At 46.5% G+C, this 57,671-nt stretch carries 51 protein-coding genes and 2 pseudogenes; 21 read left to right on the top strand and 32 right to left on the bottom strand.

Translation table 11 applies throughout. The features are described from left to right. The first annotated feature begins 157 nt into the window (after positions 1 to 157). The 3 genes from PMG25_RS14740 (at position 158) to PMG25_RS14730 (ending at position 2,987) form a co-directional block, all read left to right on the top strand. Positions 158 to 409 carry a hypothetical protein gene (locus tag PMG25_RS14740; RefSeq protein ID WP_283767658.1) on the top strand — a complete coding sequence of 84 codons (252 nt, stop codon included), beginning with the start codon at positions 158 to 160 and terminating at the stop codon, positions 407 to 409. 125 nt (positions 410 to 534) lie between these two features. Continuing rightward, entirely contained in the window at positions 535 to 2,064 is a 1,530-nt protein-coding gene (locus PMG25_RS14735; protein WP_283767657.1) for a YifB family Mg chelatase-like AAA ATPase, read from the top strand. A 164-nt stretch (positions 2,065 to 2,228) separates the two neighbouring features. Further along, positions 2,229 to 2,987, top strand: coding sequence for a phycobilisome rod-core linker polypeptide (locus PMG25_RS14730; RefSeq protein WP_283767656.1), 759 nt, complete (start codon positions 2,229 to 2,231; stop codon positions 2,985 to 2,987). Here PMG25_RS14730 and PMG25_RS14725 read toward each other — a convergent pair. Next, positions 2,943 to 3,920, bottom strand: a complete 978-nt coding sequence (locus tag PMG25_RS14725; protein ID WP_283767655.1) for an RluA family pseudouridine synthase — start codon at positions 3,918 to 3,920, stop codon at positions 2,943 to 2,945. The two genes, PMG25_RS14730 and PMG25_RS14725, sit on opposite strands and share 45 nt — an antisense overlap. Positions 3,921 to 4,562: 642 nt before the next feature. On the opposite strand from PMG25_RS14725, the gene PMG25_RS14720 reads away from it, so the two are divergent. After that, positions 4,563 to 7,283, top strand: coding sequence for a CHASE2 domain-containing protein (locus PMG25_RS14720; RefSeq protein ID WP_283767654.1), 2,721 nt, complete (start codon positions 4,563 to 4,565; stop codon positions 7,281 to 7,283). Positions 7,284 to 7,338: 55 nt separating this feature from the next. Here PMG25_RS14720 and mog read toward each other — a convergent pair whose 3' ends face one another. The 4 genes from mog to ychF form a co-directional block, all read right to left on the bottom strand. Continuing rightward, positions 7,339 to 7,869 (bottom strand): molybdopterin adenylyltransferase, encoded by a 531-nt coding sequence (mog, locus tag PMG25_RS14715; RefSeq protein ID WP_283767653.1) that lies wholly within the window; start codon positions 7,867 to 7,869, stop codon positions 7,339 to 7,341. 147 nt (positions 7,870 to 8,016) lie between these two features. Then, positions 8,017 to 8,448, bottom strand: a complete 432-nt coding sequence (locus PMG25_RS14710) for a SufE family protein (RefSeq protein ID WP_283767652.1) — start codon at positions 8,446 to 8,448, stop codon at positions 8,017 to 8,019. Positions 8,449 to 8,675: 227 nt separating this feature from the next. Then, entirely contained in the window at positions 8,676 to 9,062 is a 387-nt protein-coding gene (locus tag PMG25_RS14705; protein ID WP_283767651.1) for a hypothetical protein, read from the bottom strand. A 97-nt stretch (positions 9,063 to 9,159) separates the two neighbouring features. Continuing rightward, the gene (ychF, locus tag PMG25_RS14700; protein WP_283767650.1) at positions 9,160 to 10,251 is read right to left on the bottom strand and encodes a redox-regulated ATPase YchF; all 1,092 of its coding nucleotides are present in this window, start codon (positions 10,249 to 10,251) and stop codon (positions 9,160 to 9,162) included. 98 nt (positions 10,252 to 10,349) lie between these two features. On the opposite strand from ychF, the gene PMG25_RS14695 reads away from it, so the two are divergent. Both PMG25_RS14695 and cbiT read left to right on the top strand, forming a co-directional pair. Further along, the gene (locus tag PMG25_RS14695; RefSeq protein ID WP_283767649.1) at positions 10,350 to 11,831 is read left to right on the top strand and encodes an aminotransferase class I/II-fold pyridoxal phosphate-dependent enzyme; all 1,482 of its coding nucleotides are present in this window, start codon (positions 10,350 to 10,352) and stop codon (positions 11,829 to 11,831) included. 82 nt (positions 11,832 to 11,913) lie between these two features. After that, on the top strand, positions 11,914 to 12,510 hold the full coding sequence (gene cbiT / locus PMG25_RS14690) for a precorrin-6Y C5,15-methyltransferase subunit CbiT (protein WP_283767648.1): 597 nt from the start codon (positions 11,914 to 11,916) through the stop codon (positions 12,508 to 12,510). 25 nt (positions 12,511 to 12,535) lie between these two features. Here cbiT and cpcF read toward each other — a convergent pair whose 3' ends face one another. After that, positions 12,536 to 13,189, bottom strand: a complete 654-nt coding sequence (gene cpcF / locus PMG25_RS14685; RefSeq protein WP_283767647.1) for a C-phycocyanin alpha-cysteine-84 phycocyanobilin lyase subunit CpcF — start codon at positions 13,187 to 13,189, stop codon at positions 12,536 to 12,538. Between the two features lie 64 nt (positions 13,190 to 13,253). Beyond that, positions 13,254 to 14,366, bottom strand: a complete 1,113-nt coding sequence (locus tag PMG25_RS14680) for a Gfo/Idh/MocA family protein (protein ID WP_283767646.1) — start codon at positions 14,364 to 14,366, stop codon at positions 13,254 to 13,256. Between the two features lie 83 nt (positions 14,367 to 14,449). On the opposite strand from PMG25_RS14680, the gene PMG25_RS14675 reads away from it, so the two are divergent. The 4 genes from PMG25_RS14675 to PMG25_RS14660 all read left to right on the top strand — a co-directional run bounded on the left by PMG25_RS14675 (position 14,450) and on the right by PMG25_RS14660 (position 20,877). Then, complete coding sequence (locus PMG25_RS14675) at positions 14,450 to 17,083, top strand: M1 family metallopeptidase (protein ID WP_283767645.1); 2,634 nt, start codon at positions 14,450 to 14,452, stop codon at positions 17,081 to 17,083. A 158-nt stretch (positions 17,084 to 17,241) separates the two neighbouring features. After that, positions 17,242 to 18,681 (top strand): glutamate--tRNA ligase, encoded by a 1,440-nt coding sequence (gene gltX, locus PMG25_RS14670; RefSeq protein ID WP_283767644.1) that lies wholly within the window; start codon positions 17,242 to 17,244, stop codon positions 18,679 to 18,681. Between the two features lie 437 nt (positions 18,682 to 19,118). Beyond that, entirely contained in the window at positions 19,119 to 19,493 is a 375-nt protein-coding gene (locus tag PMG25_RS14665; RefSeq protein ID WP_283767643.1) for a hypothetical protein, read from the top strand. Between the two features lie 127 nt (positions 19,494 to 19,620). Then, complete coding sequence (locus tag PMG25_RS14660) at positions 19,621 to 20,877, top strand: serpin family protein (protein ID WP_283767642.1); 1,257 nt, start codon at positions 19,621 to 19,623, stop codon at positions 20,875 to 20,877. A gap of 44 nt (positions 20,878 to 20,921) precedes the next feature. Here the strand turns inward: PMG25_RS14660 and hisA are convergent, their stop codons facing one another. Continuing rightward, positions 20,922 to 21,695: a 1-(5-phosphoribosyl)-5-[(5-phosphoribosylamino)methylideneamino]imidazole-4-carboxamide isomerase gene (hisA, locus tag PMG25_RS14655; protein ID WP_283767641.1), complete on the bottom strand. Its 774-nt coding sequence runs from the start codon at positions 21,693 to 21,695 to the stop codon at positions 20,922 to 20,924. 86 nt (positions 21,696 to 21,781) lie between these two features. Next, positions 21,782 to 22,633: an Npun_R2479 family HD domain-containing metalloprotein gene (locus tag PMG25_RS14650; protein ID WP_283767640.1), complete on the bottom strand. Its 852-nt coding sequence runs from the start codon at positions 22,631 to 22,633 to the stop codon at positions 21,782 to 21,784. A 422-nt stretch (positions 22,634 to 23,055) separates the two neighbouring features. Here PMG25_RS14650 and fbp point away from each other — a divergent pair, with 422 nt between their 5' ends. The 3 genes from fbp to opcA all read left to right on the top strand — a co-directional run bounded on the left by fbp (position 23,056) and on the right by opcA (position 27,179). Beyond that, positions 23,056 to 24,096 carry a class 1 fructose-bisphosphatase gene (gene fbp, locus PMG25_RS14645; RefSeq protein ID WP_283767639.1) on the top strand — a complete coding sequence of 347 codons (1,041 nt, stop codon included), beginning with the start codon at positions 23,056 to 23,058 and terminating at the stop codon, positions 24,094 to 24,096. A 57-nt stretch (positions 24,097 to 24,153) separates the two neighbouring features. Further along, entirely contained in the window at positions 24,154 to 25,683 is a 1,530-nt protein-coding gene (gene zwf / locus PMG25_RS14640; protein WP_283767638.1) for a glucose-6-phosphate dehydrogenase, read from the top strand. 161 nt (positions 25,684 to 25,844) lie between these two features. Continuing rightward, entirely contained in the window at positions 25,845 to 27,179 is a 1,335-nt protein-coding gene (gene opcA / locus PMG25_RS14635) for a glucose-6-phosphate dehydrogenase assembly protein OpcA (RefSeq protein ID WP_283767637.1), read from the top strand. A 92-nt stretch (positions 27,180 to 27,271) separates the two neighbouring features. On the opposite strand, the gene PMG25_RS14630 is transcribed toward opcA, so the two are convergent. Then, positions 27,272 to 27,679 carry an acyl-CoA thioesterase gene (locus PMG25_RS14630; RefSeq protein ID WP_347178842.1) on the bottom strand — a complete coding sequence of 136 codons (408 nt, stop codon included), beginning with the start codon at positions 27,677 to 27,679 and terminating at the stop codon, positions 27,272 to 27,274. An 85-nt stretch (positions 27,680 to 27,764) separates the two neighbouring features. Here PMG25_RS14630 and PMG25_RS14625 point away from each other — a divergent pair, with 85 nt between their 5' ends. Further along, positions 27,765 to 28,352 carry a Uma2 family endonuclease gene (locus PMG25_RS14625; RefSeq protein WP_283767635.1) on the top strand — a complete coding sequence of 196 codons (588 nt, stop codon included), beginning with the start codon at positions 27,765 to 27,767 and terminating at the stop codon, positions 28,350 to 28,352. 48 nt (positions 28,353 to 28,400) lie between these two features. On the opposite strand, the gene PMG25_RS14620 is transcribed toward PMG25_RS14625, so the two are convergent. Next, positions 28,401 to 29,225 (bottom strand): ATP-grasp domain-containing protein, encoded by an 825-nt coding sequence (locus PMG25_RS14620; protein WP_283767634.1) that lies wholly within the window; start codon positions 29,223 to 29,225, stop codon positions 28,401 to 28,403. Between the two features lie 218 nt (positions 29,226 to 29,443). Between PMG25_RS14620 and pcrA the strand changes: the two genes are divergently transcribed. After that, complete coding sequence (gene pcrA, locus PMG25_RS14615; RefSeq protein ID WP_283767633.1) at positions 29,444 to 31,837, top strand: DNA helicase PcrA; 2,394 nt, start codon at positions 29,444 to 29,446, stop codon at positions 31,835 to 31,837. A gap of 73 nt (positions 31,838 to 31,910) precedes the next feature. On the opposite strand, the gene PMG25_RS14610 is transcribed toward pcrA, so the two are convergent. Continuing rightward, a complete protein-coding gene (locus PMG25_RS14610; protein ID WP_283767632.1) occupies positions 31,911 to 33,230 on the bottom strand; it encodes a cytosine deaminase in 1,320 nt (439 codons plus the stop codon). Between the two features lie 72 nt (positions 33,231 to 33,302). Here PMG25_RS14610 and PMG25_RS14605 point away from each other — a divergent pair, with 72 nt between their 5' ends. Further along, entirely contained in the window at positions 33,303 to 33,935 is a 633-nt protein-coding gene (locus tag PMG25_RS14605) for a PQLLE family protein (protein ID WP_283767631.1), read from the top strand. A 74-nt stretch (positions 33,936 to 34,009) separates the two neighbouring features. On the opposite strand, the gene PMG25_RS14600 is transcribed toward PMG25_RS14605, so the two are convergent. The 5 genes from PMG25_RS14600 to PMG25_RS14580 all read right to left on the bottom strand — a co-directional run bounded on the left by PMG25_RS14600 (position 34,010) and on the right by PMG25_RS14580 (position 38,792). Next, positions 34,010 to 34,684 carry a Uma2 family endonuclease gene (locus PMG25_RS14600; protein WP_283767630.1) on the bottom strand — a complete coding sequence of 225 codons (675 nt, stop codon included), beginning with the start codon at positions 34,682 to 34,684 and terminating at the stop codon, positions 34,010 to 34,012. Positions 34,685 to 34,746: 62 nt separating this feature from the next. Beyond that, positions 34,747 to 36,432, bottom strand: a complete 1,686-nt coding sequence (locus PMG25_RS14595) for an NAD+ synthase (protein ID WP_283767629.1) — start codon at positions 36,430 to 36,432, stop codon at positions 34,747 to 34,749. A gap of 270 nt (positions 36,433 to 36,702) precedes the next feature. Further along, entirely contained in the window at positions 36,703 to 37,431 is a 729-nt protein-coding gene (locus PMG25_RS14590) for a ribonuclease III domain-containing protein (protein ID WP_283767628.1), read from the bottom strand. A gap of 13 nt (positions 37,432 to 37,444) precedes the next feature. After that, complete coding sequence (locus PMG25_RS14585; RefSeq protein WP_283753891.1) at positions 37,445 to 38,179, bottom strand: NUDIX hydrolase; 735 nt, start codon at positions 38,177 to 38,179, stop codon at positions 37,445 to 37,447. Then, a complete protein-coding gene (locus PMG25_RS14580) occupies positions 38,133 to 38,792 on the bottom strand; it encodes a nicotinate-nucleotide adenylyltransferase (protein ID WP_283767627.1) in 660 nt (219 codons plus the stop codon). The genes PMG25_RS14585 and PMG25_RS14580 overlap by 47 nt, the downstream gene beginning before the upstream one ends. Before the next feature lie 248 nt (positions 38,793 to 39,040). Between PMG25_RS14580 and PMG25_RS14575 the strand changes: the two genes are divergently transcribed. After that, positions 39,041 to 39,316, top strand: coding sequence for a hypothetical protein (locus tag PMG25_RS14575; RefSeq protein ID WP_283767626.1), 276 nt, complete (start codon positions 39,041 to 39,043; stop codon positions 39,314 to 39,316). After that, positions 39,303 to 39,416 (top strand): annotated as a pseudogene (locus PMG25_RS24490) (type II toxin-antitoxin system VapC family toxin); the annotation flags it as partial. The gene PMG25_RS14575 and the pseudogene PMG25_RS24490, both read left to right, overlap by 14 nt. Here the strand turns inward: PMG25_RS24490 and PMG25_RS14570 are convergent. The 5 genes from PMG25_RS14570 to PMG25_RS14550 form a co-directional block, all read right to left on the bottom strand. After that, entirely contained in the window at positions 39,417 to 40,763 is a 1,347-nt protein-coding gene (locus tag PMG25_RS14570; RefSeq protein ID WP_283767625.1) for a nicotinate phosphoribosyltransferase, read from the bottom strand. Positions 40,764 to 40,857: 94 nt separating this feature from the next. Beyond that, positions 40,858 to 42,150 (bottom strand): hypothetical protein, encoded by a 1,293-nt coding sequence (locus PMG25_RS14565; protein WP_283767624.1) that lies wholly within the window; start codon positions 42,148 to 42,150, stop codon positions 40,858 to 40,860. 25 nt (positions 42,151 to 42,175) lie between these two features. Then, the gene (locus tag PMG25_RS14560; protein ID WP_283767623.1) at positions 42,176 to 42,904 is read right to left on the bottom strand and encodes a hypothetical protein; all 729 of its coding nucleotides are present in this window, start codon (positions 42,902 to 42,904) and stop codon (positions 42,176 to 42,178) included. A gap of 243 nt (positions 42,905 to 43,147) precedes the next feature. After that, a complete protein-coding gene (locus PMG25_RS14555) occupies positions 43,148 to 43,288 on the bottom strand; it encodes a hypothetical protein (RefSeq protein WP_283767622.1) in 141 nt (46 codons plus the stop codon). A 159-nt stretch (positions 43,289 to 43,447) separates the two neighbouring features. After that, the gene (locus PMG25_RS14550) at positions 43,448 to 45,136 is read right to left on the bottom strand and encodes a tetratricopeptide repeat protein (protein ID WP_283767621.1); all 1,689 of its coding nucleotides are present in this window, start codon (positions 45,134 to 45,136) and stop codon (positions 43,448 to 43,450) included. A 195-nt stretch (positions 45,137 to 45,331) separates the two neighbouring features. On the opposite strand from PMG25_RS14550, the gene PMG25_RS14545 reads away from it, so the two are divergent. After that, entirely contained in the window at positions 45,332 to 46,567 is a 1,236-nt protein-coding gene (locus PMG25_RS14545; RefSeq protein ID WP_283767620.1) for an RNA-guided endonuclease InsQ/TnpB family protein, read from the top strand. 162 nt (positions 46,568 to 46,729) lie between these two features. Next, positions 46,730 to 46,876 carry a hypothetical protein gene (locus PMG25_RS14540; RefSeq protein WP_283767619.1) on the top strand — a complete coding sequence of 49 codons (147 nt, stop codon included), beginning with the start codon at positions 46,730 to 46,732 and terminating at the stop codon, positions 46,874 to 46,876. Between the two features lie 112 nt (positions 46,877 to 46,988). On the opposite strand, the gene PMG25_RS14535 is transcribed toward PMG25_RS14540, so the two are convergent. The 10 genes and pseudogenes from PMG25_RS14535 to PMG25_RS14490 form a co-directional block, all read right to left on the bottom strand. Further along, on the bottom strand, positions 46,989 to 47,471 hold the full coding sequence (locus PMG25_RS14535; RefSeq protein ID WP_283767618.1) for a DUF1824 family protein: 483 nt from the start codon (positions 47,469 to 47,471) through the stop codon (positions 46,989 to 46,991). Between the two features lie 265 nt (positions 47,472 to 47,736). After that, complete coding sequence (locus PMG25_RS14530; protein WP_283767617.1) at positions 47,737 to 49,404, bottom strand: ATP-binding protein; 1,668 nt, start codon at positions 49,402 to 49,404, stop codon at positions 47,737 to 47,739. An 8-nt stretch (positions 49,405 to 49,412) separates the two neighbouring features. Then, positions 49,413 to 50,330 carry a phosphate/phosphite/phosphonate ABC transporter substrate-binding protein gene (locus PMG25_RS14525; protein ID WP_283767616.1) on the bottom strand — a complete coding sequence of 306 codons (918 nt, stop codon included), beginning with the start codon at positions 50,328 to 50,330 and terminating at the stop codon, positions 49,413 to 49,415. A gap of 130 nt (positions 50,331 to 50,460) precedes the next feature. Beyond that, the gene (locus PMG25_RS14520; RefSeq protein ID WP_283767615.1) at positions 50,461 to 51,345 is read right to left on the bottom strand and encodes a 4-hydroxybenzoate solanesyltransferase; all 885 of its coding nucleotides are present in this window, start codon (positions 51,343 to 51,345) and stop codon (positions 50,461 to 50,463) included. A gap of 98 nt (positions 51,346 to 51,443) precedes the next feature. Then, the gene (cobD, locus tag PMG25_RS14515) at positions 51,444 to 52,499 is read right to left on the bottom strand and encodes a threonine-phosphate decarboxylase CobD (protein WP_283767614.1); all 1,056 of its coding nucleotides are present in this window, start codon (positions 52,497 to 52,499) and stop codon (positions 51,444 to 51,446) included. A gap of 26 nt (positions 52,500 to 52,525) precedes the next feature. Next, positions 52,526 to 52,816 (bottom strand): annotated as a pseudogene (locus tag PMG25_RS14510) (HU family DNA-binding protein); the annotation flags it as partial. 213 nt (positions 52,817 to 53,029) lie between these two features. Next, the gene (locus tag PMG25_RS14505; RefSeq protein WP_283767613.1) at positions 53,030 to 53,845 is read right to left on the bottom strand and encodes a hypothetical protein; all 816 of its coding nucleotides are present in this window, start codon (positions 53,843 to 53,845) and stop codon (positions 53,030 to 53,032) included. Positions 53,846 to 53,935: 90 nt separating this feature from the next. After that, entirely contained in the window at positions 53,936 to 54,928 is a 993-nt protein-coding gene (locus tag PMG25_RS14500) for a PRC-barrel domain-containing protein (protein ID WP_283767612.1), read from the bottom strand. Between the two features lie 226 nt (positions 54,929 to 55,154). After that, complete coding sequence (locus PMG25_RS14495; RefSeq protein WP_283767611.1) at positions 55,155 to 56,135, bottom strand: arsenic resistance protein; 981 nt, start codon at positions 56,133 to 56,135, stop codon at positions 55,155 to 55,157. Between the two features lie 168 nt (positions 56,136 to 56,303). Next, positions 56,304 to 56,708 (bottom strand): DUF302 domain-containing protein, encoded by a 405-nt coding sequence (locus tag PMG25_RS14490; RefSeq protein WP_283767610.1) that lies wholly within the window; start codon positions 56,706 to 56,708, stop codon positions 56,304 to 56,306. Between the two features lie 497 nt (positions 56,709 to 57,205). Here PMG25_RS14490 and PMG25_RS14485 point away from each other — a divergent pair, with 497 nt between their 5' ends. Further along, complete coding sequence (locus tag PMG25_RS14485; protein WP_271940372.1) at positions 57,206 to 57,442, top strand: DUF2811 domain-containing protein; 237 nt, start codon at positions 57,206 to 57,208, stop codon at positions 57,440 to 57,442. Positions 57,443 to 57,671: the final 229 nt, after the last annotated feature.

Here is a 57,671-nt window from a genome sequence, read left to right as displayed (position 1 = left end):
AATAGGGAATAGGGAATAGGGAATAGGGAATTAGGCGATCTCCGCGTCCTCCCATTCCCCCACCTGATTGTGTTAAGAGCTATTGAGAACAGGGGCATTTTTAACCCCTGTTTTGCTATAACCAAGGTAGGGCATTGGCAACAGTGGAGGAAGAGCCATGAATCTCAGGTTAATTGTTTTTTCCGGAGTAGTTACAGCTTTGATTGGTATCGTCTTTGGATTATCTGTATCAAAAATGTCTCAACGACAATTTCAATGCTGTGATTTAACCCACCGACCCGAATTTTCCCAAGGCTTTAGTCAATCGCGAGCGCCTCGTACCTATGCGATTATCGGAGCAACGGCAGGTTTTGCGATCGGTTCTTTGATCGAAACTGTGCGGCAAAATAAACCGGCTGAAGTTGATTAAGAGGGGGATAGGGAATAGGGAATAGGGAATAGGGAAAACCCAGTTTCGCCATTTTCTGCCACACCCATTACCCATTACCAGCGCGTAGCGCTATAAACTAGGATACTGATGATCTGAGGAATCCCGTGTTAGCTAGAGTCTGGAGTGCATCTTTGGTGGGAATCAACGCCATTAAGGTGGGGGTTGAAGTTGATGTATCTGGGGGCTTACCGGCGATCGTGGTGGTCGGATTGCCCGATACAGCCGTGCAAGAGTCGCGGGAGAGGGTGAAGGCAACCCTGAGAAATTCGGGCTATGGGTTTCCCATGCGAAAAATCGTGATTAATTTAACTCCCGCCGATTTGCGGAAGGAGGGGCCGAGTTTTGATTTACCGATTAGTATTGGCATTTTAGCCGCTTCGGAACAGGTGAATCCTCAGTTACTCGGAGATTATTTGTTTCTGGGGGAAGTGTCCCTAGATGGGAGTTTGCGCCCGGTGGCTGGTGTTTTACCGATCGCGGCGGCTGCGGAACAATTAGACATTACTGGGTTGGTGGTTCCGGAAGATAATGTGCAAGAAGCCGCCCTCGTCAGTGGCTTAAAAGTGTATGGATTTAAGCAGCTCTCTGAAGTCGGGGATTTCCTCAGTCAGCCCGATCGCTATGAACCTGTACAATTTGATGGCGTTAAACGCTGGCAAAACGCGCCTGCGAAGGGCTTGGATCTTCAGGATGTCAAAGGGCAAGCCCATGGTCGTCGCGCCCTAGAAATTGCGGCCGCTGGCGGTCATAATTTAATCTTTATCGGCCCTCCAGGCAGTGGAAAAACCATGTTAGCGCGGCGTTTACCGGGCATTTTGCCGCCGTTGAGCTTTGATGAAGCTCTAGAGGTGACGCAGATTCATTCGGTTGCCGGTTTATTAAAGAATAAAGGCTCTTTAGTGTGCGATCGCCCCTTTCGCTCTCCCCACCATTCCGCCTCCGGTGCATCCTTAGTCGGTGGGGGCAGCTATCCGCGACCGGGTGAGATTTCCTTGGCTCACCAAGGGATCTTGTTTCTCGACGAGCTGACGGAGTTTAAACGCAATGTTCTCGAATTCCTGCGCCAACCCCTCGAAGATGGAGAAGTCACCATTTCCCGCGCTCGTCAAACCGTCACCTTTCCTGCCCAGTTTACCCTGATTGCTTCGACTAATCCCTGTCCCTGCGGCTATTACGGCGACTCCCTGCAAGCCTGCACCTGTTCCCCCCGCCAACGGATTAATTACTGGGCTAAATTATCCGGGCCATTACTCGATCGCATCGATCTACAAGTCGCCGTTAACCGCCTCAAACCCGAAGAAATCACCCAACAAAGTCGCGGGGAACCCTCAGCCGCTATACTCGAACGGGTGAAAATAGCCCGCGATCGCGCTCGGTTGAGATTCCAAGACGATCCCACTCTGCATTGCAATGCCCATATGCAAACCCAGCATCTACGCCAATGGTGTCAACTCGATCAAGCCTGTCAGCAACTCCTAGAAGGAGCCATTCGCAAGTTAGGATTATCAGCTAGGGGAACCGATCGCATCCTCAAAGTCGCCCGGACGATCGCCGATTTAGCCGGTCAGGAAACCCTACAATCTGCCCATATCGCTGAAGCCATCCAGTACCGGATGATCGATCGGATGCAGTGAATCAAGTCCAATCTTATATTAAAAAATATTAAGATTCCTTGCATTAAATCCTCAATTACTCTCCCAATTCCTCTAGAAAACTTTCTACAAGTTGGGCCAAAGTTTGATATATAGTAAACAGTTAAGGAATGTAAGTTTTTCTAAGATTCGGGAGATATATCAAGGTGGCAATTCCTTTATTAAACTACTCTCCAAAAAGTCAAAATGTGCGTGTTTCCGGCTATGAAACCGGTTCCGAAGAGCAACCCATTGTTTATTCCACGGAAGATCTGCTCTCTGGCAGTAACCTGGATGAACTAATCTGGGCTGCCTATCGCCAGGTTTATAGCGAACACCAAATGCTCAAGCAAAATAGACAAACCGCCCTAGAGTCTCAACTCCGGTATGGTCAAATCACCGTTCGGGATTTCATTAAAGGTTTAGTCACCTCCGATCCCTTTATGCGTCGGAACTTTGAAACCAATAGCAACTACCGCTTTGTAGAAATCTGCGTCCAACGCTTGTTAGGCCGCGATGTATACAGCGAGCGGGAAAAAATTGCTTGGTCGATCGTGATTGTAAACAAAGGTGTAGCCGGATTCATCGATGAACTCTTAGAGAGCGATGAATACCTGGAAAACTTTGGGTATGACACCGTTCCTTACCAGCGTCGGCGGGTTCTTCCCCAACGGCCAATGGGAGAAACACCTTTTAACCTGAAGACTCCTCGCTATGGAGCCTATCACCGTTCTCAGTTGGGCTTCCCCCAAACGGTTTGGCAAAACCAAATCCGCAAGTTTACGCCCCAAGACAAAAAACCATCTGCTGGCAGCCCGGTCAATTTCTTGGATATGGCTAAGTCCATTCCTAGTGCCCAGGGTAAACCAGCCGGGCGAGTTTCAACCGCGAATCTGCCCATCGCTGCTCCTTATCGGAAGCGCTAATCTTTGTCTGAGGACTTGTAAAAGTTTTTTAAATTCTGGGGGTGGTGGAGCAATTGCTTCTATCCACTCCTTTTTTGTGGGATGCTGTAGGCGCAGTCTCCAGGCGTGCAGGGCTTGTCCAGAGAGGTTAACCCCCACGGAGCGATTGCGGCTATAGGTGGCATCTCCCACCAGGGGATGACCGATAAAGGCACTGTGGACGCGGATTTGATGGGTACGCCCGGTTTCGAGTTGGAAGTGCAGGAGGGTATAGTTGCCAAGACGCTCTTGGACTTGCCAATGGGTGATGGACGCTCGGCCGCCTTTTTCAACAGGAACGATCGCCATTTTTTGTCGATCGCCAGGATGTCGCCCAATGGGTTGGTTCACCGTTCCACTCTCGGTGGTGGGGGAACCATGGACAATACCGAGATAGTCGCGACGGGCGGTTTTTTCTTTCAGTTGGGCTTGCAGATGATAAAGAGCGGTTTCGGTTTTGGCGATCGCCAACGCCCCAGTCGTATCCTTATCCAGTCGATGGACAATTCCCGGTCTCTGCTCGCCGCCAATGCCTTTCAAGTCGGGACAATGGGCTAAAATGCCATGGACTAAGGTTCCCGTTTCATGACCGGCGGAAGGATGTACAACTAAGCCAGCCGGTTTATTCACAATCAAGATTTGATCATCTTCATAGAGAATATCTAAGGACATATCTTCCGGGATCAGGTCAACCGGTTGCGGTGGAGGCAACTCTAAGGTAATGCGATCGCCCGGTTGTAGGGTCATTTTCTTCCGTTGACACACCTGTTCATTCACCTTTACCTGCCCGCGATCGATCAATTTCTGGAGTCGGGAGCGGGAAAAATCCGCTAACTGATCCGAGAGATAGCGATCGAGGCGATCGGCTTTGTGGGTCACTTGAAGAGCAATAATTTCGGATGAGTTTAGAGTCATCGGTACAAGAGCTGCTTAGGGGAATGGGTGTGAGCATCTTTCCATCAGAAAGAATCAATACTTTTCAATAAGTGGTTTCTCCCCCTAGGTCACTTCAGGGAAAAGGGGATACAGTAAGATATTAGGAGTTCAAGGGTGCATACATACAATGAATCATCTACCGAAACTGATCCAAATTCTTTTGGTCACTACCATTATCAATGCTTTGGGCTGTGTCCAGCAAAATCCAAACGTGATGAAACCCGACGTAGCGATCGAATGTTGCCAATGCTGTGATGCGGACGGCAACAATTGTAAATGCTGCTTATGTGGATGATCCTTGGATCGCCAAACCTCAGCCCTGATTCTTTCTCCATTCCTTCTCCATTCCTTCATGAGTCAGATGAATGACTCTCTTTTTTTTGTATTTAAAAATACTTTGCTTAGATTGAATTGTTCCTAACCCCTGATTTTTCGTTCAATTAGCTGGCATTAACCCAACTTACATTTTCCGTGAGCCACTCTTAACCGTTAACTGTATGATAGCAGCAGTAAACTGGAAGATAAGGGTGACGATAGGGTTGCTAACCCTCCATAGAGCGTCAAGAGGAACCTATGGTGGGAAAAGTCCTTAATTTGTAGGTTGAAGGGATGCAGGCAAAGTTGAGCAGTATAATCAAACGATGGGGTAAAGTCTTGCTCACTGCGACTAGCATGACAGGAGCGATCGTTGCCATTCGTCTGACAGGAGTATTGCAACCTTTAGAATTATCCGCATTGGATCAAGGGTTTCGCTTGCGTCCAGTAGAAGCTAGAGACGATCGCATTATCATTGTTGGCATTAATGAAGCAGATATCCAAGCGATCGGCACTTGGCCGATCTCGGATGCCATCTTAACCCAAGTATTACAAAACATAAAAGCCCAAAATCCCACCGCCATTGGCTTGAATTTATACCGAAACTTACCCGTTGAGCCAGGGTATGAACAGTTAAGCACCTTATTTCGCCAGACTCCCAACTTAATTGGAATTGAAAAAGTCGTCGGAGAAACAGATGGTTTGGCGATCGCCCCCCCTCCCGTCTTAGCTGAACTCGGTCAAATCAGTGCCAATGACTTTCCCTGGGATGTAGATGGTAAAATTCGCCGGGGGTTTCTCTATCTCGATGATACCGAAGGCAATACCATCTTCAGTTTAGGATTTCGTCTGGCCCGATTGTACCTAGAACAGCAAGACATTCTGCCCGCGAGCGGCGAAAAAGATCAGATCACCCTAGGTCAAGCCAAATTTTACCCCTTTTTCCAGAATGATGGAGCCTATATTCGCAGTAACGATGCCGGTTATCAGATTATCTTGAATTATCGCGGCAAACCCGGCAGTTTTACCACCATTTCCTTAATGGATGTCCTAGAAAATCGCCTTCCAGCCGATTTAATGCGCGATCGCATTGTCTTGATTGGTTCCACCGCCAAAAGCCTAAAAGAATCCGTCTTAACCCCCTATAGTAACGAAATCCAAGGCATTCCCCAAGCCATGGCCGGAGTAGAAGTCAACGCCAATTTCACCAGTCAGCTCATCAGTGAAGCAATGAATGGCCGCTTACCCATCAAAACCTGGCCCGATATCTGGGAATATCTATGGATTTTTGCCTGGTCAATCATCGGCGCAAAATGGATTAGTCAATGGCACTTAATTGACGATATTGCTAAACTTTATGTTGGCCGAACAACCCTCACCTTTCTCATCAGCGCCGCCAGCGTTATTACCCTCAGTTACATTCTCTTTCTGTATGGCTGGTGGATACCCCTCATTCCCTCCTTTTTAGCCTTAACCAGCTCCGCCCTCCTAGAAACCAGCTATACCCTCTGGAGTAACCTGAGAAAATCCCAACACCAACTGCAAGAATATCTACACACCCTAGAAGCCAAAGTTGCCGAACGCACCCAAGAATTACAAACCGCAAAACTCGCAGCCGATGATGCCAATAAAGCCAAAAGTGAATTCCTAGCTAATATGAGCCATGAATTACGCACACCCTTAAATGGCATCCTCGGCTATAGCCAAATTTTGGTCAGAGATGGGAGCTTAAATCCTCAGCAAATCAATAGCATCAACATTATCAATCAATGTGGTACACATTTACTCAATCTCATTAATGATATCCTTGATTTAGCCAAAATAGAAGCCCGCAAAATGGACTTAAACCCCACCGATGTTCATTTTCAATCCTTTTTGATGGGTGTGGCTGAAATCTGTCGCATCAAAGCAGAGCAAAAAAATATTGAATTTGTGTATCAAACGGATGCTGAATTACCTGAAACTCTATATTTTGATGAAAAACGTCTCAGACAAGTTTTAATTAATTTGATTGGTAATGCCATTAAATTCACCCATCAAGGAGGAGTTATTTTCCATATTTATCACCGGGAATCCGTGATTCATTCAGACTCAGATTCAACTATTTATCCCCTATCCTTTACCATCGAAGACACTGGAGTAGGGATGACTCCAGAGCAATTAAATACTATTTTTTTACCCTTTGAGCAAGTGGGCAGTAAAAGTCAAAATGCAGAAGGAACAGGTTTGGGATTGGCAATTACACAACAAATTATTAACTTAATGGAGGGAGAAATAATAGTAACCAGTAAGCTAGGACAAGGAAGTAAGTTTCAGATCGACTTAAACTTAAAAAGCAGCCATAAACTCAGGTATAAAACAAAAGAATTTAGAGCGAATCCAATTTACATTAAAGGAAAACCACCCCGTATTTTAATTGTTGATAATCGCTGGCAAAATCGAGGTATTTTCACGGAAATATTATCTCCTTTAGGTTTCGAGCTGGCGGAAGCCGAAAATGGTCAACAAGGTTTAGATAGGGCAGCAAAGTTTAATCCACAGTTGATTATTAGTGATGTGGGAATGCCAGTAATGGATGGGTTAGAGATGATTCGTCATTTACGGCGATCGTCCCAATTTAAAAAAACAATTATTTTAATTTCATCGGTGCGAGCCTTTGAGTCCGATCAAGCTCAATTTTTAGAGTCAGGGGCTGATGATTGTTTATCTAAACCCGTTAAAATTGATGAATTGTTAGATAAATTAGAGCATTATTTAAAGTTAGAATGGATTTATGAAACTCAGGATCTTGAAGTATCTGATTCTGTTGATGTTGCTGCAACCACTGAACAAAAAATACCTGAATACACTGAATTAAAAAAATTACACTATTCTGCTAAAATTGGAGATATTGAAGCCATTAAATTAGAATTAGATCGGATTCGAGAACTAGATTCTGCTTATCAAGATTTTGTTCAACAATTAGAAGAAATGTCCGCTAACTTTGAAGTCGAAAGTATTGAGCATATTTTGCAGAAATATTTATAGTCATATTCGGTAAATAGACAGGTAGCGTCCCTCATAAAGCAAGCAAGGCGCTGTATTAATTCTGTTTCGGTCGAAAGACTTGAATCACCTCCGGATTACACTCTAGATAAGGTGCGCCAATTAAGTCTAAGCAGTAGGGAATGGCGGGAAAGACAGCATCTAGACATTCTCGGATGGATTTGGGTTTACCGGGAAGATTGACGATTAAGGCGCTGCCGCGAATGCCTGCGGTTTGTCGGGACAAGATGGCGGTAGGAACGTATTGCAGGGAAACGGAGCGCATGAGTTCCCCAAATCCGGGGAGCATTTTGTCACAGACGGCTTCTGTGGCTTCTGGGGTTACGTCCCTGGGAGCAGGGCCGGTTCCTCCGGTGGTGACGACCAGGGAGCATTGACTCTCGTCTATGAGGGAGGTGAGGGTGGTTTTAATTGTCTCATAGTTGTCTGGGATGACCTCATAGACGGGTTCCCAGGGACTGGTGAGGTATTCGGTGAGGCGGTCAATGATGGCTTTTCCGGAGAGGTCTTCGTAGACTCCGGCACTGGCTCGGTCTGAGGCCGTCAGGATTCCAATACGGGTGTTCATGGGGAATGGGGAATGGGGAATGGGTGCTAGGTTTGAGACAACCCTAAAATGGTGGGTTACGGCGGATTGAGAGATTGCTGTCAGAGTCTAGGTTTTAGCCGCCTAACCCACCCTACGCTAATGCACTATTGTAGCTGTGTCACGGCACTAGGTTGTACTAGCGGCGATCGCCTTTTTCTTCATGGTCTCGAAGATGTTGTAAAATCCATTTGCCCGCGATGGCGTTAGGTTCACTTCTAAACCAGTGTCTTTGATAAAGTTGGCGGAAAGATGGGTTACTTCTTCAGGGGTTAAGCCATCGAGTCCTCTGACAAGTAGTGCAACTAGACCTTTGGTCAGTTGAGCATCCGAATCTGCTTGATAGTGCAGTTTGCCCTCTTCCAAGGTTGCCGTTACATAAACTTGGGAGACACAACCGGGGACTTTGTTTTCATCCACCTTATCCGCGTCTGGGAAGGGGGGTAATTTCTTGGCGTAGTCAATTAATTGCTCAATGCGACGCTTCGGGTCTTGACAGCGTTGGAAGCGTTTGACAATTTTCTCTAAGTTAGGGGGTAGGCTTTGGGTTGTTTCAGTCATAGGGCGATCGCCACAAATATCATAGATCCATTATGCTTATACTGGATTCTAATAGATCGCTCCCGTTCACCTGCCCGGACTTAAGATATTTTTTCTGTATTTAAAGCTTGAAGAAAAAGGAAAAGCGCCTGGGAGTCTGGCCGTGTTTCGACCCCAAGCGCGTTTTCCTTTCACTTTACTCCTCACCACCAACCACAGTTTATCACATCTCGATCGTTTGTCAAGGGTTAAGACATTTTTTCTAATAAATCCATCCGCACACAACCCACTTCAAAGGCGGCATACCAACGGCCGGCGCTTTCATAAAAGTGGCTAATCTCCACACTTTTACCGCTATAGGGCAAGACAATTTCATCTCCGGCTTTCCGTTCTCCATATTCAGGGACTGGCTCCGGTTGCTCGATTTTCGGCAGTCGGGGAGCGTCATGGGGTTTACGGGGTTTAGGGGTTTTCGAGACTCGTTCGGGTTTAGCCGGGGCCTGGGGTCTTTGGGGTTTTTGCACAATTTCCGGACGTTTGGGCCGTTGAACCCTAGGGGGATTTAGGGACAGTTCCGGTTGGGATTCGGGTTGGGACTCGGAGGGTTGGCGATCGCTAGAATTAGATTGGGTCATTTTTAAACGGGGAAAACGCAACACAAGCACATTTGTGATCTATCCTATAGCGCTGGGCGCTGGTCATGGGTAATCGGTAATGGTTTTTTCGCCCCACTTAAACATTAAACCGGAAGAGCATCACATCCCCTTCTTGCACCACATACTCTTTCCCTTCACTGCGTACCAATCCTTTGTCCTTAGCTGCATTCATCGACCCACTACTGACCAAATCCTGGTAAGCAATGGTTTCTGAGCGAATAAATCCCCGTTCAAAATCGGAATGAATCACTCCCGCCGCTTGGGGAGCCGTCATCCCCGCTTTAATCGTCCAAGCGCGGGTTTCCTTGGGCCCGGTGGTCAAGTAAGTCCGGAGTCCCAACAGGCTATAGGTGGCGCGAATCAAGGATTGTAGGCCTCCCTCTTCTACCCCCAAACTGGCGAGAAAATCAGCCCTATCTTCTGGGGGCAATTCGATTAACTCCGATTCCACCTGAGCAGAAATAGTGACCACTTCAGCCGTTTCTTGGGCAGCAATCTGTTTGACCTGCTCTACCCATTGATTCCCCTCAGCTAAATCATCTTCAGAGACATTGGCCGCGTAAATAATGGGTTTGGCACTTAGCAGGCCCAATCCTTTAATGCTGTCGAGTTCCTCCTCACTTAAGGGAGCTAAACGAGCAGATTGACCCTCATTCAAGACTTCCATCAGTTTTTCTAGGGCGCTCACTTCTACCAGAGCGTCCTTATTGCCCCTCGCTTGCTTACGAGCGCGGTCTAAGCGCCGTTCGACCTGACTCAGGTCAGCTAAGGCCAATTCTAGATTGATCGTCTCAATATCCCGACTGGGATCGACAGAACCGGAAACATGAATGATATCATCATTTTCAAAGCATCGAACCACATGCACAATGGCATCTACTTCTCGAATATTGGCTAAAAACTGGTTACCGAGGCCTTCACCTTGACTGGCTCCTTTGACTAGGCCCGCAATATCAACAAATTCAATCCGCGTGGGAACAATTTGTTCAGATTGGGAAAGTTTAGCCAACACAGAAAGGCGTTCATCGGGGACGGCAACCACCCCGACATTGGGTTCGATCGTACAAAATGGAAAATTAGCCGCTTGTGCTTTAGCATTGGCGACTAAGGCGTTAAATAACGTTGATTTGCCTACATTGGGCAGTCCAACAATTCCAGCTCTGAGCATTAGTGGAGTTTGTTAATGAAGTTTCAGGTTGTCAAGTTGATCTTAAGTGTGTACCGAATCGCCAACTGGGTTGATTGAAAGTTATAGGATTTACCAAAGTGTCTCAAGCCAAAACCCCAATTTTAGATGCACTCCGGCACTATGCGACTCACGCTCACGCTCCGTTTTATACACCTGGCCATAAACGGGGAGTGGGTATTTCTCGCCCTTTGGCGGATTTATTCGGGAGTTTGGTGTTTCAAGCGGATTTACCGGAGTTGCCCGATCTGGATAATTTGTATGCTCCAGATGGGGTGATCCGAGAAGCGCAAGATTTGGCTGCCCAAGCGTTTGGTGCAGATCAGACCTGGTTTTTGGTCAATGGTTCGACCGCCGGTGCGATCGCTGCGATTTTGGCGACTTGCACCAGTGGCGAAAAGATTATTTTACCCCGAAATATCCATAGTTCGGCGATTTCTGGGCTAATTCTCTCTGGAGCGATGCCGATTTTTGTCAATCCGGAGTATGACCCGGATTGGGATATGGTCAATAGTGTTACGCCGATGTCCATTGAGAAGGCGTTGACTAAACATCCGGATGCGAAAGCGGTGATGATGGTCTATCCGACCTATCAAGGGGTTTGTGGGGATGTGGAGGCGATCGCCAATTTATGTCATGAATCTAATATTCCTCTGATTGTGGATGAGGCCCATGGCCCCCATTTTCATTTCCATCCAGATTTACCGCCTTCGGCTCTATCCAGTGGGGCAGATGTAAGTATTCAATCGATTCATAAGGTTCTCGGAGCGATGACCCAAGCCTCGATGCTCCATCTGAAGGGGTCACGGGTCGATCCCCAAGCCATTCGGCGATCGCTCCAACTGATCCAATCTACCAGTCCCAGTTATTTACTCCTCGCCTCTCTAGATGCCGCTCGCCAGCAAATGGCTCTCCAAGGAGAGAGCCTCATTTCCCAGACTTTAGACTTAGCACAACGGGCGAAACACAACCTAAAAACTCTTCCCCAATTAGCCATTTTAGAACCCAAAATTAGTCGGGGGTTTATGGCCTTAGATCCCACTCGCTTAAGTGTGAAAGTCAGTAGTTGTGGCTTGACGGGCTACGAAGTAGACCAGCTTTTGCACGATCGCCATGGCGTTATTGCCGAATTACCCTCTGCCCAGTATTTAACCTTTATCATTAGTTTGGGCAACACTCAGACCGATATCGAGCAATTAGTGCAAGGGTTATCCCAGGTTTGCCAGACCCCAGGGACTCATCAATTTGACTCCTCCCCCACAGTCTTACAACGATGGCAAGAAGAATGTTTATTTGTCCATCCGTCCTCCTTTTTAATTACCCCTGCCCTTTCTCCCCGTGAGGCCTTTTTCTCGGAAACCGAAACCTTACCCCTAGAACAAACCGATGAGCGCATTTGTGCGGAAATCATTTGTCCTTATCCTCCAGGAATTCCGGCGATCATGCCCGGTGAAATGATTAATATGTCAGCATTAGACTATCTACAACAGGTTTTATCCCTAGGGGGGACGATCACCGGATGTAGCGATCCCACTCTAAAAACCTTAAAAGTCGTGAGATAATAGAAAATTGGGTGAAATAGGCAATGGTGACCCCAAGCCAGACCCATTTTTAATTTTTAATTTCTAATTTTTAATTGATCTTATGTCCCTTTGGCCCTTTGTTTCTCCGGGTATCCCCGACGATCTATTTGAGCGGTTACCGGGTATTCCCTTAAGTAAGCGGGAGATCCGGTTATTGCTCATTTCGGCGATGCGGTTGCGTAAGGATTCAGTCTTGTGGGACATTGGCGCAGGAACGGGAACCATTCCGGTGGAAACCGGGTTATTGTGTCCAGAAGGACGAATTTTTGCGGTTGAGCGTGATAATGAGGTCGCCAGCTTAATTCGTCGAAATTGCGATCGCTTTGAAGTCCAAAATGTAGAGATTATTGAAGGCAGCGCCCCCGAATGTTTACAGGAAATCACCATGCGTCCCCATCGCGTTTGTATGGAAGGGGGACGCTCCGTTAGACCCATTTTAGAAGCGGTCTGGAATTTGTTACTCCCAGAAGGGCGCATCGTCGCCACTGCTGCGTCTTTAGAAAGTTTATATGCTCTCTCCGAAGGCTTTGCCCAGCTCCAAGTTCGGAATATCGAAGTTGTTCAGTCTGGGGTCAATCGTTTGGAAAAACGGGGCATGTATCAGGTTTTTGCCGCCGTCAATCCCATGTTTATTATTAGCGGCGAAAAGCTCGATTAACGAACCCTTGATGGAAGTGCCTGATTTATGGGCGATCGCTCTTTTTTTGTTTCACACCTTGAATCGCCCATTGAATACGTGCGCGAACACTTGGCTCTTCTTCGAGATCTTGAAGTTGCTGTAAGCGATCGATAATTTTTGGGTAGAGACTGGGATCGACGCTTTCCCCTAGAGACCCTAAACCCACAACAGCAGCATAGCGCACCACCCATTCAGGATCTTCGGTCACTTGAAATAAGGTTTTCATCACCCGCTCTTGGGCCGCAGAAACCTCAGTAGAGGGCAATTTTGACCATTGGATCGTACCGAGTCCCCTGGCAGCCCCCCGACGGACACTCATGGAAAAGTCAGTGGTGGCCGCTTCTAGCAAGGTTTCTAAAGCATCAGGGTGACCAATTCCGGCTAGGGCGCGAATGGCCCAAGCGCGTCCCCCGTAGTTGTAATTATCGAGAAGTTGGAGTAAGTCATTAACGGCTAAATCGCCTAGGGCAATTAAGCCATCAACCGCAGCAACGGCCGCTCCAGGGTTGTTATAACTGAGGACTTGAATGAGGGTGGGGGCAGATTCGGGAATTTGGGCAGCAGCTAAGTCTTCTACTGCGTCAATCAGGCGATCGGAGGAGTCGGCTTTTTCGATCGCCTCAAGAAGGCTGGATAAGGAAGAAACAGAGGTCGTCATAGCAATGTCAAGGGATGGGGAATCGGCAAAAGGCAAAGGACAAAACTCGGTTGTTTCCTGTCAATTAAATCAAATCCGATCGCTGGGGAACTTCGACCCAACGGTTTGTCCTATGGGATTGATGGGTTAAATCGATCAACAGTTGGGAGTATACCCCGTCTCGTAGGGTGGGAACAGCCGTGGGTTGAACCGAAGGATTTTCTATCGTTTCTACCCAAGCATCCACCACGCGCATCAATGCGGTAATACGTCCATCGGAGTGGGTTTGGGGAAACTCTAGACGTTGGGGAATCTCTAGTTGGCTCAACGGTTCGCCAAATTTGGCTCCTTGCAGGGTAAAGCCATAGATATAATCTTTTTGATTGGAACTGCCTAAAACCAGGGTAGCGCGATCGCCATACACTTCTACCCAATGCCCCCGTCCTTGATAGGCGATCGAACTGAGAGAGACTTGACAAGGCGTACCATCAGCCAGTTCGAGCATCAATAAACCGGTATCATCTGCGTCTACCAGTTTGAGTTCTCCTGTCGTCGGATCTCGGCGTTGGCCAATCGCGGTACTCAAGCGAGCCGATAGCCGCTTGATGTCTCCAAATAGCCAAGCAATATAGTCAAACGTATGGGAACCGATCGCCCCTAATGCTCCGCCTCCTTTCTCTTTTTGGGAATACCAATTCCAAGGACGATTCGGATCGGAGCGAGAGGGAGCCAACCAATCAATTTTAATGAACCGTTTTTCCCCCACATAATTATCAGCAAGCAGTTCTTGAACTCTTTGCCATGCGGGGACAAACCGGAATTCAAAATCCATCGCTGCCACAACGCCTTGAGCTTGAGCCAATTGATAAAGGTCTTGGGCCGACTGAACCGATAGGGTGGTTGGTTTTTCCAGCAATAGGTGTTTTTTTGCCGTCAGAACAGTTTTCGCCATTTCGTAGTGTAAGAAGGGTGGGGTAGAAATACTAACCGCTTCTACCTCTGGCAATTGGGCGATCGCCTCTACGGTATCTACAGCATGGGGAATTTGATGTTCAGCAGCGATCTTCTCAGCCGTCGCCCGATCCCGGTGATACACTGCTACCACTTGAGTACGATGGTGATGCTTAAAAGCAGGGATATGAACTTTTTGACCAAATCCTGTGCCGACAATGCCGATACCAATAGAAGACTGACTCATAGATTAGTTTTCCCCGGTAAATTTTCCAAACCCTAAAAACTGTATTAAACTAAAAAATTGCTCCTAATCTCATCCGTAACTGCATGTCTGAACTATTGCAATCCCTTCTCGATGGCGAAAAACCTAAGCATAAATCCTTTCAACTTCCTGGCTCCTATCCCCACTATACCCCCGATCGCCCCGGACAAGTCGAACATATTTTCCTGGATTTAGTCCTAGACATTCCCCAGTCTCGATATAGCGGTTCCTGCACCCTCCATCTCAAACCTATTCGCACCGGGATTGAAACCCTCACCCTAGACGCAGTAGATCTAATCATCGAAGGGGTCAAAATCAACCACAAAACCCAATCTTTTGACTACAATGGTCAACAGCTCCACATCCATCTAGACCCCCCCACCCAAGCCCAACAAACCCTAGAAATCCAAATCACCTATCGCGTCGAACATCCCCAAAGAGGACTCTATTTCATTCATCCCGATCGTCACTATCGGGACAAACCGACCCAAGTTTGGACACAAGGAGAAGATGAAGACTCCCGTTACTGGTTTCCCTGTCTGGACTATCCCGGCCAACTCTCGACTTCCGAAATTCGCGTACAAGTCCCCGCTAAATATATGGCCATTTCCAATGGGGAACTGATCGACACCCAAACTCAAGGAAAAACCAAAATTTATCACTGGTTTCAAAAAGAAGTTCATCCCACCTATTTAATCACTCTAGCAGTGGGTGAATTTGTGGAAATCAAAGACCAATGGCAAGATAAACCCGTTACTTATTACGTGGAAAAAAGCCGTAAAGAAGATGCCCAGAGAAGCATGGGCAAAACGCCCCGAATGATCAACTTCTTTAGCAACATCTTTGATTATCCCTATCCCTATCCCAAATACGCCCAAGTTTGTGTGGCTGATTTTATCTTTGGGGGCATGGAAAACACCTCCACTACCCTGTTAACCGATCGCTGTCTCCTCGATAAACGGGCCCTAGTCGATCATCCCTTCACCGAAAGTTTAGTCGCCCATGAACTGGCTCACCAATGGTTTGGGGACTTAGTGGTAATTAAACATTGGTCTCACGCTTGGATTAAAGAAGGGATGGCTTCCTATTGTGAAGTGCTGTGGACAGAACATGAATATGGCTCAGAGGATGCCGCTTATTATTACCTCAGAGAAGCCCGCAATTATATACAAGAAGATAAAACCCGTTATCGTCGCCCCATCGTCACCCATGTCTATCGGGAGCCGATCGAACTTTATGACCGGCATCTGTATGAAAAAGGAGCCTGTGTCTACCATATGATGCGGGCAGAATTGGGGGATGATTTATTTTTAAAGGCGATCCAAACCTTCGTTCGCAACCATGCCCACAGTACCGTAGAAACGGTGGATTTACTGCGAGCGGTTGAAGAAGCAACGGGCCGAAATCTGCTGTTTTTATTCGATCAATATGTCTATCGTGGCGGTCATCCCGATTTTAAGGTGAGCTACAGTTGGGATCGCGACCATAAGCTGGCCAAGGTGACAGTGGTGCAAACCCAAGCGAAAGACGATGAAAAAGCGTTATTTGATTTGAAAATCTCCATCGGTTTTGGCTCCGTTGTGCCGTCTGAGAAAGAAGGTCAAAAACCAGAAGTGGCGATCGCGCCAGCGAAACAGAGTTCGATCGCTTCCCATCAGGTGAGGATTCATCAAGTCGAAGAGACGTTTTATTTTCCGTTAGAGGAGAAGCCCAGTTTTATTAGTTTTGATGTGGGCAATTGCTATCTGAAAACCGTGGTTTTAGACTATCCGGTGGCCGAGTTAAAGGCCCAGTTGTTTTACGATCCTGACCCCATTTCTCGCATTTATGCCTTGAGTGCTTTAGTCAAAAAGGGGACTTTGCCGGTAGTTGAGGCTTTGGCGGAAGCGCTGAAAACTGAACCCTTTTGGGGAGTACGGGTAGAAATTGCGAAGAGTTTGGCTAAAATTCGCCTGGATCAGGGGTTTGAGGCTCTGTTACCGGGGTTGAAAGATGGGGATGCACGAGTCCGTAAGGCGGTGGTTGAGGCCCTAGGGAAAATTAAAACGAAGGCCAGTTATAAGGCTCTGAAGTCGATTTTGGTCAATGGCGATCCCTCTTATCAGGTGGAAGCCTCTGCTGCTAGGGGGATAGGGGCGATCGCCGCAATTAAGGATAAGGATCTGCCTAAACCCCGTAAGGCGATCAAATTGCTCAAGAAGGTCTTGGAGACTAAAGCCGGTTGGAATGAGGTGGTTCGCAGTGGGGCGATCGCCGGTTTAAGTCAAATGAATCGGTCTAAAGCAGCCTTAGAGGTGATTCTAGAGTATACCGAAGCGGGTATGCCCCAACCCCTGCGCTTAAGTGCGATTCGTGCCTTGGGTACGGTATCCTCCGGTCAAGATGAAGCTGAGGTAGAACAGGTGTTAGCGCGGTTAGAAGCTCTATCGGCTGAATCGTTTTTCTTGACCGAAATGGCAGTCATTCAGGCTTTAGGAACCATGAAAACGGCAAAAGCGATGGAGATTTTGCAAAATCTCGCCGCTTCAACCGCAGATGGGCGGGTGCAACGTCGAGCGGAAGAAGCGGTGCAAAAGGTGCAAAAGGCGATCGGCTCTGATAGTGCTGTAGAAACCCTACGGCAAGAAGTCGAGCAGTTGAAGAAAACCAATCAAACCTTAAAAAGTCGCGTGGAAGCCTTAGAAGCAAAAGAATCCTAGCTCCCCCGTTACAGCGCAAAGAGCGCAAAGCCCCTAGATGAAGACAACAGGTTGGTAGTAGACCGGCGTATCGTCCCTTTCCCATGGGAGAGGGATAGAGGGAGAGAGCAAGTCAAGCGTTAAAATGAGAAAAAGTTGTATCCAAAGAGAAAACTTTTGTGAGTGTCAGAGTTAGAATTGCACCGAGTCCCACCGGAAACCTCCATATTGGCACAGCGCGGACGGCTGTCTTTAACTGGTTATTCGCCCGCCATCTGGGGGGGAAGTTTATTATTAGAATCGAAGACACCGATTTAGAGCGATCGCGCCCCGAATACACCGATAATATCCTCGAAGGCCTGAGTTGGCTTGGCTTAACCTGGGATGAAGGCCCCTTTTATCAGTCCCAACGGCTTGATATGTATAAGCAAGCCGTGCAAACCTTGCTCGATAAAGGACTTGCCTATCGCTGTTATTGCACGACCGAAGAACTCGACGACATGCGAGCCAAGCAAAAAGCCGCCGGTCTTGCCCCCCGCTATGATAACCGCCATCGTAATTTAACCCCAGAGGAACAAGCCGCCTTTGAAGCCGAAGGGCGTAAACCCGTGATTCGGTTTAAGATAGATGGCGATCGCACCATTGTCTGGAAAGATTTAGTTCGAGGAACCGTCAGTTGGAAAGCCAGCGACTTAGGCGGGGATATGGTCGTTGCGCGTGCTGCCGAAGCCGGAGGAGTCGGCCAGCCCCTCTATAACTTAGCCGTAGTCGTCGATGATATGGACATGGCTATCACCCATGTGATTCGCGGCGAAGACCACATCGCCAACACTGCTAAACAAATCTTACTCTACGAAGCCCTAGGGGGAGAGGTTCCCGAATTTGCCCACACGCCCCTAATTCTCAATCAAGAAGGGCGCAAACTGTCTAAGCGTGATGGGGTAACCTCCATCTCCGAGTTCCGTCAGATGGGCTATATTGCTCCCGCTTTAGCCAATTATATGACCCTCTTGGGTTGGACAGCTCCCGATGCGACCCAGGAGATCTTTACCCTAGACGAAGCGGCCCAAACCTTTAGCTTCGATCGCGTCAATCAAGCCGGTGCTAAATTTGATTGGGATAAGCTCAACTGGATTAACAGCCAATATCTCCATCATCTCCCTGTCGCTGAGTTAACCGACCTTGTTCTTCCCCTCTGGAAAGAAGCCGGTTATGACGTAGACTCCCAACAGCGCCCCTGGTTAGAACAACTCGTTGCCCTCATCGGCCCCAGTTTAACCCGTCTGCCGGAAGCTGTAGACTTAGGCAAAATGTTCTTTACCTCAGAGATTACCTTCTCCGCAGAAGCCCAGGAGCAACTGCAAAAAGAAGGAGTAAAAGAGATTTTAGAATCCCTTTTAGCTGCCGTTGAAGGCTCTGCTGCCACTGAAGACACCCTCAAGGAGGCAATTAAAGCGGTCACCAAAGAGAAGAAGGTGAAAAAAGGCTTAGTGATGCGGAGTATACGCGCCGCCTTAACCGGTGAAGTCCACGGCCCCGACTTGATCCAATCCTGGTTACTCTGGAATCAGAACGGACAAGATGGCGATCGCATCAAACAAGCCCTACAAACCCTATAGCCAGTCAGGAATGGGGAATGGGGAAGACTTACTTCTCCCCTCTCCCCTATCCCCCCCATCCCCATCTTCACTGAAATAGGGGGTCAGAGGTCTAGGGGAAAAACCGGATTTTATATTTAGTATTTTCAGTAAATTCCCCTTGTACGCCTATCCTTAACTTAAAGCGCCGGTAAAACCCAATCGTAGAAATTCGGAGATTTTGTTCTCTTTGAACAGGATCTAGGGTGAAAATTCGCTAATCTTACTGAAGACAGATCGCTAGAGGAGTATTCAGCCGCACTGATAGAAATTTCAAAATCCTGTATGCTATGAGAGATGTTATGCAAGGGTTTCCCTGATTCCAGGACTCAAACTCACCCAAAAAACCTCAAATTTCCTTAAATTCAACCCTTTTTAAAAAATTTGCTTCAAACCTTAATCTTTTTTAACTTAAAGTCATGGTTCTTCATCAACATCCCTTAAGAAAATTTGCCATTTACCAGCAGTCAAGCCGCAAAAAGCGATATATCAGCGTTGTTGCCTATTTTGACCGCCATGGTATCCTCAATGATTATGTTGTTCTGGATAAGAGTCTCAAAGTTGATTGGACTAGAGTCATTTTCCAAACCATTTCCCTCAAACTATTGATGGGGTCTTTTCTCAGTTTAGAAGGATTCACAAAAGTTACCATCAAGGGTAAAGGTTTTAAATCAGTTATCATTCCCACGAATACGGGATATCGAGCCATGATCTACGAGCAATCTGAGGATGTGGACGAAAAAACGACTGATATGGACAGTGAATCTACTTTACCTCTGGTTCATGCGAACTAGGAATTTACCTTGCAGTCAGCATAAGAGCGATCGGCTTACTTGGTTACAGAAAGGGTAACACCACCCCCACGGGCACATCTCTATGACAGCCTAGAACTATAGAGTTCTATCTTCTGGAGTGCGGAGCATGAATGCACAAACGCTAAAAAAGGTCGGTATACTGATGACAGCCGGTTTAGTCCTGGTGGGGTTGTGGGGATGTTTTCGTCCAACCACTCCAGGGGCGATCGCCTCATCACCCATTGTCACAACTCTCGATACTCCTGTGAATTCCCAGTTAACCGATGCCCAAACCCGGTTTAGCTTTAAGCTATGGCAGCACTTATTAGCCGAGCAAGAAAAGGAAAATATCTTAATTTCTCCCTCCAGTGTGGCGATCGCCCTCACCATGACCTACAATGGCGCATCAGGAGAGACTCAAACCGCCATGCATGATGCCTTAGAACTACAAGGCATGAGTTTAAGCGAAGTCAATCAAGCCTACGCCGATCTAAAGCAGAGCTTAGAACAGAACGATCCATCCGTTCAGCTCAAATTAGCCAATTCTCTTTGGGGCAGAAATGATATTAACTTCAAACCCGACTTTCTGGAACAAACCCAAACCTATTATGATGCGAATCTGCGATCGTTAGATTTTACCGATCCAGCCACTCCTAAACACATCAATCATTGGGTAAGCCAGCAAACCCAAGGTAAAATCCCCCAAATTGTCGATCGCATTAATCCCAACGATCTCCTCTTCCTCATTAACGCCACCTACTTTAAAGGAGACTGGCAAAACGAATTTAATCCTAATCTCACCCAAAACCGTCCATTTTACCTCCCCAACGGACAAGAAAAGCAACATCCCATGATGTTCCAAACCGGGAGCTACGATTATTTGGAAACCGAACACTTCCAAGCTATTCGCTTACCCTATGGTGAAGGCCGATTTAGTCTCTACGTCTTTCTCCCCCAACCGAACCAAAGCCTATCCCAATTCTATAGCCAACTTAACAGTACCACTTGGCAAACCTGGCTAGGGCAATTTACCCAACAGGATGGTTCTATTACCCTGCCTCGATTTCAACTTGAATATGGCGTAGAACTCAAACCCGTTTTATCCGCATTAGGCATGGATATTGCCTTTAGTCAAAATGCTGATTTTTCCGGCATCGACCCGTCTGCCAAAATCGATCGCGTGAAGCATAAAACCTTTATTGAAGTGAATGAAAAAGGTACAGAAGCGGCTGCGGTCACCTCCGTTGGCATTGTCGCCACCTCCATTCGTCCCCCCTCTAATCCCTTTGAAATGGTCGTCGATCGCCCCTTTTTCTACGCCATTTACGACCAGGAAACCCAAACTCCTTTGTTTTTAGGCTCGATGGTCAATCCGGCCATCTAATATCAAACCTAGTATTCTTTTCTAGATTTGATATTAGAATCAACCTAACCGATCGCTGTTGAATCAAAATCGGGGGGGATATCCTGTAGACGACCGGGGCCGATCGCCTGGAGCGCTTCCTTCAGCACCACATCCCCGGTGTATAACGCCTTACCCACGATTACCCCGGTCACCCCCAAACGCTCTAGGGCCAAGAGACTGAGCAAATCCGTCACACTGCTGACTCCACCCGAAGCAATCACTGGCACATCGACGGCTTCCGCCACTTCCCGCAAGGCCGGAATATTCGGCCCCTTCAAGGTTCCATCTCGGCTAATGTCTGTATAAATAATGCCATAAACGCCCATCTGGGCGCATTGTTGGGCCAATTCAATCCCCGAAATGGTCGAAGTTTCCAACCATCCCCTGGTGGCCACCTTACCATCGCGGGCATCAATCCCCACCATAATTTGCCCTGGAAACTCCTGACAGAGCTGTTGGACAAGTTCGGGGTTTTCCACCGCCACCGTGCCGAGAATCGCCTGTTTGACCCCGGTAGAGAGCAAGTTGGCCACCCCTGTATAGTCGCGCAAGCCGCCCCCCACTTGTACCGGAATCGGGATGGATTGGGCGATCGCCCGAATGACCTCCAAATTCACCGACTGTCCCGACTTCGCGCCATCGAGATCCACCACATGCAAGCGTTTTGCGCCCTGAGAAAACCATTGTTGGGCGATCGCCACCGGATTTTCATCAAACACCTGACTTTGCTCATAATCTCCCTGGTACAAGCGCACACAATTTCCCTGGAGCAAATCAATCGCCGGAATTACATCCATAACACTTATTCTCCTAACACCTCAAAATCCCCTCTATCCTACCCCATTCCCTTGTCTCGTCCCCTCAAACTCCCCTCAAACTCCCCTCAAACAAACTGATCCGTTTGTGCCTCATGTTCCACCCGAAAAACATTCGCATACAAATTAGCAATCACCTGCTTCCCTTCCTGCGTCAACTTCAAATGATTCAACGAAGGCTTAATATAAGGCGCAACCACATTCCAGAAAAACGCCGGATAATTATTCCGTAAATCCCCAGGATTTTCATACCCTAACTGTTTATTCGCCCCATTTTCCTCAAACTCATAAAACAGCGCCGGAATCTTCTGTAAATACTGTGGATCGCTCAACTGACCAATCAAATCCGCCCCCCGAACCAAACCCGGATAATTAGCCGTATCCGCATGATCTTCATCCTTGGGAACCGGAAAACGAGTTAACTCCAGATTACGCTTAATTTCCTCTGCATCAATTAATTTATGACCCCCAAACCGCTCCTCAATAAACCGCTTACCCCGGTCTACATGATAAGGGGTCAGACCCGCATCCGTTGCCCCTGGCGGCAACTCAATCATACTATTATCGATTCCAGAATCATACAACCGTTCTGAATGCCGATCCTGACGACAAACCCCCTTAATATAGCCAATATCATGACAGAGCAAAGAAATCATAAAATGAAGCCAATCCTCTGCCGAAACCCCACCCTCACGAATATGTTTTCCGCGAAGAATTTCTTGCCCCACCAACGTTACAAAAATCGTATGTTCCACATTATGATAAAGGGCATCACTATTGGCAATATTCTCCAAGGCCATACTTCCGGCCCAAACGATAATATCCGCATAATCAGGTTTATAGCCACCATAAGTCCGATGGTAACCTTCCCGAATTTTTACCAAGAATTCATTAATGACAACAGAAGTCAGATTTAACATTAGAGTCTTCGAGGACGTGCATTCATCTGGCGTTGGATCTTCATCAATTATAAAGGATAACTTCAACCGCCGGTCAGAGAGTTTAAAACAACCACCAGACTCAGCTCATCAATCTGGCGATCGCCCTCTCAGAACCCATGAGTACAGTCTCTTCATTCTTAAGCAAAATTGATCCTCTTTTTTCCTGATTAATCCTGCCAATCTCCCCCAAAACCTCAACCCCCAGTTATCCTCTAGCATAGGTAATTAAACCCTGTTTCCCTTTCCTAGCCAGCCATTTCTATAATTCATCTTAAGCTTAGAGCCATTGAGTAACCCCATTCCTTAACATAATCAACAAGCCCATATCAAGGGATGACCCCTTCCAGGTCAACTCTAAACACTGTCCATTGCATTAGAACGTTAACAGAGGAACCCGACCCATGGCCGATGCCCATGTCGAAGTTACCCAAGAACATGCCCTAGACCGGGATTGTACCACCCTATCCCGCCACGTCCTCCAACAACTGCAAAGCTTCTCCCCAGACGCTCAAGACCTCAGTGCGATTATGAATCGCATTGCCCTAGCCGGAAAACTCATCTCCCGTCGTCTGTCCAGAGCAGGACTGATGGAAAACGTTCTCGGCTTTACGGGAGAGACCAACGTCCAAGGGGAATCGGTCAAAAAAATGGATGTCTACGCCAACGACGTATTCATCAGCGTCTTCAAACAAAGCGGTCTCGTCTGTCGCCTCGCCTCCGAGGAAATGGAGAACCCCTATTACATCCCCGAAAACTGCCCCATCGGTCGTCAAACCCTGATTTACGACCCCATCGACGGCTCCTCTAATGTCGATACCAACCTCAATGTCGGCTCTATCTTCTCCATCCGCAAACAAGAAGGCATGGACTTAGATGAAAGCGCTTCTGACCTCCTCCAAGACGGTCATAAACAAATTGCTGCCGGTTATATCCTCTATGGCCCCAGTACCATGCTGATCTATTCTGTCGGCAACGGAGTCCACGCTTTCAACCTAGACCCCAGCTTAGGAGAATTCATCCTCAGCCGAGAAAATATCCAAATCCCCAGTCGTGGAGCCGTCTACAGCCTCAATGAAGGTAATTTTTGGCAATGGGATGAACCCATGCGCGAATATGTGCGCTATGTTCACCGCCACGAAGGATACACGGCTCGCTATGGCGGAGCCTTAGTGGGTGATTTTCATCGCATTTTATTTCAGGGGGGAGTTTTTCTGTATCCGGGCACTCTGAAAAAACCAGAAGGTAAACTACGATTACTCTATGAATCAGCTCCCTTAGCTTTTCTTGCCCAACAAGCAGGAGGCCGCGCCAGTACGGGAACTCAAGACATCTTAGAGGTAATCCCCAAAGAACTGCACGCTAGAACTCCTCTGATTATCGGCTCTCCAGAAGATGTGGCCTTAGCCGAGTCTTTCCTCAACCGTGCCTCAGAGATAAAATAACCCCACACCAACCTTGTGTACATCTAGATTAAACTCACTATCGTCAATTGACTCTCTATGGTTACACTCACAGAAAACCCTCTGCGCGTTGGACTACAACAAGACCGAATTCCTGAACCCCAGATTTTAATTATTTTTGGTGCATCTGGAGACCTCACCCAACGCAAATTAGTCCCAGCTCTCTACCAAATGAAATTAGAGAGACGACTTCCCCCAGAATTAACCATTGTGGGGGTTGCGCGTCGCCAGTGGAGCCATGACTTTTTTCGCGAGCATATGCGCGAAGGCGTGGAAGATTTTGGGGGCGGTCTTCAGTCAGAAGAGTTGTGGCATGAGTTTGCCCAAGGTTTGTTTTACTGTCCGGGCGATATTGACAACCCGGAAAGTTATCAGAAGCTCAAAGCTTTTCTAGAAGAACTTGACACCCAACGGGGGACTCGTGGTAACCGGGTTTTTTATCTGTCTGTTGCCCCTCGCTTCTTTGGGGAAGCTACCCAACAGTTGGGTAATGCGGGTATGTTAGACGATCCGACGAAGCAACGGTTGGTGATTGAAAAGCCTTTTGGCCACGATTTGGGTAGCGCCCGGACATTGAACCGGGTGGTAACCCAAGTCTGTGATGAAAAGCAGGTGTACCGCATTGACCATTATTTGGGTAAGGAAACGGTACAAAATTTGTTGGTGTTTCGGTTTGCGAATGCCATTTTTGAACCCCTGTGGAATCGCCAGTTTATTGACCACGTGCAAATTACGGTGGCGGAAATGGTCGGCTTAGAAGGACGAGCTGGCTATTATGAAACGTCTGGGGCGCTGCGGGATATGGTGCAGAACCATTTGATGCAGTTGTTTTCGTTGACGGCGATGGAGCCGCCGAATTCTTTGGATGCGGATAGTATTCGCAATGAGAAGGTGAAGGTGGTGCAGGCGACTCATTTGGCGGATGTGAGTAATTTGGATGCTTGTGCGGTTCGGGGTCAGTATACGTCGGGTTGGAGTAGGGGTAAGCAGGTTCCGGGATATCGGGATGAGGAGGGAGCGAGTCCGGATTCGGTGACTCCCACTTATGCGGCGCTGAAGTTGAATATTGATAATTGGCGCTGGAAGGGGGTTCCGTTTTATTTGCGGACGGGGAAACGGATGCCGAAAAAGGTTTCGGAGATTGCGATTCAGTTTAAGGATGTGCCTTATTTGATGTTCCAGTCGGCGGCGAAGCAGGCGAACCCGAATGTGCTGGCGATGCGAATTCAGCCGAATGAGGGGATTTCGATGCGCTTTGAGGTGAAAACGCCGGGGAGTTCTCTGCGTACTCGGTCAGTGGATATGGATTTTGGCTACGATCGCGCTTTTGGTCAAGCGAATACGGATGCCTATAGTCGTTTGTTGATTGATTGTATGTTAGGGGATCAGACTCTGTTTACTCGCGGGGATGAGGTGGAAGCCTCTTGGCGAGTGCTAACGCCGGTGTTGGATGTGTGGGATGCTCCCGCTCCTCCGGAAGCGATTCCTCTGTATGAGGCGGGAACTTGGGAACCGGTGGAGGCAGAGTTATTACTAAACCGAGATGGCCGTCGCTGGCGCAGACTTTAGAGAGTTGATACAGCAAATTCTAGTGAGTGACCAACACTTTGCCCCCTCATCCCCTAGCCCCTTCTCCCGCAGGAGAAGGGGAATAGGAAGTGAAAGTCCCTCTCCCTGGGGAGAGGGATTTAGGGAGAGGGCTTTTCCTGTTCCATTACCCATTACTCATCATGACTTCTACTCCGATTGTTACTTTACAAAAGCCGAAGGATATTTCTCTGAGTGAAATTGAGGCGGAACTGAATAAGATTTGGTTGAGCCAAAATACAGGTAAGGCCAGCCCAGTGGCCACAAGAGCGGCGACGTTTAGTATGGTGATCTATGAGCCGGAGGAATTCCAACAGTTATTGGCTGGTTTGGGGTTCTATAGTGGCTCGATTGATGGCATTAATGGCCCGATGATGAAGGATGCGGTGCGTGAGGCTCAGATCGCTTATGGTTTGAGGGTGACCAGTCGCATTGATGGGGAGACGCTAGACCGTTTGCGCGAGAAGTATGGGAAGCGATCGCCCTCCCAAACTACCCAGCTCAGTAATGTGGATTTGCGGGGATCGAGTGTTAGTGAGGCGATCGCCTCCCAAAATCCCTGTCGGATCATCACCCTCTGCCCCGTTTTAGGCGAAGATCGAGGCGTGAGTGCCCAAGTCTCTGCCTACTGTCCCATTCAAAAAAGCAGCAGTAGCAGCACCTTGGTCTGTTGTGAATACATTACCCTGCGAGGCACAAAAGAAGCCTTAGAACGAGTCAAAGAGTTGATTGCTTCCCTATTGATTCCCGACTTACCCAAATTTGTCTGGTGGAAAGCAACCCCCAACCCCGAACAACCCCTATTTCAACATTTAGCCCAACAAGCCAATTGTATTGTCGTCGATTCCTGCTATTTTAGCGATCCGGACTCAGAACTCCTGAAAATTCATGAATTAATCGAATCGGAAACCTATATTGCTGACCTCAATTGGCATCGGTTTTATCCCTGGCAAGAATTAACTGCCGCCGCTTTCGATCCTCCAGAGCGCCGAGATTCCCTAGGGGATATCGATCAGGTCACCATTGACTATGAAAAAGGCAATGATGCCCAAGCGTTAATGTTTTTAGGATGGTTAGCCAGTCGCCTGGGTTGGCAACCGGTGGCTTATAACGATGAAGGGGGCGATTATGATATTAAACGGATTGAGTTTTCTGGCCCGGAAAACAAGAAAATTTATGCTGAATTAGCTGGCATTCCCACAGCCGACTGGGGCGAAATTCCAGGGGATTTAGTTGGAGTGTTGCTCAATTCCAGTAATCCTAATGCCAATTGTTGCACGATTTTATGTTCGGAAACCACCGGATGTATGCGGATGGAAGCGGGGGGAAGTGCCAGCAATAGTCGCACCGAACAGGTGACTGCGGTGACGGATCAAAAGGCAGAAGAGATGATGAGTCAACAGTTGCAACGCTGGGGGCGAGATGTTTTATACGAGGAAAGTTTGGCGGTTACTGCCCAGATTCTGAAGTTGCGATAATGCCTTGAAAATCTAGGGAGCGAGACGCTCCCACTCCAGTAAGATCGAGGGATTGGAGGAGTGCGGGCATCTTGCCCGCTTCTCTTTTTCCTTTAACCAGACTGGATAGGATTAAGCCAGTTGAGTAAGAATTCTGGTACAGCTTGCCGGGTGCGCTGGTGAGCATTGATACAAACATGGCGAGTGGTTGCTTGGGCTGCCAGGCGATCGCCCACTTTTATCTGATAATTAACTTCATATTCTTCTGGCGACAAAAGCACCGATTCTAACTCAATCTCCAGGAAATCTCCACAAGTCAGAGGTCGATAAAAATCCGCTTCACTATGAATAATGGGAAAAGCAATCTTCGGCTGACAAAAGAACTCCTTTAAGTCAATTCCAGCAGCAGCCAAAGACGCTTCATAAGCTTCATGGCAAAACTGAAATACATTGGCAAAATACACCACTCCAGCAGCATCCGTTTCTGCAAAGTGAACTTTTCGGGTATAGTGAAATGACATAGAAGACATAACCATCTTACCACATTGTCAGTGAACTCAGGTATAATCAAAAGCATAGAGTTTAGTTTTAACTCATTAACTTGCCATGATTGCTGTACAATCCGATAATTATCTAACTCCACAAGCTTATCTCGAATTAGAACAAGAGAGCCAAATTAAGCATGAATACATCAATGGCCAAGTCTACGCCATGGCAGGCTCATCTAAAGCCCACAATACCATTAGTTTGAACTTAGCTCTCCGGTTGCGAGAAGGATTAAGGGATTCACGCTGTCAAACCTTTATGGCTGACGTGAAAGTAAGCCTTGCTAATCAAAACAAGTTCTTCTATCCTGATTTAGTCGTCACTTGTGATGAGAATGACAATCAAGATTCCTATATCGTTCAGTTTCCTCATGTCATTATTGAAATTCTTTCCCAGTCTACCGAAGCATTTGACCGGGGTGAAAAATTCCAATATTATCGGACACTTTCCAGTTTACAGGAATATATTTTAGTCAATTCTCAACGCTATGTTGTCGATTGTTTCCGGCGCAGAGATGATAACTTATGGATGCTACAAAGTTATGAAGGACTAGAGGCAGTGGCGCGGATAGAAACCTTGGGAATTGAAGTCAGTTTGAGCGATATTTATGCAACGTTAGATCTTAATGATTCAGATCATAATATCTGATTGTTCTTCGACAATGCTCAGAGTTCTGATGCTTCTCTCAGGAATAAATTACTCCATCAGAAACAGCAAAAGCTTTTCAAACACTTCTACCGCCAACTTTTCTGGATTATCGCGAATAAAAATACCATAATTCGGATTAGAGTTAATTTCGATTAACCATAACTGTCCTGACTGATCCACTGCTACATCAAATCCGGCATAGCCAATCTGCAATCGCTCAAAGATAGGGTGAATAAACTGCTCTAGCTGGCATATCGTATCTTCATTGGTGACATGAATCGCTTGAGCGCCTTGCCAATGCAGAGGGCTTAAATTACCCGTAAATGTGGCATTTTGGATATTTTTTTCATAGAGCAAAACCAAATCTTGATTCAGAAAAATAGCCCTATATTCTCTCTCAATCTTAATTGTTTCTTGGGCCAGAGCAATATAGTCATACTCTTTATCATTGCGATCAAAAATTTTGTTTAGTGCTTCTATAATTTGAGATTTTTGATCGCACAAAAAAACATTCACGCCACAAGAGCCTGTATTTTTCTTGATCACTACTGGAAAATCAAATGTATCTTCAATAGAGTCCACAATTTCTGGAATGCTTTTACAGATGGCATAGTTTTTATAAGTAGAAACATGAGGATCGACATAGGCAGAGGTTTTGGGCATTAAAACTCTATCTTTGAGGAGATGATAAGTATAATCTTTATCTTTAATGATTTTTAGCATCGCCCCGGTTAAAATCGGGGTGAATCCATTGACAAACAAATAAGGCTTACCGAGATTAACTTGGATGACATTTTGATTAGGGTGAAGCATCTCATAATCGAGGTTTAAAGACTGACAAGCTTCAAGCAACAGGCGAATATTGGTGAACATTAGGGGCGTTGAAAGAGGGTGGTGAAGCGGTAGAGAAAGAGTGGGATAATCTGAGACGGTCTAGATATCCGTTGATTTCTGAATACCGAAGTTGATAATAGCACAGAAATTTTTGTTAGAGAGGATGGAAACTCTAATTCATTCTGATTTCCCTGAGCAACACAAGTAATGTTATAATGTCTTTTTTGATTTTCCGTAGACTCAGCCTTGTTCCAACCATGACCCAAACCTCAGACTTTCTCAGTGTACTCAACCCTTCACAACGAAACGCAGTTGAGCATGTGTGCGGCCCGATGTTGGTGGTTGCTGGAGCAGGTTCGGGGAAAACTCGCGCCCTCACCTATCGGATTGCTAATTTAATTTTACGGCATCGGGTCAATCCAGAACATATTTTGGCAGTGACGTTTACGAACAAGGCAGCGCGGGAGATGAAGGAGCGCATTGAGCGCCTGTTTGCCCAGCAGTTAGCCTCCAGTTCTACGGGACGCGATTGGGATGATTTGGGGGAGGCGGAACAGGTGAGGTTGCGATCGCGCATCTATCATGATTATATTAAACCCCTATGGGTGGGAACCTTCCATGCCTCCTGCGCTCGCATTTTACGCTACGACATCGATAAATATCAAGATGAAAGGGGCAGAAAGTGGGATAAACAGTTCTCTATCTTTGATGAATCCGATGTGCAAGGTCTGGTGAAAGAAATTGTCACCAAAGACTTAAACCTGGATGATAAGAAATTTAATCATAAATCCGTGCGTTACGCCATTAGTAATGCCAAAAATAAAGGCTTATCCCCCCAAGATTTTCAACAGGAACAACCCAATTATCGAGGACGGGTGATTTCTGAAGTATATGAACACTACCAGAAACGGCTGGCAGAAAATAATGCCCTCGATTTTGATGATCTAATTTTAGTCCCTGTGAAGTTAATGCGCCAGAATGAGAAAGTTTTAGCCTACTGGCATAACCGCTTTCATCATATTTTGGTCGATGAATATCAGGATACCAACCGCACCCAATATGACTTGATTCGCCTGTTAGCAACCGGGGGAGTCCATACCCGTGACTATAAAGACTGGGCAAATCGCTCGATTTTTGTCGTCGGAGATGCGGATCAGTCCATTTATAGTTTCCGCATGGCAGATTTTACGATTTTGATGGATTTTCAACAAGATTTTGGCGATGGTTTACCAGACCAAAAAAGCGAGACGATTATTAAACTAGAGGAAAATTATCGATCGCGGGAAAATATACTACAAGCAGCCAATGAACTGATTCAGAACAACCAAGAACGAATTGATAAAGTCTTGCGTCCTACTCGTGAGTCAGGCGTTCCCATTACCTGTTACCAAGCTGATAATGAGATCGAGGAAGCAGAATTTGTAATCCGTCAGATTCGTCAACTGACACAAAAGAATGCGGATGTGAATTGGGGCAGCTTTGCAATTTTATACCGGACTAACGCCCAGTCCCGCGCCTTTGAAGATGTTTTGGTGCGCCAGAATATCAAATATCGGATGGTGGGGGGCTTAAAATTTTACGATCGCAAGGAAATCAAGGATGCCATTTGCTACCTGAGATTATTAATCAATCCCGCCGATACCGTCAGTTTACTACGCATTATTAATGTGCCCCGTCGAGGCATTGGCAAATCGACCTTAGATCGGCTCTTAGGTGCATCCGCAGAACTGGGGATTCCCCTGTGGGAAATTATCAGTGATGAAACCTCTGTACGGACATTAGCCGGACGCTCAACCAAAGCAGTGATGAGCTTTTATAAGCTGATCTCCAGTTGGCAAACGCGGGTGGAAACTGAAAAAGCTTCAACCATTGCCCAAGGTATTTTAACGGACTCCGAATATCTTAAAGATCTAAAGTTCCAAGGAACAGACGAGTCGGAAAACCGCTTACAAAACCTACAAGAGTTATTGAGTGCCATTATCCAATATGAGGAAGAAACTGGAGATACCCATTTATCTAGCTATCTCAATTATGCGCCATTACAATCAGATTTAGATAACCTGGAAGAAGGGGAAAATGCTGTTACCTTAATGACTCTTCATGCAGCCAAAGGCTTAGAATTTCCGATTGTGTTTTTAGTGGGCTTAGAAGAGGGTTTATTCCCCAATTTTCGTAGCATGGATGATCCTGCTGCCCTAGAAGAAGAACGACGCTTGTGTTATGTTGGCATTACTCGCGCTCAGGAACAATTATTTTTAACCCATGCCCAAGAACGACGGTTATGGGGCAACCGAGAACCCGCCACTCCCTCTCAATTTTTAGGTGAATTACCCCGCGAATTGTTAAAGGGAGGTACGACGTACCAAACCCAGGTGACCTCTCCTAGTCCAGCTCCCAAAACGTCGGTGTCAAAAATGGTGAATAAACCGGTGAAAAAATCAGCCGATAAACCGACCAGTAAGGGCAAAAAGAGTCAGAAAAAAAACACGGGTTGGCAAGTGGGCGATCGCGTGCTGCATCGGAGCTTTGGAGTGGGGCAAATCACCCATGTTTTTGGCGGTAAGGGAGAACAGCAATCGGTTGCGGTTCAGTTTACTGGTTTAGGGCGAAAAATTCTCAATCCTAAAGTAGTCCCGTTGCAAAAATTATAAATTATAAAGCTGAGTTTGTTTGCAGGAACTTTGAGTAAATTAAGTGCGATATGTCAGGATCAAAAGTTTTCGCTCAAAGGCGATCTAATTCGGCATAGTCGGGTAAGGTGGTATCGATGGGTTGACCGTTACGGAGTACGATGCGGTCATGTTGGGAACGGGCTAAAAGTTCGGTAAAGCGCCGTCCTTTGAAGAGAATTAAGTTAGCGGGTAAACCGACGGCGATCGCCACTGGATGGGGTAATTTCATGATTTTACCGGGAATTGTGGTCACGGCTTGCGGCCAATTTCCATAGGGGATATCTAAATGGGCAATTCGCACGGTCTGATTAAACACTTCTAGCAGGTCATGATCGCCAAAGGCAAAAAATGGATCGCGACAATTGTCAGAAGCGAACATGACGGGAATTCCCATCTGTTGCATTTCTTGAATTAAGGTTACACCGCGATAGGTAGGCGTTTTCCCCGGTTGTCGGTCTTGCAGGTAGAGGTTACACAGGGGTAAGCTGACGATCGCAATCCCGGCTTTTTTTACTGCTTCTAGGGTTTCTTGGACAATTTCTGGCGTTTGTACAGATAAACTGCAACAATGACCGCAGGTAATTTGCCCTTCAAATTTATATTTGAACGCTGCTTTAGCCACCTGATAAAGAGTACGTGCTTCTACATTTAGATTTTCATCTGTATGGAAATCGAGGTCTAAATTACGCTCTTTTGCCAAAGACGACACATTAGTCAGTTGGCCATCCAGATTAGGATTCATAAGGGGCATTCCGCCTAAAATTCCCCCAACTTCTGCCAGGCGATCGGCTAACTTTTCTCCTTGCTGATCGCCGTAAAATATGTCTAACGTGCTTAAACTGGCGGCTTGCAAGTGAATTTTCCCTTGCCATTCTTCCCGTAGAGCTTGAAAGACTTCCCAAGTGACTTCTGTTTCTTCGCCCCTAAAATCGAGATGGGTGCGGATGGCTTGGGTTCCGTGGGCGTAACTGCATTTTAGGGCAAAATTCATGCGCCGATAGAGATCCTCGGCTGTCCAATAGCGATCGCCATCTTCTCCAGAAGCAGCGATCGCCCCATTGAATGTACCATCAGGATTGGGACTCCGATGCCAAATATGGCCCTTATCCAAATGGGTATGGATATCGACAAAGGTCGGCCAGACTTGGCCTCCCTTCATATCGTAGACCTCATTTTCATGGCTGGGAAGGCGATCGCCACTGGCGCAAATTTCCGTAATCATCCCCTCCTCGATATGAATATCCACCCGCACCAATTTTTCCGAGTTCGGCGTAATTGTGGGAGGGCAATGTTTAGGGAGAAACAGACAGAGGGGAACTTGGGCGTTATGGAGCCAGTAGCGATCCTGTTCTAGAATGCTCTGAGAGGTCATGGGTGAGTAGGGCGCAAAGTATTTGTTAAACTACTTTACACCTTATAGAGTAAGTGTGGAGTTGATTTGTCTATGTCTTTCAGTGAGAGTATCGATCGCTTTTTTCTATCGTCCAAAGTCGCCCTCGAAGGCGCTCTCAACAATTCCGAGATTCAAAATTACTTGCTCGAATTTGCCTATACCCCGGAGCGCATCGAGCGGGGAAAAGCCCTGTATGATTTAGCTTGGGAAGCGCTGATGGCTCAACCCATATCCGGAGAACGGGATATGAGCATTGTGGAAGAGGCGTTAGCGGTCGCTCAACCGAGCTATGATATGCATTTAAAGATCGCTCGTGTGGCGTTTCGCAAAGATGGGGTAACCCATGTGAAACTGGGGTTAATGGGCGATCGCAAGCCCAGTTTATCGGGTTGGCTGATGCAAGCTCAACAGTTTTATAGTCAGAGTTTGGACGATTTAATTATTGTGGATGTGTTAGCCGATTATGGGCTAAGTCAGGAGCGCTTAGAAGCCGGGCAAGTTAAGGTAGAAGCGGTTGATAAGGCTTATGCAAACTATCAAGACGGAATCGAAGCCGCCATACAACACCGAGATGATGCGATCGATGTGTTAGCTGATTGGATTGCTGACTTTCTGGCGATCGCAATTTTGGCGATCGGAGATCGTCCCGAATTATTACCCGTTTTAGGAATAGACAACCCTTAAAGACGGTTTTTCGGGCGATAAAGCAAGCAAAGCGCTGTATCGTTGTTGTTGATAAACTGTTGTGTATCAACGATTCATTTTCGCTGCTCCAATTTCCGACTCCAGTTTTGCACTGCTCGAATCACCCGATTATGGGGTTGAGTTTGGCGTAAAATCAGAAAATCATTTAAACGGGTAGCCGTTACTCTGGGAAAGGTAAGACTGATTTCTGATTCGATATACTCAAAACTTTCATATTGATAAATAACTAACCCTCGACTTTTGCTATATCGCCAAACTTCGGGTATCTTCAAATCATGATAAATATCCATTCGTTGGGTCGAGGGGCTGGTCAGATCGATCTCAATCACTAAATCGGGGAGTAGGCTCTTAATCTGTTCAGAATCTGATGGGTGCAGTTCAGAACGATTTAAATAAAAGCCACTATCTGGGTCAATAGCTTGAGCCAACTCTGGATTTTGTATGGTTTTCGACCCTGAATTTACACCTTGGCGGTTTAATTTTCCACTTAAAGTTTGCACAATAGCAGCTAATAAGCGATTAATCTTTTCATGGACTCTAGAGGGGCTTTTTAAGGAGAGAATGCCTTGACTATAGGCGGTACGAATGGCCTGGCTTTCTCCCATATCCCGAAGCATGGCTTGATAGGTTGACCAACTCATGTGGGATAAGACAATAGTTTGGGTTAATTTTCCCTCAAAATTATCAAGGTAAAGTTCATTTAGCTCATTAGACCGTTTGAAAATCATTTCTATCACTGCCGGTTGCTGGTGGCTCTATTTTATAGTGTTATGACCATGGCTCAAAAGCACTACAAACTGGGGATACCTTTGGCGGCGATGGGCATTCGCCAGCCTGTGCCGAAGGCTCTGGAGGTGATTTTTAAGCCGGGAGGAGCTTGGCGACGCTTAAATTCGGCTCGTTTGACGAGGTGTAAAATTTTGTTGATGATGGCCCGATCGTGTCCGGCAGCAGCTATGGTTTCTGGAGATTGATGATCGTGAATCAGACGATGGAGAATATCATCGAGGGTGTCATAATCGGGGAGAGAGTCTTGATCGCACTGATCGGGTTTGAGTTCGGCGCTGGGGGGTTTAACCAGGATATTTTCGGGAATGATTTCTTTTCCAGAACGCTGATTTAGCCAACGACAGAGGCTATACACGCGGGTTTTGGGGACATCGGCGATCGCCGCTAAACCGCCGTCCATGTCTCCGTAGAGGGTACAATATCCGACTGCCATCTCCGATTTATTGCCGGTAGACAGGAGCAGATGACCGAATTTATTGGCGATCGCCATGAGCAGATTTCCCCGAATCCGAGATTGAATATTTTCCTCCGCCACACCGGGTTCTGTGCCCGCAAATAGGGGGTCTAGAGCGCGATCGAATCCCCCCATCAAGTCACCAATGGCAAGGGTTTGGGTTTGAATCCCCACATTTTGCGCCAATTGCAGAGCATCCTTGACTGAGTGTTCCGAGCTATAGGGAGAAGGCATGAGGACACCGAGAACTTGGGAGGGGGCGATCGCTTCTGCGGCGATCGCCGCCACCAAAGCCGAATCAATTCCCCCACTTAACCCCAACACAATTTTACTAAAGCCACACTTGCGAGCATAGTCTCGAACCCCTAACACCAAAGCCGACCAAATCTCTAAATTTTCATCCTCAGAAACTTCTGGAGCATCACCGATCAAATCATGCTCTTGGGAATCAAACGTCAGCACCTGAAAATCAGACTCAAATCCCTCTAACTGAGTCACAACTTTACCCGTCTGATTCACAGCCAAACTATGACCATCAAAAATCAAATCATCATTTCCCCCCACCTGATTTACATAAATAATCGGCACTTGGTAACGACTGGCGCTATAGCTTAACATTGAAGTTCTCAAAGCCGGTTTGTTTAAACTATAAGGAGAAGCAGACAAATTGACCACCAAATCTACATTTTTATCCATTAAATCTGCCAAGGGATTAATCGCATAAGAGCGTTTACCCCAAAACTGTTCATCATTCCATAAATCCTCACAAATCGTTACCCCAATTCTTAGATCCACGCCCTCCGTATGTAGGGCCAAAACTTGACTTTCATGGCCCGGTTCAAAATACCGGTCTTCATCAAACACATCATAGGTGGGCAGCAACCGTTTATGAAACTCCGCTAAAATATCCCCTTGATAGAGCGCCACCACACTATTAAATAACTCTTTTCCGCCCTGTTTGCTGGCTTTTGAATTGCGAGTGACTGTGCCCACACAAACAATTAAGTTATTCGGTATTTTCTGAGCTAAATCTTCAATTAAATGACCCATCTTATCGATAAACACGGGATAATTTAACAAGTCACGGGGAGGATAACCACACAGAGATAATTCAGGAGTCAGCAACACTAGAGCGCCCTGAGCAGCCGCAATTTCTGCCGACTTCAGGATCATTTGGGCATTATTTTCTAGATCGCCAATGGTGGGATTGAGTTGAGCGATGGCAATTTTCATAGTTTAAGGAATGGGGGAATGAACAACAATCTCAATCTAGCTTCGGGCTATTCTGGCTATCTTGAAAAACCACTATTGATGTATCAAGTGATGATGTGCTGGATGTGCCCTCTCCCTATATCCCTCTCCCACGGGAGAGGGACTTTTTCCCCCTTCTCCTGCGGGAGAAGGGGGCAGGGGGATGAGGGAACAGCTATATAGGTACAAAAAAACTCTGATTGTCACCATTTTATGAAGACAAGAAAATAGGATTTAATTTAAGCAAGCTAGTTATTTTTCAGCTTTTTGAATCAAGGAAATTAATTTATTTCTAGCAAAAACAAATTTACCTTTTACATAGTGTTTTCCCAAGGATTTTTCATCGAAATCTCCTAAATCTAGCATCTTTTCCTTGCACCCTTCTCGAATGTGGGATAAAACTTCTTTTGGGACTCCCGGAAATCGAGCATATAAATAATCGCTGGCAATTAAGTTTAAGGCAGATGTCCCCAAATGAACAAAATCGCGATAGGGTTCACCACTGCCAGGATAATCTGGAGGAATCAGGGGATTATCAATGCCAATCACTTGTCCCAAAAACCAATCGCGCACCTGATAAAAATTACAATCGAGGTAAATCATACCGGTGAGCAATTTGAGAAATTGTCCTAAATGGATGAACCGTTCATCGCCCCAGCGTTCGGGATGATCGACGCGAATTTGTATCCAATCGGTGACTTCTAACTGATCGGCTAATTTTCCTAGGGTTTTCGGCTCTAGAAATTCAATCCAGGCTTTGGGTCGTTCATAGCAGCAATCGGCGGCAATCATTTGCAAAACGGCTTCTCCGAGGAATAAGAGGCGATCGCCTGATTCATCGAGAGCTTTGCCTTCCATTAAGGCTCGCCCTGACTTCAGCACTTGCCAAAGATATTCCTTTTCATTAAACTGGTAACGAATTGTAACTTCAATCCGTTCGGCTTGATGGACTTGTCCGGGGTTATCGTGGATTTTAGTCATGCGATCGCACTCATCAAATAAACACCATGGGTTTATCTTTCAGTAAATCGAACGCTTGTGCATCAAATCGATAAAGGCTGGCTGGTCTCCCTGCTCCCCGTGAGGCTTTCACCCCTGTATCGTATAGGAATCCTAACTTCAGCAAGCGAGCGCGGAAGTTAGAATAGTCTGAAAAATTTTCCCCTAACACCGTAGTGTAGAGCTGATACAAGTCGTTGAGGGTGAACATCTCCGGTAGGACATCGAAGGCCACGGGACTATATTCCAATTTGTTGCGTAAACGTCTGTAGCCATATTCTAGGATCTGATTATGATCAAATGCTAGGTCTGGCACTTGATGAATGGGATACCAAGCAATGCCACTGACTCCATCGGCAATCAGTTGAGCTTCATCAAAACGCACGAGGGCAAAGTAACTGACGGAAAGATATCGGACTCCATATTGATCGGGAGCTTCCCTGGGGTCGCGTCCTGGGTCGCCAAAGGTATAGAGTTGCTCTAGATAGAGATTTTGGGCGCGAATTTTCTCTGAGAGAATGCGATAGGCGGCTTGTTCGAGGGATTCGGAGCGACGGACAAGGGTTCCGGGTAAACTCCATTGATTGAGATAGGGGTCTTCATGACGCATCACCAAGAGGACGAGGAGTCGGTTGAGGGCGCTATCAACGGAAAAGATGACGTTATCTACGCCCACCTTAAAATCAGCTAACGGCTCTTTGTGAGTTGGTTTGGAATGGCTCTCTGGCATGATACAACTGCTCCCGATGGATGTAATCCTGGATGGGAGGCGTAATAACTTGGGTCTCCTTTCTTTCACGATACGCTGTTGAGGACACAGGTGGCACATCAAAATCGGCGATCGCCACTTTTCCTCCCAATTCGGTGAGCGCTTGCACTTGCTCTGGCTCGATGGAGTACCCCGATCGCTCTACAATGAGAACTTCGACTTGCTGCAATAAGGTCTTGATTTGATACCACTTGGGCATTTGGGCAATTAGATCGGAGCCAACAACTAGGATAAACTGGACTTCGGGCCACAAATGACGGGCGACATTGACGGATTCTAGCGATCGCGAATAACCCAATTGGGGATACAAGCCAATATTGTCATAGTCCTCTTTGAGGTCTTCGATCAACAACTCCAGCATCGCCAGACGATGATCTAAGGGGGTTTGGTGGTCTTTGAATGGGTTATTGGAAGCCCAAACCGCCACATAATCATAATATTGGCTCAACCATTGGAGAATGGTTCGATGTCCCTGGGTGGGTGGATCGGCGCTAGTTCCAAAAAGGGCAACAGTGTTCATGGGTAAAAGGCAAGGGAATAGGGAATAGGGAATAGGGAATGGATCGTTCGCCATCCTCCTTCTCAGGTTACTCCTCTTCTGATTATAGTGCAATAAACCATAATACTGTCAACCTGTTTTTTATGAAATGACCTTAAAATAGCCTGAAAACCAAAATTAAACCCCTTATTCCCCTCTTAACTCCACTCATTTATAGTTTTTAACACCAATATTCTCAGCGATTTCCAGAACTCACGTTATTATACTGATATTTGCAAGGAACATAGCGTGAGTAGGTTAAAATTTGTATTGAGGAAAAGATAATGGTTGATATCGAACAAATCCAAACAGATATTAATGAATTACCTGAAGAAGCGCAAAGCTTACTCTTGGATTTTATTGATTTATTAAAAAAGCGCTATTCAACACCAGAAAAACGAGCAATAAACTCAGACCTCTCCCAAAATAATCAATTGAGTACCTTAGACATTCTCAACGAATCTGAGTTGATCGGTTGCATCAGTGCAGAACCCAATCTTTCTACTGATTATAAATCTGTTGTTCAAGAAAAACTAGACTGCAAATATGATCATCGTTGACACGGGATTTTGGGTTGCTTTATTCAATGATAAAGACCAATATCACCAAAGGGCACAAGCTATTCTAGCTAAATATCCTTATGAACCTTTAATCACAACTTTAGCCTGACAATATCTCCTCGATTAGTTGTTGTAGTTTAGCGGAAATTTCCATGGGTACAGGAACGGGATCTTCTAAACGGCGACAGGAGGGGGGAAGACTGAGGACAGAGGTACGGGTACGCTCTTGGATCAGATCGAGGGTATCGGGAAGAGTGACGGATTCTCCGGCTTTGAGCAGGGGTTGCAAAAGAGGAATTTCTTCGGGTTTAGGGGATTCATGAATTAAACCCAGGCGATCGCCAATACATTCTCCCTCACTGCATCGCCGAAAGATTTGTTTGCGTCCAGGATAGCTGACTTTATTGGTGGAGCGCTTCATCACTGGTTTATCTTCAATTTCCACCAGTTTATAGACTCCATTAACCGGGGAACCGGTGACCAATTTTGTACCAATTCCATAGCCATTAATACAAGCACCGGCTTGATTTAAGCGTTGCATTTCGTATTCGTCAATGTCTCCACTGACAAAAATAGGAACGTCTGGTAACTGTTGGCTGATTTTCTGGGATAGGGTAACCAGATCCCCAGAGTCTAGGCGAATACCGGCAACTTCTAGAGTTCCTGCTCTGATCTGCTCGGCTAACCGTTCGGCTGCTGCCAAGCTGTCGTAGGTGTCAATTAACAAAGGAGCGCCGGGAAAATAGCGGTAAAAGGCTTGAAAGGCGGCATCTTCTGCACCTTCGCAGGCGGCGATCGCCATTACCAGAGAATGAGCCATGGTTCCTGCGGGGTTGCGACCCAATTTTAGGGCGGCTAATACATTAGATGTGGCATCCATTCCTCCGGCAATGGCGGCTCGTGCTGCCCAGAGAGCGCCCTGGGGACTAAATGCCCGTCTTGTACCAAATTCTAGGATCGACGCATCCTCGCCCGCCTGATCTCGCATTCGGGCAGCTTTGGTAGCGATGAGGGTTTGATAATTTAAGGTATTGAGTAAATAGGTTTCCACCAGTTGAGCTTGCCAGAGTGGGGCTTCAATTCTCAACAGGGGTTGGTTGGCAAAAATTGCGGTTCCTTCGGGTACAGCCCAAACATCGCCGGTAAAGCGAAATTGGGCTAATTTTGTCCAAAACTCCGCAGGCGCATGGTTAAAAATACCGGTTGCTCGCAGTGCTTCAATCTGAGCGGCTGTAAATTGCAGGTTTTGCAAATACTCCAGCGCGGGTTGCACTCCCATGGCGATCAGGTAACCGAAACCTGGGGGTAAACGGCGGGTGAACAGTTCAAAGCTGGCGCGATGTTCTGCTATGCCTTCGCCGATATAACAGGCGTTCATGGTGAGCTGATAGAGATCGGTGAGTAGACTGTTGTCTTCGAGGTTGAGGGTGAGTAAGGAGTCTTCCATTTTGGCGATCGCCTCCCTTAAGGCTGCTTCCCTTCTTATTATAGTAGATTAAACCATAATTGTGTCAATCTATTTTTACAAAAATCACCTTTACTCAGGGATTGGGGGGAACTTTGGGGTCATTCTCCGGAAGCGTGACAAACAAATAGGGCAATAAAAACCCAATGACTGCCGCAGCAAATGATAGGGCAGCCGTAATTTGATCGGGACTCAGATAACGACTGAGCCAACTGGAGTTTAAGGTTTGTACGGGATAATCTGGATCGAGTCCTACAGTCAACTTCTTGCTTTTTCCCGCTAACCTAACTTGCAGCCCCACAGGATCACAATTGAGGTCAAAATAGCGCAATTTCTCAATATCCTGAGCATCTGCTGTGGTTAAAAATTGATTGTCCTGTATCGTTAGAGTTTTATCATTCATACGGACTTCCCCTTTCAGAATAGAAGAGTGAGGGAAATCATTGCGAGAATCTCCCACGCGATCGATCCATTTTAAGCTCACATCAGTTACCGGTAAATTTCTCCCAATCCATTCCGGTTCTGTCTGCATGTTTTCCCTAAAATTTAGCGATAACTGGCTTGAATAAAACAGAGATAATTCGGGATTTAGGGGCGCATTAGGAGTAAATTGAAGTTTGGTGATGGGGGCTTCTAATCCCTCAATCTTAATATTTTCAAGGACTAAAATAAAGAGTTCTGGATTGAGTTTGAGTTGTAGAATAGCCGGTTTTTGGGGGGACTCATTGGTAGGAAAGTTCAACCCCAGATTCAGTTGAGTTTCCGGAGGATAGGAAAGATAACTGAGATTGACTTGAGTGGTTGAATTTAAAGCCAGCCGATCGAGGGTTAAACCTTGAGCTGTTGAAGGATAGAGTAACAGGTGACTGTTGGCTTCAGAAAAGGTAAAAGAAAGCTCGGTTTTTTGGCTTAAAATTGAGTTAATTTTATGATTTTCTGGACTGGTAAAAGTTCCCCTTAAGGTTAGAGTTTCTGAGGAGGTTTGTAAACTTAAAGAGGTTAGATCGTCGATATTTTGCAGCAAGAAGCGGGAGTTGGGTTCCGGAGTCGTGAATTGAATATGACTGACGAGTAAGGTGGCTTCAAAGTTTTGGGTTCCGGGAATAAAAAAGTGGGTCAGCAAGATAATAAAAGATACGGAACATAGGATAAATGCAGCGATTTTATCTTTCTTACTTGTCAAGCGTTTGAAGGGAATGGGGGAGACTTCAGCGAGGATCAGAATGATTTTGAAAAAGCCGACTATGGGTAAATATATCAATACCCACAGAATCCAGGCAAGCCCATCGATAAGGTGAGACCAAATAGGGCGATCTCGGTCAGATTTTGAGGCGTTCTGTTTGGGGTGGTTTCGGTTGGAAGATTTCATCTAGGAGTTATGTTCAAATTAGGCGCTAAAACCAGGCTGGATTATGATAAAATAGAATAATTCGGGTATCCGTTTCTTTGGGTTGTCCTGGTTTTTGTTGTTCCATCACTATATAGAGTTCGTAGCGTCCCGCAGGAGCATTACCAAATGTCCAAGTAAAGGGGACTTGTCCAGTTTTGGGAATTTTTTGGGAAATATTATGGTAAATTCTACCGTCTTTGCGAATTTGTACAGTGGGGAAAGTGGTACGTGCATTGCCGACAAATAGGGTGAATTCGTAGCGTTGAGAAGAGGGGTCGAGAATAACGGGATAGTAGATAGTTTCGCTCTTTTGGGTCAGATATGCAGTGGCTCGCAGACTATCGGGAGCAACTCTAGCTCGTTGTAAAATGGGCTGGGTATCTAAGTTATATTCCATACCATTGCGGATAGGCAAGAAGCGGTTGAGGTTGTCGAGCAGGTAACCGCGATCGAACGATTGCATGATAAATTGGGGCTGTTGGTTAATGCCGGGAATGCGGAGGGTGAGGCGGTTGGGATATGCCGCAGGTGCGCCCGTGGTAAAGGATACTAAGCGAATGCTGGCGCTAATGTCGTGATTGACTAAGCCTTCGCAGCGATCGCCCCTATCCATATAGGCTAGACTATTACGGTTACCCGTGGGACAAGCCAAAGCCGGTGTAGCGCTGAGGGTAACCGCGAGAGATAGGAGCGTTAGGAAAATTTTGGTATTTCTGCAAGCGGACATCAACATGATTCAAGCCTCACTCAAGACTGATTCTATTATAAGAAGAATAGATCGCAAATCTGACGAGAAACCCAGTTTCTCCAACAATATAGCTAGTCTAAATGAGTTGTAAAACGGGAAATGCCCTCTCCCTTTCATGTCCGCTTTGCGGAAAATCCCTCTCCCACGGGAGAGGGACTTTTCCCCCTTCTCCTGCGGGAGAAGGGGCTGGGGGATGAGGGGCAACTGTTGGCAACTCATTTAAAAATGCTAATCGTTCTCCTCAGTGTAGACCACTTGGGCAGTGGATAGGATTTCTTGGCGACGGATGGGGTTTTGGCTGCGTAAAATTGCTCGTTTGCTGATTAGATCGACTTTACGATTAAAAATGGCTTCTAATTCCTGTTGCATCTGGATACAGCAGTTTTCGCTGTTATGTGGGACATCTTGATCCCCCTTTCATGTCCGCTTGCGGAAAATCCCCCTTAAAAAGGGGGACTTTCCTATTCCCCCTAGGTTGGGTTAAGGAACGTGCATGTCGCCGACATGAAAATTTTTAATTTTTAATTTTTAATTGATCACCCGCCAGCGCCGCAACTGTTCAACTACCGAATCAATGGGGTGGCCGAAACCGAAACCCCGCGTCGCGATAGGATTTTCGGGGATGTCTGGTGTGGCGATATTGGGGTCGGTGTCGATACCTTCAGTGGTAATCAGTTGGATGACAATACCGATGACTTCGTTGGTTTCCGAGTTGAGAATGGGGCCGCCAGAATTGCCAGAAGCGAGGTTTGCGTCTAGGGTCATCTTATGGCTATTGAGGTTAACATTGGTGACGTTGCCGATGACCACATTCCAGGGGTCAGCAAGATTATTCGGATGACCGATAATGGTTACCGGTTGGGTGCGGGGAATAGCACCGGAATGGAATTTCAGGGGGCGGATGGTGTCGTCGTCTGCTCGGATGCCTTCCACTTTAATCACCGCCAGGTCGAGGGGGTCTCCAGGACGGGTAATGTGTTCCAACGTCGCTGGGTAGGGGGTACGTTGGTTATAGTCTAGGGTGCTGAAAAACTCCACTTGAATGGTTTCGCTGGGACGGTTGCCGTGTTGAATGACATGGCGGTTGGTCATAATCCAGATGGTCTCTCCTTCGCGCTTGAAGATCCAACCCGTGCCATAGTCTTTACCCTGGCTGTTTTCGGTAATGATGCGAACCGTGGAGCGCATTTCATAGACCAGGGGTTCCTCTTCTGGGCTGGGAACATAGGCTAGGTCGCTGGGTGGGGGTGGGGTGCGCTGTTGAGCCAGGAAGCGCTCGGCTTCCCGGAGGTTGTTTTGGGCGGTGGTAAAGTTGGGGTCAATTTGAAGAGATTTTTTGTATTCGGCAATGGCCCCTTGCAGGTCGCCTTGTTGTTGCAGAGCATAGCCGAGATTATTGTGAGCAAGGGTATGGGCACTCCATGGTCTTCCTTGTTTATTAGGTAAACTGAGTGCTTGATAATAAGCTTCTATGGCCTCTGTGGGTTTGTCTTGTTGTCTGAGGGCAATGCCCAGGTTGTTGTGAGCGCCTGCATCTTCGGGGTCAAGTTCCAGGGCGCGGCGATAGGACTGCACTGCCTCCGGGAGTTTCCCTTGGTCGTAGAGGGCAAGACCCAGGTTGTAGTGAGCGAGGGCATATTCGGGGTCAAGTTGAAGGGCGCGGCGATAGGACTGCACTGCCTCCGGGAGTTTCCCTTGGTCGGAGAGGGCAAGACCCAGGTTGTTGTGAGCGGCGGCATATTCGGGGTCAAGTTGAAGAGCGCGGCGATAGGACTGCACTGCCTCCGGGAGTTTCCCTTGGTCGGAGAGGGCAAGACCCAGGTTGTTGTGAGCGGCGGCATATTCGGGGTCAAGTTGAAGAGCGCGGCGATAGGACTGCACTGCCTCCGGGAGTTTCCCTTGGTCGTAGAGGGCAAGACCCAGGTTGTAGTGAGCGAGGGCATATTCGGGGTCAAGTTGAAGGGCGCGGCGATAGGACTGCACTGCCTCCGGGAGTTTCCCTTGGTTTCTGAGGGCAATGCCTAACCAGACATAAGCCACACTATCCGGTTTTTGATTAATAACCCTGCGCCAAATTAACTCGGCTTGGGCATAGTTGCCAGAGTTGTAGGCCGCTTCTCCTTGCTGCCGCAACTCGTCAATCGTTTGGGCAATGGTCGCTTGGGGAGTGACGACCACCGCGAGAGTTAACCAAAATGCCCAGAATTTGCGAAACACGGTATCAATTAACAATTAAAAATTAAAAATTAAAAATGGGGGTTGATACTTATTGTAGTGGATTTTTGCGGGTGGGGGGTTTTCATCCGTCCATCTCCCCACACCACCCATTATTACCGGAAATTTGGGTTTAGAGCAACGCCCTTCTAGGGCGGCTTTATATTTATCCGCAACAATGTGTGATAAAATAATGTCATGTTAATTAGAGAAGCCAAGCTACTAAACGGAACGGAGGCGCAATACTGCGCTCTCGACAATGCCATTCGTACCGCTCAATTCATTCGGAATAAGGCGGTTCGATACTGGATGGATAATCGAGGAGTGGGGAAAGCGGCTCTATACTCGCTATGTAAGGATCTAGCCAAAGAGTTCCCGTTTGCGGGTAAATTAAACTCGTCCGCTAGACAAGCTAGTGCCGAAAGAGCTTGGCGGGCTATCTCTAGTTTCTATAGTCGTTGCAAGAAAAAGGAAAAGCGTAAAGGGTATCCTAAGTTCACGAAACACTGTCGCTCGGTAGAGTACAAGGTTAGCGGGTGGAAGCTATCGGAGGATTGTAAGTCTATCAATTTCACCGACGGTTTCAATATCGGAATCTTATCTTTATATTGCAACGGTGAGACGAGGGAAGACCTATTCCGTCTCAAAATCAACCGCGTGAGAGGGGTTCGTAGAGCGGATGGATACTACGCGCAATTTTGTTTCGACGCTGATAGGAAAGAAGAGGGAACGTACACAGGTAACGTTGTCGGACTGGATTTAGGATTGAAGTATTTCACCAAAGATCAGAACGGGAATGAAGTTGTATACCCACAATACCTCCGTAAATCTGAAAAGCGATTGAAGAGACTACAGAAACGACTAAGTAAGAAATTCGTGAAAGGGAAGAAACCCCAATCGAATAATTACCATAAAGCTAGGAAACGACTCGGTAAACTCCACTTAAAGATCCAGAGACAGCGTAAAGATTGGGCTATCAAACAAGCCCGATGCGTGGTTCACTCTAACGATGTGATTGTCTACGAAGATCTGAAAGTGTCGAATCTAGTCAAGAATCATCACTTGGCTAAGTCGATATCCGACGCTGGTTGGTATCAATATACCCAATGGCTAGGCTACTACGGAAAAGTGTGGGATAAGGCGGTAGTTTCCGTCTCACCAAACTACACTTCTCAAGACTGTTCTAGTTGCGGTCATCGGGTGAAGAAGTCATTAAGTACCAGAACCCACTCCTGCCCGAAATGTAAGCTCGAAATTTGTCGTGATACCAACGCGGCGCTCAACATACTTAAGAAGGGTATGGGGATTCTCGGTATGGATTGGCAAAACGGTAGCGTAGGGCATACGCGATCCGCCTCGAAAGAGGGAAAGATCGGGGAGAAGACCGCCTCTACTGTCGATGGGAAACCTGAAACAGCAAGTGGACTTCAGTGAACCGAGAGTTAGAATCCCCGTCGCTTCAGCGCGGGGAGTATGTCAACAAACGCAACAGAATATAAAGAATAGTAGAGCAGCGATCCCACTTGTCATGGAATTGCTATAATCAAAGCATCAGGAATAAATCAAATGATTTCAAGTTAAAGAAAGGAGACAGTTATGAATATGTTTTCTGCTATAAACGACATCGTGATGTATATGTTTGATGCCATCGGCGAAATCTTCAGTCCCAATCACGATCAATATCCCAGTGTTGGCGTACAACCCTTTAACGGTGACTCTTTGTCCGAGTGGATGGAATTCTAATCTTGTTGGAAACCTTTTGAGAGAAACGCTTAAATTTTATGAATCTGTTGACCCTTCCCGGTAGTTTGTTCCCAAACAGGCTACCGGGTTTCTCATGGCACTACACTAAGCATTAAGACTTAGCAGAGATGGGTTGATCGTCAAAGAGATTTAAGGGGAAATGGCCAAAGGTTCCATTGAGTTGATCGTAGTCAGAAGATAAACAAGAAATTAAAACCCCTCGATAGTCTCCTGTATAGCTATCGTGATAATGGGCTAAGGTTTGGCCATTAAACTTAATATAAACCGGTTCAGCGATCGCCGGAAGTTGCACCAGATTAAAGGGAACCGGATAGCCCAAAGCGCTCAAATAATGGGCAAGAGCGGTAAACCCTTGTGTCCCCTCATCGGCACAAACCCCGAAATTATGATGATCGGCTAAACTCGCAACATGGATTAAGTGCGATCGCAGTTGCTCCCGTTGCTCTGGTATACTCAGATCCACAGACTCCGGCTTCACACTAAACACTTTCAGATACTGAAGGGCGGCTTGGGTTTCAAGACTCAAAGATAAGGACACAATGGGTAAGGATAATAGAACAGCAAGCCATATCATATCAATTAACAATTAACAATTAACAATATAATTAATTACAGTATGTCATTGCGAATGGAACGCAGTGGAATGAAGCAATCTCGATCATCTCCAAATCCTGGCGTTTCGGTTGTCACCGACATGAAAGCGAAGCTTGCGTGTTTCCGCTTCGCGGACATGAAAGCGAAGCTTGCGTGAAACGCGAAACGCGAAACGCGAAACGTAAAGCGCGAATGCTTCCATCCGGTCACAATGACAACTGTTTCAACGGATTTGATATTATTACTTAACTCATTAACATCTGCTGCGTGCAAGGAATCTCAATCGTAAATTCTGTCCCTTCTCCCAATTGAGATTCACAATAGAACTGTCCTTTATGCTTATCGACTACAATTTGATAACTAATAGACAATCCTAAACCCGTTCCTTTACCCACCGGTTTAGTGGTAAAAAACGGATCAAAAATACGATCTTGAGTTTGCGGATCAATGCCTGGCCCATTATCCTTAATTCTAATCTGAATTAATCCATCGTCACTCACTCTCGTAGCAATCGTAATTTCACCTTTGTGTTCAAGGCTAACCTTATCTTCTAAAACATCGATCGCATTAGCCAACACATTCATAAATACCTGATTTAACTGACTCGGATAACATTCTACCCTAGGCAGATTTCCATAGTCTTTAATGATTTCAATTTCAGGAAAATTTGGCTTATGCTTAATACGATGCTGTAAAATCATCAATGTACTTTCAATCCCTTCATGGATATCTACCTCTTTCATATCGGCTTCATCTAGCCGAGAAAACGTCCGTAAAGATTTGACAATATCCCGAATACGGATCGATCCTCCTTTCATCGAGTTCATCACTTTTTGCAAATCACTTGTGAGAAACTCTAGATCGATCTCCTCAATCACTGCTTGTACGGCTTCGGTAGGTTGAGGATAATCTTGTTGATACTGATCGATTAAATGAAGAAGATCTTGAATATATTCTTGGGCATAGCTAAGATTACCATAAACAAAATTGACCGGGTTATTAATCTCATGGGCAATCCCCGCAACCATTTGTCCTAAGCTAGACATCTTTTCATTGTGAATTAATTGTGATTGAGTTTTTTGTAGCTCCCCCAAAACCTGCTTTAAATGATCGTTGCTTTTCTCTAATTCATGGGTGCGATCGATTACTTTTCGCTCCATATTATAATAAGAGTTAGACAATTGTTCTGCCATCTGATTAAAGGTATTTGCTAAGGACTCAATTTCATCTCCAGTGTTAATATTTATTCGGTAATTTAGTCTACCCATACCCATTTGTTCAGCGCCATCTTTGAGTTGATATAAAGATTTAATAACTGGAAATATAATCCATTTTGATTGCCAAAAAACGACCAAAAAAAGCATACAGATTAACAAAGCCTGGAAAGCCCTGGTTTTTTGTTTGACCCGATCGGCATGATCTTGGGCTTTTTCATCCAGAGTTTGGGTATAATCCATTAAACTCTTTAAGGAAAAATGAATATCATTTGCAAAAAAGTTGATAGAGCGTAGATCTTGCTTTTGTTTAGATATTTCATCCTGGTTTTGCGTTAGCTGTTTGCTCAGTTGATGGAGTGTTTTTTGGCGATTAATTACTACTTCAATTTCCTTTGAATCAGGAAATTCTATCGCCAATTCATCTAAGGTCAGTAGAAATTTAGATCTAGCATTTTCATAGCGTCGCAGGTTTTCAGGTAATTGATCGAGAATCACAAAATCTTTAAGGGCAAAAATTTGTTCTTCTAACGTTGTTTGTAATTCTAGCATTGCTGACAGATATTCACGGCTACGTTCTCGACTTTGAGTAACCGATTTTTCTGCTTGATGAACGGTTAGGATACTGCCCCCCATACTGATAGCAATCGTGCTAATCACAATGATGGAAGAGGCAATGAATTTAGTGGCAATCTTCATAATCAGACCTAGTTATCTAATCCTAGGGTTTGTTGGATGCGACGAATGGGTTCGTAATCTTCATCTGCAACTGAAGTATAGCCAGAAGCTTGCTCTCCTCCCACTAATCCTAAACCAGATGGTGCTTCAATTAAAGCTTTTCGGACGCTCAGTTTGAATTCATCGGGTAGGGTAGAGCGGATGACTAGAGGAGAATTGGGTAATGGATCGGATTGCCAGAGGATAACATAGCGATCGCCAGCTAACTCTCCTGATGCTTTGGCTCTCTGGTATGTTGTTTCTTCAATAGCGATCGCGTCTACTTCTCCCTGAGCTAAGGCAGTCGCATTTTTATCATGGCTCCCCGAATAGGCGATCGCGGCAAAATCTTCTTCTGGATCAATCCCCATCTCTTGAAATTGGGCACTGGGTACTAAATAGCCAGAAGTTGAAGATTGACTGACAAAACCAAACCGTTTACCGCGCAAATCCTCTAACGTTGTAATCCCTTGGCTGGTATCTGCCACAATTACCCCAGTATACCAAGGCCGACCCGTAGACTGTTCAATATGGGTCACTAACGGCTCAATATCAGGATTTTGATCTTTAGCTTGGACGTAGGAAAAAGGGCCTAAATAAGCCATTTCTACCTGTTCTTCAACGATCAGTTGAATAGAAGTCTTATAATCTGGCGTGACTTCAAAATCAGTCGGAATACCTAAAGCTGTCTCTAAATAGGTTTCCAATTCTTGCAGTTCCTGCCGTTGGATTTCTGGAGCGCGATCAGGAATGACAGCGATTTTAAGTTCCTGGACTGCTGCTACAGAGGCATTGGAATTGCGATCGGCAGATTCTGTAAGATTGGGTGGAGAACAAGCCGCCGTTACTACAGATAAAGCGATCGCCCCAATTGCAGTAATATTAATCCGTTGCGATATAAAAAACATGGTCAAATAACCGAAAGACTATACTCTAATTTAAGAGTAAGAGTAGCACTCGGATAGAAACTGCTATAACGCAGGGAATTTGATCCATGAGAAAAAGATGGCGAACTTTTTCCCCATACCCTCACAACGATTAAAAGAGTGTGCCGGAAATCATGGCAGCTAAGAGCATGAAGCCAATGATTACATTTTGACCAAAAATTTGACCGTAGAGACTGGGGGAAACCTCCGGTTGTAGGAGATCGTAAACCTGTTTCGCCCAAAAAATCACCGCCAGGCTCCACCCTAACCAAAATGTCCAATGGAGGGCCATGATTTGGCTCTCTAGGGCTAATAAAAGGGCAGTTCCGGCAAAAAAGACTCCCACGGCGATGGGGGTGTTGTCGCCGAAAAATAGGGCGCTGGAGTTGACTCCGATGCGTTGGTCATCTTGGCGATCGGGCAGGGCATAGACGGTATCAAAACCGAGAGTCCAGAGGACAACTGCTCCCCAGAGTACCCAGGTGGCGGGTTCTAGGTTGGCGGTAATAGCGCTCCAGCAAATGAGGACGGCAAAGCCCCAGGCAATGGAGAGGACAAGCTGGGGCACGGGAAAGACTCGTTTGGCAGTGGGATAGAGGACAATGACGGGAACGGCAGCGACGCAGAGGAGGAAGCTAAACCGGTTGAGATATAGAGCTAAGAGGGCAGCACAGAATAGAGCTAAAATGGCGATCGCCACTCCCACCTGAACTGAGAGAGCGCGAGACGCTAGGGGACGGGTTTGGGTGCGTTCTACTTCTGGGTCAATATTGCGATCCCACAGGTCATTAATCACACAACCGGCCGCACTGGTGACGAATGTGCCGACAATAATCACACCGACCAGGGGCAGGGGGGGAGTTCCTTGGGCAGCCAGGAATACAGCCCATAGAGCCGGAACCATGAGAATAAACCGACCGGCGGGTTTATGCCAACGCAAGAGTTTAATGATACTGAGCCAGGTGGGATCGGTTTGGGGTGGGGATGGACTAACCATAGTGAATCAGTTGAGAGTAAACAGTGAAGAGTTCATCGTGATCCCAGTTTAAGATGCCGATTGCCAGAAGCCAAAGAAGGTAAAAGAATCCCCTTCGGTCAACGATCGCCCAAAGCACTCAGTAACCGTTGATTCTCAGCTTGGGAACGAACAGCGATACGGAAATAGCGATCGCCCAATTCCGGAAAACTCGTGCAGTCTCGGATCAGGATCTGGTGTTCTTTTAATAACCATTCCTGTAGCTCAGTGACGGATCGATCGACATTCACTAATAAGAAATTAGCAGCTCCTGGGTAAGGATTGAACCCTGGCAACGATCGCAACCCTTCTAAAAGATCCTCGCGGGTGGGGGGTAACCAGTCCCAGGTTTGCCGTTGAAAATCCCGATCGCCGATGGCTGCAATTCCGGCCACTTCTGCCAGGATATTCACTGGCCAAGGATCGCGCCAGTGTTCCCATTGTGCAATCCAGGCCGGATCGGCGATCGCATAACCCAGACGCAGACCCGGCAAACTATAAAACTTAGTGAGCGATCGCACAATCACCAGATGGGGATACTCTTGGATCAGAGGGATTAAACTTTGGTCTTCTGAGGGATCTAGAAAATCCATAAACGCCTCATCAATGACCACCCACTCAAATCGATCCAACAGGGGGAGAATCTCCTCCCGTCGCCATAATTTGCCCGTCGGATTATGGGGGTTATTGAGCAACACCCCCGATCCAGGATTAGGAGAGAGGGGAAGGGAAGAGGCTAACTTAGACCAATCTAGGGGATAGGGTTGGATGGGAACCCCAAATGCTTGCAGCGCTCGTGCATAGTCGCGAAACGCAGGAGTCAGCACATAGACCCTCTGGCATTCTCGCAACTGACGAGCGATCCAAGTCAATAATTCTGCGGCCCCATTCCCCGGCAAAATCATCTCTGGGGGAAGCTGATGAAACCGCCCCAGATGTTTCCGTAACTCGGAGTACCGGGGATCGGGGTACAGAGTAATCCGATTCAGGTGAGTGGTAATCGCGGCGATCGCCGATTGTGGAGGGCCCAAGGGATTAATACTCGCGGAAAAATCCAGCAGGCGATCGGGTGAACAGCCTGCGACTGAGGCTGCCCAAACCACATTTCCTCCATGAACCGGACGGTTTAAAGACACTGGCTCAACTTACATCCACTAAGGTCTTACTCGTCTTTCGGAGGAGCCACTTTTTCCTTAAACAGCTTACCCGCCGAAAACGCAGGCACTTTGGTGGCCGGGATTTCCATCTTATCTCCCGTTTTGGGATTACGTCCTTCCCGTGCTTTCCGCTCCCGCGACTCAAACGATCCAAAGCCAACCAAGGTCACTTTGTCGCCTTCAGAAACCGCTTCCATAATCGATTCGAGAGCGGCCGTCAAAACCGCATCCGCTTGTTTTTTGGTCACCGCAGCCTTTTCAGCCACCTTATCGACCAATTCACCTTTATTCATCTTGAATCTCCTTTGAGGATTAACCTGCTGAAACTCCCATTAATTCAGAGTTTCACTGGATTATTCTAATCGCTGTCCTCCCAATATGGATCGGTCAAACCTTTAATTTCTATGGATTTGAGGATTTTTTTCACAAATTATCCAAGAAATTGTATCACAGGATACTATTTTATCGGTTCTAGGGCATGAGGAGATGGAGAAATTACCCATTACGGATTACTGGGTTGATTTCGTGCGGATGGGAATGGCTACAGGTTGGTCGATCGCTTTACTCTGATAACTCGATGGGGGATATTGTTCAATGTGGCGGACAATGGCGATCGGCGATCGGGTACGGCAAGTAAAAAACTCTACGGCAACTTTGCCATCATCAAGCTTGCGAATTTTGGCAGATAAGTCTTTTAACTGGGTTTTCCATTGCCATTTGACTTGCTTGGGAGGGGAGTCAATCAGGCGGTGGTAACTCCAATCTCGATTTTCTTCTGCACAGACAAATTCATCGATTTCTCGCCGTAATAGGGCGGCTACCATAAAAGAGGGAGGAGTGCGATCGCCTTCAATGGCAGCCATAAAATGATCTAATGCACCTTGGGGACAGGGAGGATGCTCCGGATCTGAGCTATGGGCTAAGGCTTCTTCTAGGGTGGCGGTTGTACAATATTCTTCAGGTACAGCCCAGGTGATCCCAGTTCCCTGTTTCGGTTGATTGGGGTCACGATAGATATAGCTCACCCATCGGAGACCCGGTTTTAAGCCCAATCCGGGTAATTTTCGTAAGGGAGTAGCCGGATTAACCGCACTAATGAACCAGGGACCAGAAGGCGATCGCTCTATAATGTCCTCATCGTCCTCTGCTCCCCCTAAACTAAATAATCCCCCTAACTCATCCAAAGATTCAGGTTCTGGGAGATCGTCCGATTCATTAAACGATAGGGAACGAGGAAGATTTTCAGAGTTGGGAAGCACCAGTAGGCTGGTGAGATAGCTACGGATTTTTTGGATAGATGCCAGGGGAAGTTTTTGGATACTCATTAGAAAAAGAAGGAGCTAACAAGGGGCTGGATGCCCCTTGCCCAAGGCTGGGATTGCCCAAGGCTAGGATATTTTGAGTCACACCAATCGTTATCCTTCATACTCTGGCTTTTTCAGAGTTTCTGGGATATTGACTTTAGGCAGATCGTAGGGTTCATCCTGCTCCTTATCAGCCCAGGCATCCGGTTCTATTTCTGTATAAGGAGGTTCATAAGGAGCCTCTGAAATCTCTTCCTCCTCTAGTTCCGGAGGATCGACCCGATAGCTCGGTTCTCGATAGGGCAGATCCTCATCCCCATTATCTCCCCAGTTATCTTCCTCATAATTGGTCTCATACCGGGGTTCAGGTTGCTGGAACTGCCGCATGGGAGCCGGTTGGGGTTCTTCCCACTGATCCACATCCCAGGCTTCTTCCATCACTGGCTCCATCTCGCGGATGGGTTCTTCTGTTCGTAGGGGAGTGCCTGTCCCTAACTGATTTTCAGTTTTAATGGTTGGCATCACATAAGGTTCAGCTCCGTCTCTTTCCCAAGGCGCTTGAGAAATACCGAGCTTCTCCAGCACCCCCGTACTTAACTGCACCATCTGCTCTTCTGCACCTTCAAACACAATCAGGCGGTTGGGCCCACTGCTCACAATTTGGTCAATGGTGAGTTCATAGGTGCTGATCACCTGTTCGGGAATTAGGGGTAGGCCGACTGAGGCAATAATTAAGGAAGTGACGCGATAATCTTCGGTATCAAACCGATAGCCTCTGACCCGGCCGAGCATTTCCCCAGCTTCGGTAATCACTTCACTCCCAATGAGGCTGCTGTAAACTTCTACGTTGACATCTTCGATTACGTCATCATCATCAACAAGAATTACATCACCAACTTGGCGAATATTACTCAAGTACATATAGCGGGGAATTCCGGCGAGAACACCTGAGAGCAGATTATCTCGCAAACTTAGGGCAACAACTTCCCGCCGGTCAATATCAACCCACAGTTGGCTGATGACTCCCAAGCGTTTTCCACTACTTCGGGTGATCACTTGGGTTCCAAGAAAGTCAGAGCGTTGGCTAATTTTTTCCGATATCATTATTAGGGGACGAGTCCTCTTCTCTGGCGAAATATTTATTCTCTATTGTAATTGAGCTGACATCTTCCTTACCGGTCGGGTTTCCGTCAGCTTATGTTTTCGGGTTGAACTAAGAATAGCCCATCTTCGATTTTACTCTGTTCCATAGGAGGGAGCAAGGGGAAGATGGGCGGATGGGGACTGAGGAAGAACCCGGAGCTTAAGGTTCGGTTGGCTAAGGCTTGGTCTAAATGGCTTCTGAGGTGGGGACTTTACCAAAGATGCGGTCGGTAAATTTGACGTACCATGCACCGGCTTGAACTTGGATAATGTAAGCCATGGTAATGATCAGGGCAATTTCTGAGCCTTCTTGACCAAACACGGTCATGGCGATCGCCAGGGCAATGGACAGGTTACGCATGACTGTACCATAGACTAGGGCGATCGCATTGTCGCGATCGAATAAGGCTTTGCCAATCAACGTACTCAACAGAAAGTTAAATCCATAAATCGTCACCAAGGGAACTAACAAGGAGAGCAACATCGCCGGATTCTCTAAAATGGCCTGTGCTTTCAAGGACATGGCCACAAACACAATCCCTAAAACTCCCAAGGTAGAAAAAACGGGAAATTTTTGCTTTAAGTTTTTCTGATATTTGTCCATCCCAACCTGTTTAATCAACAGAAATTGGGTGATCTGACCTAAAATCATTGGCAAGAAGACAATAATGATGATTTGCTTAAAAATATTGGCCAGAGGAATTTCAATCACTGTCCCCATCAAAAATTTGGCATAGAAGGGCGTAGCAATGGAGCCAGCAATTAATCCAATTACTGTCATTTTAATGGCAGCATTAATATTGCCCTTAGCAAACCCTGTCCAGGAAATAGTCATGCCACTGGTGGGTAATAGGGAGGTTAGGAGTAAACCCAAGAGAATTAGGGGTTGATCGTTAAAGAACAGTTTCCCAACTCCAAAGGCAAAAAAGGGAATAATTGCAAAGTTAATAAGCTGGGTGACGATTTGAACTTTGTAGTCTCCTCCAGCGATCACTTTCTTGATTTGCAAGTTGATCATCATGGGATAAACCATCAAGAAAGTGAGGGGAATAATTAATGATTTGAGTCCTGATGGATCGGCCAGGAGTCCAAAGACAACCCCCAAGATCATAAAAATAGGAATTGACCAAGTTAAGTTTTTTTGTAAAAAAGATAAAATTTTCCACATAATTGATTCAAACAACAGTGACGCTAAGGAGTGAAGAATTCCCCCCAATTTTTATTTCATGCAATTGGGGAGACGGTGACCTAAATTGGAGGAAAGATTAGTCTTAGAGAGATGGGTGGTTTTGATGCGTGCAAGTTTAAATTCGGGAGCCACCCGTTTAATCCTCTGCTATGAGGTTAAGGCTGGGGCTTTCAGGTGAGAAATGACGGCTTGCATTTTCTGGCTGGCTTCTTCAGCCATGGCTTGGACATCGGGATGTTCAACGGCTTGGAGCATTCCCAAAGGGTTAACCGCAGAGACTTCAATCGCTCCTTGTCCCTTGTCTTGTACCACCACGTTACAAGGGAAGAGGGTTCCGGCTTTGTCATCGGCTTGGAGAGCGCGATGGGCAAGTTGGGGATGACATGCACCGAGAATGCGATAGGTATGGAACTCGATACCATGCTTGGCGAAAGCGTTTTGAACGTTGATTTCGGTCAAAATCCCAAATCCTTCTTGTTTCAGGGCCTCGGTGACTTGGGCGATCGCCTCATCCAGGGTCGTATTTAGAATAATACTAAAGTGATAGCTCATAATCCTCTGTCTTCTATGGCAATGGTCAGGGCGGTTAACTCGGTTATCCCTGTTGTCTTAACAATAGTATATAACTATTTGGTTGTCAAGCAGTATTAAGAGGCCCATGACTTATAGGGCACAAATTCGTAATTCTTATCATTTCCCCCTCTTTTCCCCAGAACGTCCACAGAGTTTCCACAAGTTCCCCCGATCTTTTCCACAATTTCTCCAGGATTTTACACAACCTTAACCTGACTAAACTCCCATCTAGCCCTATCATTAAGTCTCCCTTGGGGATTTCTCGATCCTGACGGGAACGGCAACGGACTGGAGTCAAATCATAAAGTTATGTAACAAAAAATGGGTTGAAAGTATGATTCTTTCGTTGATGTAACAAAAAATAATCGACTTTTTTAATAATTCGCAACATTGACAATACCGCCTATCCCTAGCACACAATAGAGCCACGAGGCATTATGCCAACATTCACTAAACCCAATCCTTGAGGGCTGCATATGCATACTACGACCGTGAGTATTCTGGCAGAAATACCTGAAGACCTCCACGAATCCATCCAATGCTATTTAGAAAATCATCCCGATTGGGATCAAGAGCGAGTATTTTCTGCGGCCTTGTCCCTATTTTTGCTGCAAAATGGAAATGGTCAGACTCCGGAGAGTCATCAATCGAGCTATCGGAAGGCAGCACGAGTGTATCTAGATGCTCTGTTTAATATCTCGGCTCTGCCCTAAAGGTCTGTACCTGTTGTTTATTTTCTGAAACATATAGGGATTATTTTGTAGGTGGGCATTGCCCACCCTACTGGACCGGCAAGCTTAAAATCATGGGTAAGCTATGTGCTACAATTTACTAATGGAATAAATTACAGCGATCGCGTTGCCCACAAAATTAAGCTTGCCAAGCCACTACTGGACCGGCAAGCTTAAAATCATGGGTAAGCTATGTGCTACAATTTACTAA

The organism is Roseofilum capinflatum BLCC-M114, assembly GCF_030068505.1.
GTDB classification, from domain to species: domain Bacteria; phylum Cyanobacteriota; class Cyanobacteriia; order Cyanobacteriales; family Desertifilaceae; genus Roseofilum; species Roseofilum capinflatum.
This window is presented reverse-complemented; position numbering and strand designations above follow the sequence as displayed.

Bases quoted from the DNA above. Each gene is read 5' to 3' on its own strand.
- PMG25_RS14740 (WP_283767658.1), top strand. From the start codon at position 158: ATGAATCTCAGGTTAATTGTTTTTTCCGGAGTAGTTACAGCTTTGATT.
- PMG25_RS14725 (WP_283767655.1), bottom strand. From the start codon at position 3,920: ATGACTCTAAACTCATCCGAAATTATTGCTCTTCAAGTGACCCACAAA.
- mog (WP_283767653.1), bottom strand. From the start codon at position 7,869: ATGAACACCCGTATTGGAATCCTGACGGCCTCAGACCGAGCCAGTGCC.
- PMG25_RS14710 (WP_283767652.1), bottom strand. From the start codon at position 8,448: ATGACTGAAACAACCCAAAGCCTACCCCCTAACTTAGAGAAAATTGTC.
- PMG25_RS14705 (WP_283767651.1), bottom strand. From the start codon at position 9,062: ATGACCCAATCTAATTCTAGCGATCGCCAACCCTCCGAGTCCCAACCC.
- ychF (WP_283767650.1), bottom strand. From the start codon at position 10,251: ATGCTCAGAGCTGGAATTGTTGGACTGCCCAATGTAGGCAAATCAACG.
- cbiT (WP_283767648.1), top strand. From the start codon at position 11,914: ATGTCCCTTTGGCCCTTTGTTTCTCCGGGTATCCCCGACGATCTATTT.
- cpcF (WP_283767647.1), bottom strand. From the start codon at position 13,189: ATGACGACCTCTGTTTCTTCCTTATCCAGCCTTCTTGAGGCGATCGAA.
- PMG25_RS14680 (WP_283767646.1), bottom strand. From the start codon at position 14,366: ATGAGTCAGTCTTCTATTGGTATCGGCATTGTCGGCACAGGATTTGGT.
- PMG25_RS14675 (WP_283767645.1), top strand. From the start codon at position 14,450: ATGTCTGAACTATTGCAATCCCTTCTCGATGGCGAAAAACCTAAGCAT.
- PMG25_RS14665 (WP_283767643.1), top strand. From the start codon at position 19,119: ATGGTTCTTCATCAACATCCCTTAAGAAAATTTGCCATTTACCAGCAG.
- PMG25_RS14660 (WP_283767642.1), top strand. From the start codon at position 19,621: ATGAATGCACAAACGCTAAAAAAGGTCGGTATACTGATGACAGCCGGT.
- hisA (WP_283767641.1), bottom strand. From the start codon at position 21,695: ATGGATGTAATTCCGGCGATTGATTTGCTCCAGGGAAATTGTGTGCGC.
- PMG25_RS14650 (WP_283767640.1), bottom strand. From the start codon at position 22,633: ATGTTAAATCTGACTTCTGTTGTCATTAATGAATTCTTGGTAAAAATT.
- fbp (WP_283767639.1), top strand. From the start codon at position 23,056: ATGGCCGATGCCCATGTCGAAGTTACCCAAGAACATGCCCTAGACCGG.
- zwf (WP_283767638.1), top strand. From the start codon at position 24,154: ATGGTTACACTCACAGAAAACCCTCTGCGCGTTGGACTACAACAAGAC.
- opcA (WP_283767637.1), top strand. From the start codon at position 25,845: ATGACTTCTACTCCGATTGTTACTTTACAAAAGCCGAAGGATATTTCT.
- PMG25_RS14630 (WP_347178842.1), bottom strand. From the start codon at position 27,679: ATGTCATTTCACTATACCCGAAAAGTTCACTTTGCAGAAACGGATGCT.
- PMG25_RS14625 (WP_283767635.1), top strand. From the start codon at position 27,765: ATGATTGCTGTACAATCCGATAATTATCTAACTCCACAAGCTTATCTC.
- PMG25_RS14620 (WP_283767634.1), bottom strand. From the start codon at position 29,225: ATGTTCACCAATATTCGCCTGTTGCTTGAAGCTTGTCAGTCTTTAAAC.
- pcrA (WP_283767633.1), top strand. From the start codon at position 29,444: ATGACCCAAACCTCAGACTTTCTCAGTGTACTCAACCCTTCACAACGA.
- PMG25_RS14610 (WP_283767632.1), bottom strand. From the start codon at position 33,230: ATGACCTCTCAGAGCATTCTAGAACAGGATCGCTACTGGCTCCATAAC.
- PMG25_RS14605 (WP_283767631.1), top strand. From the start codon at position 33,303: ATGTCTTTCAGTGAGAGTATCGATCGCTTTTTTCTATCGTCCAAAGTC.
- PMG25_RS14600 (WP_283767630.1), bottom strand. From the start codon at position 34,684: ATGATTTTCAAACGGTCTAATGAGCTAAATGAACTTTACCTTGATAAT.
- PMG25_RS14595 (WP_283767629.1), bottom strand. From the start codon at position 36,432: ATGAAAATTGCCATCGCTCAACTCAATCCCACCATTGGCGATCTAGAA.
- PMG25_RS14590 (WP_283767628.1), bottom strand. From the start codon at position 37,431: ATGACTAAAATCCACGATAACCCCGGACAAGTCCATCAAGCCGAACGG.
- PMG25_RS14585 (WP_283753891.1), bottom strand. From the start codon at position 38,179: ATGCCAGAGAGCCATTCCAAACCAACTCACAAAGAGCCGTTAGCTGAT.
- PMG25_RS14580 (WP_283767627.1), bottom strand. From the start codon at position 38,792: ATGGCGAACGATCCATTCCCTATTCCCTATTCCCTATTCCCTTGCCTT.
- PMG25_RS14575 (WP_283767626.1), top strand. From the start codon at position 39,041: ATGGTTGATATCGAACAAATCCAAACAGATATTAATGAATTACCTGAA.
- PMG25_RS14570 (WP_283767625.1), bottom strand. From the start codon at position 40,763: ATGGAAGACTCCTTACTCACCCTCAACCTCGAAGACAACAGTCTACTC.
- PMG25_RS14565 (WP_283767624.1), bottom strand. From the start codon at position 42,150: ATGAAATCTTCCAACCGAAACCACCCCAAACAGAACGCCTCAAAATCT.
- PMG25_RS14560 (WP_283767623.1), bottom strand. From the start codon at position 42,904: ATGTTGATGTCCGCTTGCAGAAATACCAAAATTTTCCTAACGCTCCTA.
- PMG25_RS14555 (WP_283767622.1), bottom strand. From the start codon at position 43,288: ATGCAACAGGAATTAGAAGCCATTTTTAATCGTAAAGTCGATCTAATC.
- PMG25_RS14545 (WP_283767620.1), top strand. From the start codon at position 45,332: ATGTTAATTAGAGAAGCCAAGCTACTAAACGGAACGGAGGCGCAATAC.
- PMG25_RS14540 (WP_283767619.1), top strand. From the start codon at position 46,730: ATGAATATGTTTTCTGCTATAAACGACATCGTGATGTATATGTTTGAT.
- PMG25_RS14535 (WP_283767618.1), bottom strand. From the start codon at position 47,471: ATGATATGGCTTGCTGTTCTATTATCCTTACCCATTGTGTCCTTATCT.
- PMG25_RS14530 (WP_283767617.1), bottom strand. From the start codon at position 49,404: ATGAAGATTGCCACTAAATTCATTGCCTCTTCCATCATTGTGATTAGC.
- PMG25_RS14525 (WP_283767616.1), bottom strand. From the start codon at position 50,330: ATGTTTTTTATATCGCAACGGATTAATATTACTGCAATTGGGGCGATC.
- PMG25_RS14520 (WP_283767615.1), bottom strand. From the start codon at position 51,345: ATGGTTAGTCCATCCCCACCCCAAACCGATCCCACCTGGCTCAGTATC.
- PMG25_RS14505 (WP_283767613.1), bottom strand. From the start codon at position 53,845: ATGAGTATCCAAAAACTTCCCCTGGCATCTATCCAAAAAATCCGTAGC.
- PMG25_RS14500 (WP_283767612.1), bottom strand. From the start codon at position 54,928: ATGATATCGGAAAAAATTAGCCAACGCTCTGACTTTCTTGGAACCCAA.
- PMG25_RS14495 (WP_283767611.1), bottom strand. From the start codon at position 56,135: ATGTGGAAAATTTTATCTTTTTTACAAAAAAACTTAACTTGGTCAATT.
- PMG25_RS14490 (WP_283767610.1), bottom strand. From the start codon at position 56,708: ATGAGCTATCACTTTAGTATTATTCTAAATACGACCCTGGATGAGGCG.
- PMG25_RS14485 (WP_271940372.1), top strand. From the start codon at position 57,206: ATGCATACTACGACCGTGAGTATTCTGGCAGAAATACCTGAAGACCTC.